Raw genomic sequence first — 57,671 nt, 5'->3', positions numbered from 1 at the left:
GACTTCAGGAATTATATTATAAATATAAAGAACAAGGACTGGAGATTTTAGGATTTCCCTGTGATCAATTTAACAATCAAGAATTTGAAAATATTGAAGAAACTACTGAGTTTTGCCAATTAAATTATGGTGTAACATTCCCTATTTTTGCAAAAATTGATGTGAATGGTGAAAATGCAGATCCATTATTTACATTTTTAAAAGAACAGAAAAAAGGCGTCCTATTAAAAAATATCAAATGGAATTTCACAAAATTCCTTATAGACAGCCAAGGACAGGTTGTAGAGCGCTATGCACCAACTACTGAACCTAGTAAGATTGAGGAAGATGTCATAAAACTATTTTCGTAACCTTTTCTTCTTGTAATCATTGAATAGTGCGAGTTATTATTTTTAATAACCTATGCCCAGATGAAAGGTGAAAATTATGGAAGACTTCATGACACTAAAAAAACAGCTATGCTTTGCCATCTATGAAACTTCAAGTGAGTTCACTAAATTATATACGGCCGTACTTCACCCATTTGGTTTAACATACCCTCAATACCTTGTTCTTTTAGCACTCTGGGAAAAGGATGGTGTAACCTTAAAAGAACTTGGTGAAACATTAAATTTAGGTACAGGGACATTAACACCGATGATAGTACGAATGGAAGCAAACGGCTGGCTGCGAAAAGAAAGATCAACGGTTGATGTAAGAAAAGTTTATATCTACCTACAAAAGAAAGCCAATGATGAAAAACAGCCCATTACAAAAAAAGTTAGTGAAGAAATCTTAGCATGTAAGATTGAACTCGAAGAATACGAACAGCTATTGAAGCAGTTGAATCAATTGCACCTTAAACTGAAGGAACGGAAATAATGATTAATATATCCCTCATGTAAACTACTCCTTTTGCGGAGGCTTGTGTAGTTTAGAAATAACTATATGTATCTATAGTCTGCAAAAAAGCTGCCTCACATAAAGGAGACAGTTTTTTTGTATACTCTTTTCTAACAGTTATCTTTTGAATAAATGGTTTATAGTTCAGCTAGTCCTTTAAAAAGCTCAACAGCTGTTTCGATGATGTCATCGCGAAAATCATACTCAAAGGTATGTACGTGAGGATAATCTTCGCCATTCCCAATGTAGCACATTGCACCCTTAGTCAGCTTCAAATAGTGACCATAATCCTCTGAGCCACGGAATGCCTCTTTCATTTCAACTAGCGGAATCCCCTTTGCCTCACAAACTTGGCGGAACTTATCAGAGCTCTCTTTATGGTTTACTGTTTCAGGAAAAACATCATTGTAGGTAAAGGTTACCTTTAACCCATACTTATCCGCTTGATCCTTGGCAAGATCTTCAAGGTTTTTCTGAAGTTTATCCAATTCCTCTTCATATAGAGCACGGATCGTTAAGAGCAAGTCACCTTTGCTGGCTGATACACCAAATGCTCTTTCGCCGATATCTACTTGAACAACTGTACAAAGTACTACACCCTTATTTTTCTTCGGAGAGGTGAGCTCAGGAATAGCATTAATGATTTTAGCAATAGCGAAAGCTGGGTTTACCCCATCCTCCGGTTGGCTAGCATGAGCTGGTGAACCTTCCATATGGATCGTCATACCCCTTGAGGCACAGTGAGCTGTTCCATTGATTACGTTAACCGAATTGAAAGCCAAACCGCTCATGTTATGGTAAGCAAAAATTTCTTCGATGTTTTGTTCTTTAATAAAAGAGGCACACTGTGCAGCTCCATCTCCTGTTTCCTCTGCGTGTTGGAAAAGAAAAAAGATGTTTTTATCGGCGCCATTCTGGTCGATTTCCAGTGCAAATCCTGCAAGTGAAGCAGAGTGACCATCATGTCCACATTTGTGAGAAATTCCGGGGAACTGGGAAGCGTGTGGGATATCAATTTTTTCCTGCATTGGAAGAGCATCGAAATCAGCGCGGAAAGCTATGTTTTTCTTGTCCTCACCTGCACGATAGATCGCATAGAACCAAAGACCTTTATCGACGATTTCCAACTTTGTATGCGTTCTAAGAAAATCAATTAAATGCTGTTTTGTCCAAACTTCTAGATTCGATAGTTCAGGATGCTGATGCAATTCATGACGCAATTGTATGGCTAATTCTAGATTTTTCTTGTCCATGTATCTATCCCCCTTAAACTAATAGTTACAAGCTAATTTTTACTATTTCATTTGCCGAATCTAATATAAATATATATTATAATTATACATAAAATTTTATAAAAAACCTTTTATTTTGATTCAATTGATTTTCAATTGAAACTATCATCTGTAATATCAAAACAATCCCCCATCCATTTTAGGATTTAGCCAATTTCGTTCATTTAAAGACAGTAGTCTTCTAATTAGAGATGAGCAATTTGCGCTTCTCAAAGAGCTCTTAAAATCTGATTAGGGATTGTAGTGTACAAGGTATCCTAGAAGTATTGATTTTAATACAAATAAAAGAACTCGTTTTTAGTAATCTTAGCTAAAAATGAGTTCTTTCTGTTCTATTTTTCAAAAAGGATTATACAGTCGTTTCATTATGTAGGAAAAAGATTATTAGTCAGCAGTTACAATCCTTTTTGTATGATTTTCGTCTGCAATAATCTTTGGTAATAGATGGGAAATCGTTTTTAATGGATCACTAGCTTTTTGTGTTAAACACAGCATCATTGCACCTTCAATAGAAGCCGTCATCATGAGTGCAATCGATTGAGCCGCTTCTTTCGAAAATCCATCCTCCACTAACTTGTTCGAATAAATCCCTTGAATCTTTGTGTATAAGCTAGAACAAGCATATCGGACTGGTTCACTTAGTGACGCCATTTCGCTAACCATGCTGCTAAATGTATAACCAATAATCGTACCTTCCCGTTCAAAGTCAGCGACTAATTTCTCAATCATCACATGCAGGGCCTCTTGAGTCGTTTGATGTCGTTTGAAGATGTCCTCGATGTCAGTAGTAATCGCTTTTTCCATCGACTGAAGACAAGCAATGAGTAATTCTTCTTTTCCATTCGGAAAATGATGATAAAGTGAACCTTTTGTTATCTTACATTCTTTTAAAATTTCATTTAATCCTACACCCTTATATCCTTTTTGCTGGAAAAGAGTTGTTGCGATTTCGATTAACAGCGCTTTTGTATCCATTTCCTCGCTAACCCCCTCCATACTGACCGGTTTCCTCATACTTTATCAAAAGTTCTCTCGATCATTCAAGTTTTTGTAAATTTTTTATTTACAACTGTCAAAGACCCCTAAACAGTCATTTTCCAGTTCGATAAAGCCAGCCAGTGTTCTTTTTCCTTATAGTCAGGCATGATTTTCCCAACAAGACGCCAGAAGGAGCGGTCGTGATTTAGATGGACCATGTGACACATTTCGTGAACAACTACATAGTCAATTACCTCAAGTGGTGCCATTGCTAACCTCCAATTAAATGTTAATTGGAGGTTTGAATCACAGGTTCCCCATGTAGTTTTGCTATCTGAAATACGTATTGAACGTGGTTTTGTTTTAAAGTTACTTTGATAGGAGGAGATCCTTTCCTCTACTAAAGCCTTACATTGCTGATAATAAAATCTCTTCAATGATTGTTTTATTTTTTCATCATCAATCTGCTTCACATTTATATGGAGCTTTTTCTCTTCAAACACAACATGGTCTTGCTTTATATTTATATCTTGGAAGATGATTATGGGATAGGTGTTTCCTAAATAAAGAAAGCTTTCACCATTCTCATATACCTTTTTCTGTGGTCCATGCAGTCTATCCTTCATTTCTTTTACTTTTTTCTGAATAAGATCCCAATTTACCTCTAACATCCGAAGGACACTTTCATCAGGTGTTCCTTTTGGGGCCTGAACTTCAATATTTCCATAGTTATCTATCGAAATTCCTATGGAGGTTCGGTTTTTGTACTTGATCTCAAAACGTATTGTCTTACCTGAGTAAGTATATATCATGTCATCACCTGTAGAATCCTTTAATGCCATTATCCCCTGTATTTGATAGCTAGTCCTTTTAAGAAGTTTCTGGCGAATTTATCTCCGCACTCTTTATAATTCTTATGTCCTTCTTTTCTTAATAAGGCTCCAAGTTCTCCTTTTGTTACCGTTATTCCCGCGTTTCCAAATATATCCAGCATATCCTCTGTCGTTAATGTCAGTGCTATTTTGACTTTCTTTAAGAGGAGATTATTAACGTTTGTACTTTTCTTTTCGGATGGTTCCGGTGTATCAGGCTGTCCTGGTTTAGGCTCTTGTTTCCCTCTTTTGTAAATAATAAGGCCATTTAAAAATGAATCTAGCATACTGTTATTACATTGTATTTGATTGTCATTCTCTTCTACATCAGCATCTGACTTTATGAGTATCTTTACCACCTCTGGTACTGATAAATCCACCCCACCAAGTTTAAATATCTCTGCCATTTCTTTATTTTTTATTTCCAACGCATATCTCAATCGAATTAATATATCATTATTATCCATTTTTGACCTCCTATTTTAAAAATAGTCCCTGTCATCTAAAGCAACAGGCGCCACATTATTCAGTTTATCTTAAGTCTTTCTTAAGTCAATCTTTGCAACTGCCTCAGGCGTGTGTTGACTGCCTGTCACTATATTTAACCTACAATAGATAGCGGATGTATGCATTTTTAATACATCGCTGCCGGACAATCCGCTTTTTATTCTATAGCCTCAAGTTAACAATTTAATAACTCTTCATTATATCACTCCGTAACTAAATAACTTAGAATCAACGAGTAATTGGAAGGAATTGTAGTACAAAAATTAAGATTATTACACTATTTAATCCAATCTAACTACTTTTTGTAACAATTCAATATCTACTAGTACCTAAGATTCATTTCTCAAATCATGGCAGGGGTTTCATCTTTCAGAGTAACCGTTACCAAACTCAATTATAATAGGGAAATTGAGCATTTCTTGTCTATAATTTCAATGATTTACCCTATGTTGACTAAATTAATCAAATAGCATTAGATTTTAATAAAAGAGTAAGGGTAAAAGAGTGTTTGCTTCTTAAAGAGTTCTTATTAGTCGTTCATTATTCGTCATATCCAAACTTCTATTTATAAAAGCATGTTAATTTAGAATTCCTGAACGAAAGGAGCATTTTTAGATGAAAAGCATTCAAAGTCGCTTATTTCTTATGCTTCTTCTTTTTATCATCATACCGTATTTTTTATCTGTTTTTTTGATATATGGATATACAAAAGATAGAGTGGAACAGCAAGCACTTGAGGTCAGTAACAATCAAATGAATAAATTGTCAGAAGAACTGGAGCAATACTTTCAAGATATGATCAATCTTCCTTATATTCTTTATCGGAATCCTGACTTATTTCAGGTCTTCAGAAATGATAGTGAAGATTCAAGGTACTCTAACCCAAACTCAAGAGAAAAAAGCATAGAAACTTTTTTTCTTATGCGAAATGAAATCCGCCAGGTTCGTTTTTATCTTGATAGAAACAAAGAATCTTTTACCGCTTATAACGCTAAAGTCAGTGCTCCTAAATTGAAACCTGACTTATTAAACCAAGAATCAATTAAAAAACTTTATCAATCGAACGTAAACTATCTGATTGAGCCTCCTCATAAAATTGTAAATTATAATAATGCTGCGATTGTTCCTCAGTCGGACAACACAGTAGTTATGACGTTTCACCATAAAATAGTTGATGTGCTTTCAAATGAATTTCTCGGAATTATTACAATGGATATCGATCTAGATGGATATGCTCGTTTATGTAATACCCTCATTCAGGAGAATGAAGAATCTGTATTACTTGTTGATCCTAATGATCGTGTTATGTATGCAAGCGACACTACTCTTATCGGTAAGTCCGTTCCACCTAGCTTACTAGAGCGTATTAATGCTACAGATATTGATTCGGGAGAAGATATTTTATTATCGAAAACTTTATCTGGATCACTAAAACAATGGAAACTAATTAAGATAACTCCTAGTCATTTTTTATTTCAAGATGCAAGACAGACTGCATTTATAAACATACTCGTTGGAATTGGAGTAGGTATGATGGGGGTGCTAATGATAGGTTTTGTTTCATATAGAATCACTCGTCCAATTAAAATGCTTAGCCTAAAAGTGCGTTCTATTGAAGGTGGAAATATGAATGTCCCTTTTCATCATAAAAGAGAGGACGAAATTGGTCATCTTGAAAAACATATGAAGGATATGATGGACCGCATTAACCGCCACATTGAACGTGAATATAAACTAGACATTGAGAATAGAAAAAACCAATTTAGAGCACTAAAATCTCAAGTGAATCCGCACTTCTTATTTAACGCATTACAATCAATTGGAGCTGTTGCTCTACGTTCTCAGTCTCCAAATGTCTACCAATTAGTAACATCCTTATCCAAAATGATGCGATACTCTATCCGTGCCGATCAATGGGTCCTGGTACGCGATGAAGTGGATTATATACAAGCATACCTTTCCCTACAAATGGAACGTTTTGGAAACAATTTAAACATTTCTATTAACCTAAATGAAGAAATTCAAAGAATGAAAATCCCAAGCATGATTATTCAGCCGCTTGTTGAAAACTTTTTTAAACATTGTTATGAAGAAGGATTCCAAGATGGGCACTTAAGCATATACGGAGAAATAAAAGGAGAAACTTTAACTCTAACAGTAGAAAATGATGGCTCAAGTGTCACACTCTCAAAGTTGCAATCTTTAAGAGAAAATATTTACACTGCTCCTTATACAGGAACCTATTCACACGAACATATCGGTCTAAAAAACATACATGACCGATTGGTTTTAAACTATGGACAAAATGCAGGTCTAAAGCTAGATACGAAACAAGGACAAGGCTTTTTAGTTCAACTTGTCATTCCTCTAGAACCTAATGTATCAAACGATTAGAATACTTTCATTTATATCAACTCTATACAATTAGATTATTATTACATTAAAAATTTTTGTTAAGGAGGCTGGAACTGCATGAAGGCTCTAATTATAGATGATGAGTTCAATGTCCGTTATGTTATTCGACATTTAGGACAGTGGAAACAACACGGGATCACTGATGTTTTAGAAGCAGCTAATGGAGAGGAAGCAAAAAAAATAATAGAAAGACAAAATCCGGAAATTATATTCACTGACATAAAAATGCCCGGAATAAGCGGAATCGAAATCATGGAGTGGTTAAACTCAATCGCTTATTCAGGCAAAGTTATTTTCATAACAGGCTTTGACGACTATTCATTTATGCGAAAAGCCATTCAGTGCAACAGTTTCGACTATTTATTAAAACCGATTGAAGCTGATCCATTCAATAATACATTGGCAGCAGCCATTGAGTCCTGGCTGAGTGAAAAGGAAGAGCGTCAAAACAAAGAGAAAGGCGTACTCGAAGAGGTTAAAAGGTTTCGTATGAATCATGTCGTTACACAAGCTTGTTTAGGGGAACCTTTCGAAGAATTAGAAGTCGCTTCATTTCTTCCCCTTGCAGATGAATACGATGTGACACTCATTTCCTTTTATCATATGCATCATTCAGAACCATACATTCAATTATTAGCTGATGAGCTCTTTAATCAAGATTGGGGAAACGCATTTGCGCTTCAGCATGATCAAAATCTTTGTCTTATTATTTCTACACAAAGGCATTGGTTAGCGATTGAAGAATGGATTAGTCATCAATTTGACATTCCAGTTCGACTGGTTAGCGGGAAAACGTTACGTTTATTAAATGAAATACCTAGGTTGTACCAAGACTTACAAAAAGCGATGGATGACCAAAAATACCGATCGATACACCGTTTGAATGATTTGGATGATGCGCAGCGAATGCAAAACATTGTTGCTTATGTAGAAACGTATTATATGGAAGAACTAAGTTTAGAAAAACTGGCAAACCGGTTCTTCTTAAGTCGCGAACATATCTCAAGAAAATTTAAACAACAAACTGGAATGCCCCTATCCAAATACATTATGAATCTTAGAATTGATCAGGCAAAATCATGGCTAAGTGAAACAGATGAGAGTATTTTATCTATTTCATTAATGCTTGGCTATAAAGATGAAAAATACTTTTCAAAGCTATTCAAAAAGGTAGTTGGGATAACACCATTTGAGTATCGAAACTTAGATAAAAAACTTGCATTGACAAGTAGATAGATTGAAATCATTTCCGTATTTATATCTTGTGAAACATACTTGGGGTGAGTTGATGAGAAAAGAGATATTACACATGTTATTAATTGGAACTCTGAGCCTTTCTCTTGCAGCATGTCAAAAAAATAATACGGAGTCGACAACGAAAGAGAGAAAAATTGCCGAACAAAAAATCACCTTAAATGTAAGAAATCCTAAAGTAGAAATTTCAAAACAGTTCGAACAAATGGTAAAAGCTTATGAAAGGGAAAATCCTAACATAGATATTCAGATAGAAACTGTTGGTGGCGCAACTGATGATCTTGCCGATCTAAAAGCACAGATCGCTGCAGGTACAGGTCCTGATATTTTTACAAACATTGGATTCGAATATGCGAAATTATGGCGGAAATATTTAGAAAACCTTTCAGATCAACCATGGGTGAAGAATGCCTATAAGGATACATTATCCCCAATGACATTTAATGGAGAGATTTATGGTATGCCAGTTAACTTGGAAGGATACGGCTTTATTTACAATAAGGATTTGTTTAAACAGGCAGGAATCAATACGATACCAAAAACGCTAACAGAATTAAGAGCGGCCTCAGAACAATTACAAAAAGCAGGCATTACTCCTTTTGCTAATGGTTATTACGAGGACTGGAAATTGGGGGTACTTCTTTTAAATATCGCGTTCGCTCAACAAGAAGATCCAAACACATTTATAAAAAACCTCAATTCCGGTACAGAAAAAATCACCAATAATCAACAATTCAAGGATATCATTGATTTGTTGGATTTAACAATAAAATATGGAAATGATAATCCGCTAACAACGGACTACAATATGGAAGTAAATTTGTTTGCAACAGGAGCTACAGCAATGATTCTTCAAGGAAACTGGGTTCAGCCAATGATTGATCAATTATCGGCTGATATGAATATCGGTTTTCTTCCAATACCTATTAATGATGAACGTAAAAATGATGCCTTGGTCGTTAGTGTCTCAAATTATTGGGTAGTAAACAAACAATCAACATCCGAAAAGAAAAAGGAAGCAAAAAAATTCTTAAACTGGATGGTTTCTTCCCAACAAGGACAAACATTTATGACTGAACAATTTAAATTCATCCCTGCTTTTAAAAATATAGAGTCTAACCATTTAGGTCCCCTTGCCAATGATACATTAGCATATTACAAAGAAGGAAAAACCTTGAGTTCTAACTGGTTTCATTTTCCTGTCGGAGTAAGAGAAGAATTGGGATCTTCCATACAGTTATATGTCGGAAAACAGCTTCATCGCGATCAGTTACTGCAAGAGTTTCAGAAATCTTGGGATAGAGCTACTAGTCAGTAACCATGCTAACAACTATTTCAAGCTATTAGCGGACAGCCAAATGTTTATGTAATGTGAGATAGAAATTCAACTTAAAAACTGTACGAACCTCATCATCTATTTCACCTTAATCAAATGATATCGTTCACCCCCATTGTCGGGGTTTTTTTTCGTTAGGATTTTTTCTAAGAGATTGTTGAATTTAAAACAAAACTATTTCAGGTTGATTGGAGCAGATTGCGAGACTCCTGCGGGAGTAGCGGGACTGGTGAGACTCATGCAGGCGTTTACGCCGAGGAGGCTCACCGCCCGCCCCGCGGTCATCGTGCATCTCTCGCTGCAATCAACCTCACCGCATTACTTAGTAAATAGCAACAAATTTTGCAAAAATAGCCTTTCGTTAAAATCCCCCTATATATATCAATTTACGACTAAATTCTTATCAATCTATGACATATTCACAGAATCGTAACTACCCTATAATTCTATTTGTAGACAAGGACACGGTGGCACTTGAGCCGTTCTGGTAAGAACCACCCGTGTAACAACTAAAAATTCTAGGAGGACGACCGATGAACTTTAAAAGATTTGCCAAACAAGCAACAGTCGTAACACTTAGTACAGCTATATTATTAGGTGCGGGAGAATCGCTGACTTATGCGAAAGAAACAGACTCCCGAGATCACAATGAATCATATGGAATTTCCCATATAACACGTTCAGACATGCACAAGATGATTGAACAACAAGGTGATTCAAGATATACAGTACCTCAATTCGACGAATCTAAAATTAAAAATATCCCTTCTGCAAAAGGGTACGATGAGTTAGGTAACTTAATTGATTTAGATGTATGGGACACATGGCCGCTACAAAATGCTGATGGAACAGTTGCAAATTATAATGGCTACCAAATTGTTTTCGGTTTAGCTGGAGACCCTGATAGAGGATGGGACACTTTTATTTACATGTTCTATAAAAAAATTGGTGACACAGGAATTGATAGCTGGAAAAATGCAGGTAGAGTGTTTAAAGATACCGATAAATTCAAATCAGATGATCCTGTCTTAAGAAACCAAGCGGAAGAATGGTCAGGTTCAGCTACTTTAACTGAAGATGGAAAGGTTCGTTTGTTCTATACAAACCGTCATGGCTGGGATCCAGCACACAACTTCTACGGAAAACAAACATTAACAACAGCTCAAATCAATGTATCTGAACAAGGTTCAAACACGTTGAAAGTAGATGGAATTGAAGATCACAAATCAATCTTTGATGGTGATGAGAAATTCTATCAAACGGTTGAGCAAGCTTTTGGAAATGGTGATTATTCTGATAACCATACATTAAGAGATCCTCACTATATCGAAGAAAATGGTCATAAATATCTAGTATTCGAAGCTAATACAGGAACTGAAACTGGATACCAAGGTGAAGAATCTTTATTCAATAAAGCTTACTATGGCGGAAGTGACGTTTTCTTCCAAAATGAAAAAAGCAAATTGTTACAAAGTCCTAAGAAAGATTTAGCTCAAATTTCAAACGGTGCTTTAGGTATTATTGAAATTAATGATGATTATACGTTAAAAAGTGTTATGAAACCATTAGTTGCATCAAACACAGTAACTGATGAAATCGAACGTCCTAACATCTTTAAAAAGGATGGAAAATGGTACTTATTCACAAGTTCACGTGGATCAAAAATGACGATTGATGGAATTGACAATGAAGATATTTATTTACTAGGTTATGTATCAGATTCCTTAACTGGACCATACAAACCTTTAAATAAAACTGGACTTGTTTTACATCATGATCTTGATCCATATGATGTTACTTGGAACTACGCTCACTTTGCTATTCCGCAAGAAGGCAGTGATAATACAGTGGTAACAAGTTACATGACAAATAGAGGTTACTTCGAAGAGCACAAATCTACATTTGCGCCAAGCTTCCAGCTTAACATTAATGGCGACAAAACTTCTGTAGTGGAAAATAGTATCCTTGAACAAGGACAAGTAACAATAAAATAATTATAGAATTAATCAATACTTTTATCAGATAAAGTAAAAAACACAAAAAGAAAATGCCAATAAATCAATTGGCATTTTCTTTTTATATAAAAGCAGCTTACCTTTTTTAAAAGGAAAACAATAAGTGCGGTGAGTTTATTTGAACAAAAAAACATGTAATAAAAAATGGGTAAAATCGTTGAGCTTCATATTGATTGGATTATCTCTCATCATCGTAATCGGATTTTTGATTAATCAAATAAATAAATCAACAAACAAAAAAGAAGAAAATCCTCCTTCAAAGGAAGAGGATTCAACACCAGAAAATAATGAGTACTCGTATCGAGCTCAATACCACTTTACCGTACCGGATAAATGGAAAAACGATCCTCAGAGACCAATCTATATTGATGGAAGGTACCATTATTATTATCTCTATAATCGTGATTATCCAAATGGGAATGGCACAGAATGGCGGCATGCCACTTCAAAAGATTTATTGCATTGGAATGATGAAGGCGTTGCCATTCCCAAATATACGAATAAAAATGGAGATCCATGGTCAGGCTCAGTCGTGATAGACAAGGAAAATACAGCAGGGTTTGGAAAAGGTGCTTTCATCGCAATTGTGACACAACCTTCTGCAGATGGCGGCAAGCAGGAACAATTTCTATGGTACAGTAAAGACAAAGGAAAGACGTTTACCTCTTTTAGCGACAAACCGATTATGCTTAATCCAGGGACATATGATTTTAGAGATCCGAAAATCATTTGGGATAACAGAAATCATAAATGGGTCATGGTCATGGCGGAAGGATCGAAAATTGGTTTTTACGAGTCTCACAACCTAAAGAATTGGCATTATATGAGCAGTTTTGCTACAGAAAAAATTGGAATTTTAGAATGTCCAGATCTCTATTTGATGCGTGCTAATGATGGAACATTAAAATGGGTGCTGGGTGTCAGCGCAAATGGGAAATCAATCGATCAGCCAAATACTTATGCCTATTGGACTGGATATTTTGACGGTAAGGAATTTAACCCCGACCAGAATGAACCGCAATGGTTAGATTATGGCTTTGATTGGTATGGCGGAGTAACGTTTGAAGATGGAAAAGAAAGCGATAAATATAAAAAACGTTACGCCTTCGCTTGGATGAATAACTGGGCATATGCTCATAACACCCCAACATTGCAAGAGGACTTTAACGGAATGGATTCAATTGTACGTCAAATTGAACTAAGGCATGAAGGAAACAATCTATACTATTTAGCCTCACAGCCAATTGAAGCTGTAAATCAATTAACAACTTCAATAGACTCTTTTAAACAAATTGAAGTAAATGGCTCCGAAACACTTGCTGTCAAAGGCGATGTTTATCAATTAGAGGCAGATATCTCTTGGACAGAGATTAAAAATGCTGGCCTGCGGCTCAGAGAATCGACTAATCAGGAAAGCCACGTCGATGTCGGTATATTTGTTGATCCACTACAACAATACTCTTATGTTAATCGATTGATGGCCGGACACCCTGACGAAAGCAATCAAAATGTAGAAAGCAAAGCGCAATTTGATGGCAGCAAGCAGCAAGTTCACTTGAAGATACTTGTTGATAAATCTAGTATTGAAGTCTTTGTGGATGATGGAAGGATCGCTCATTCCAATTTAATATTCCCTGCAGCATATGATCAAGGCATTACTCTCTTCTCAGAAGGCGGAACAGCGATCTTCAACAATATTGAGATCAAACACCTTGAATCGACAAAATGAAACAAAGCAGATAACCTTTTATGGTTTTCTGCTTCTTCATTTTGTATGTTGTTAAAATACTTCTTCCAAAATCACCCATCAGACCACATTCACCGTAGGCCATTATAATTATCTACTCCGATAATTACATAATTTTTAAAAGTAATCTTTTGGCCAAGTGAAATCCAATAAATCCTGCGCAACCGTTTATTAGAATAATTTTCACGAAGTCAACCTTATTTATTCTCCCTTTTATAGTCTTGAAATTTATTATTCCTATTAGATAGGTGCGTAACTTTTATCCCTTCTTAACGGGCAGTAAGACGCCTACCTCAAGACTTCAAGAAAATCAAGGAAGGATAGGTTCTTTTAAATTCTGCCCTTTCAAATACTCCATAACGCGTAATTCAGTCCAACTTCAAAAAGCTGTGGAACAATATTAAGATCCTTCGCTGCTTCAAGTGCTTTCCCTTCTTTTATGGCTGCATTTGGATTGACATAAATTCCCACAAAACGATCTTCACTAATCTGAAAAACGGCACCTTGACTTCCTTTCACGATTTGTTTTAATTTGGTGGGATTATCGATTATTAGATTCTTTTTACCGCTCGTTTCAATTCTTTCAACTTTAATTAATGTAAAGTCATTCACTTACCATCACCCTCTTTTGGACAATCTTAACCTATCATATTAAAATCGATTAAGTGTTTTAGGTAAGTATCACTTTTTCAGAAAAATAGGTTAAATATTAATAGAATGAATCCGTTAAATAGTTGTGCTAAACTTCAAGGTCTTAAGTTTTCACAATAATTTATGATTTTTACAAAAGATTTACGGTCTTACAAAAAATACTGGAAAATATATCTTTGTCCGTTTCATATCTATTTCTTTATGAATTTAATAAAGAAGGATTACATGTGATAGCTTCTAAAAATAAGTGAATCATCAGGAAAGGAGGCATGTAATGGGATACATTGAAGAATTACGTGCACTCGTAGTACAAAACCTTTAGTCCTAACAGGTGTAACCGTTTTGGTTATCGATCGGCACAGACGATTTCTGATGGTAGAATCCGATAATATGTGGAAATTGCCTGGAGGCTTTATCGAATTGGGGGAATCTGCAGAAGAGGCCTGCAGACGTGAAATATTGGAGGAAACAGGTATTAACATAGGTAGCCTTCGACTAATTGGTGTTTTTTCAGGAAAAAACTATTTTACTAAGCTTCCTAATGGTGATGAATACTATCCTGTTACCATTGCATATGTGACAGAAGATATACGTAGTGGAGATCTAAAACCAGATGAAGATGAAATACAAAAAGTACAATTCTTTAAATTATCTGCTTTTCCAGAAGATTTATGTGAAAGGGATCGGCAAATTTTCAAAGCTTTATTGAAAATTTGATTTCTATAAGGAAGGAAGAGATATAAAAATTGAAATCTATCGTTTTTTATATCAAGGAACCTATTAAAATAAATCAGGGATTTATGTACATTCAGACTGTTAAGTTAAATCAGTATCGACCCATTGTAATAGGACCTTTCCCAAATAGCCACAATACTTTATTTCAGTTTGAACATTATTATAATTTGAGTGAAATTAAAGATCTGGGGGTCTTCTTTAAGGAGCAAAATGTTGTAGCGATTCACGCTCATCAAGGTAAGCATGCCCTTGTAATATTACCAGCCGCTATAAAGTATAACGTCCCTTTAATCGTCCATTTTCGAGGCCGTGATTCTTCAACCCAAACGGAAAAGAGATATCAGAAAAATCTTGAACGCTATCAACATTTAATAAAACATGGAGCTGGTTATTTCGCCGTTTGCCAATTTCTTGCAGAGGAATTAAAAAAATTAGGGTTTCCTGGAGACAAAGTTCATGTTTTATATGGCGGTCTGGATTTAAATCTATACTCCTTTACTGAACATTCCTTACCAAAGGAAGGGGAAATCAAAATATTATCGGTCGCCAGACTTGTAGAGAAAAAAGGATTTCTGACACTTTTTAAGGCATTTCAACGAATTCAACATGAATACCCGCGAACAACATTGCACATTATTGGAACTGGCAAAGATGAAGAGAAATTAAAATCATATATTCATGAACACAAATTAAACAATCGTATTTTTCTTAGAGGACCAATGGATTCAAAGAAAATTTCAAAGGAATTAAGAGAGGCACATCTTTTTTGCCTAGCCAGTGAAACAGGTGTAGATGGTGATGTCGAAGGGATTCCAAATGCATTAAAGGAAGCCATGGCCAGTGGATTACCAGTCGTCTCGACCTATAACGGGGGGATTCCAGAATTAATCAAGCATAAAAGTACAGGATACCTTGCACCCGAGAAAAATGACTTTGAATTGGCTCAAGGGTTAAAATACTTCCTAGATCACCCAGAAGAATGGAAAGGATATACCGAACGTGCAAGACAGGTGATCGAAGAAAAATTTGATTCCAATAAACAAATTCAAGAACAACAAAGGCTATACGCCTTAATTGAAAACAATTTAAAAAAGAAATAAGTAGGGGGTCAATTCTTTATGGGACAAAGCAATATCAGTAAGGAACAGCCGCTTTACCCTGTTAAATATGTACAAGAGTTAAGAGGGGGAACGGCTCATGTCATACTTTTTAATGATGGTAAAGAATATGCGGTGAAGTGGTTTGGAGTAAAGAAGGAAGAGGAAAAGAAGTGGTCAATGAATATGTGGTTGCCAAATTGGCACAACTCCTTTCACTTCCGATCATTCCATTTAAACTTGTCTATATTCCAGAGGATTTTCTAAAGTAAACTCCGGAACTTCAACAAAAGAAACATAACTATATTTCTGGATATCATTTTGGTTGCGTCTACATTAAAAACAGTATCCCATTCGAAGATGTCAGATTAACTCCTCCTTCCCCTGCAGAAGTTAATAATCGAGATCAACTTGCAGGTATAATGGTATTTGACCAATGGTTGAATAACTCTGATAGAGGTACAATGAATGTTATTTTAGAACGTCTTGGTAACGGCAGTTACTGCATCCATATGATTGATCACGGAAGATGTTTTCCAGGTGGCTACCAATGGACAACCCAATCGCTTAATAATGAGCCAGCTTATAACTTCCAATGGCCATTTTATAAATGGGTGTACACTATTTTAAATGATACCGAGGAACTAACATCGTATATAGATAAAATTGTAGATTTGCCAAACGAAAAAATCTATGAAGTTATGACTTCTATCCCTGACGAATGGAATGTAAGTACAGAAGAACGAGACGCTCTCTACCATTTTCTATTAAAACAGAAAAAAACTTGCCAAATATCGTAAATTAATATTATCAAGTATCAAAGCAATCTTAAATAAAGCTGGATTAGAACAAAATTTTCTTTCGGTAACACATTACCCATATTAAAAACATTCAACTTTAAAAAATGTAGCTCAAATTAATAAGGAGCTGCTTTTTATCTTTTAAACTTTCCATTGAATCTCTACCAGCAGTCGTTATAACAAGAAACGTAAAAAGGTAATTCTCATAATGAAGACTTCCAACAGTAGGGGTTTTCGGAGCATAGGTAGTGCAAGTTCAGACCTTATCACCTAGAGCCTAACTGACTTTTCTAAGAGCTGAAGCTCTTAGAAAAGATCTTGTCGCACTTATCGAATCTTTACTGGCGTTGATCCCCTACCTATCCTTCTCGATTTTCTCGAGTTTTGTGGTAGGGGTCTTACTGCCCGTTAAGACGGGATAAACACAAACAAGAACTTCTTCAAAGTCTCAATTTTTTTATGAATGAACGACAGTGATTTTACATCGATTAATAGATAGACTGGAAATGGAAGAGGTTAGTACACCTCGAATTTATTATTGATTCTCCATTCCGACATTTATATTGCAGCAAAAAAACCTTAATGGATTCCTGTTGCTTCTTTTAAGACTAGATGCGACACACACTCCACATGTGCAGAGTGTATGTGGCAACACAAGGGTGCTGGTGGGTTTATTACATTCTTAAGACCTTTTTCTTTCAGAAAACAGACTTTATCAAAACAAAAGTTGCCGGCTGCAAAGGAACTTGAAACTAAATAAAATAAGTACACATGAGTTGATGTGATTCATTTTTTCTCTAACTATTTGAGAGTTACATCCTTTCACCGTCCCCGTCCCATCAACATTCTTTTCCAAAGTTATCAAGCAATGCACGCACTTCATCTGTTGATTTCGTGTTCATCAATTGATTTCTTAATTCACCAGCTCCACGGAATCCTTTGACATAAATTTTGAAAAAGCGATGAAGCCCTGTGATTGAACGTGGCAGTGCTTCCGCATATTGATCTTGAAGATCAAGCTGCAGTCTTAAAAGATCAAGGTATTCTTTACTGCTATGCTCTTTTGGCTCTTTTTCAAAAGCAAAAGGATTTTTAAAAATACCTCGCCCGATCATAACGCCATCAATACCATATTGTTCAGCAAGCTGCAGCCCAGTTTGACGGTCAGGAATGTCTCCATTGATTGTTAGCAGCGTATTTGGTGCGATACGGTCACGTAATTTTTTGATTTCCGGAATTAGCTCCCAATGCGCATCTACTTGGCTCATTTCCTTTCTTGTACGTAAATGAATAGAAAGGTTCGCAATATCCTGTTTAAAAATATGCGTTAGCCACTCCTCCCACTCCTGAACCTCCTTATAGCCAAGTCGTGTTTTCACGCTGACAGGCAGTCCGCCCGCTTTTGCTGCTTGAATAAGCTCTGCCGCAACGTCTGGACGCAGAATAAGGCCGCTACCCTTCCCTCTCGATGCCACATTCGGTACAGGGCAGCCCATGTTAATATCGATGCCTTTAAATCCTAGCTCTGCCATGCCAATACTCATTTGACGGAAATATTCGGGATTATCCCCCCAAATATGTGCCACCATTGGCTGTTCATCTTCTGTAAAAATCAAACGGCCACGCACACTTTTCATGCCCTCTGGATGACAATAGCTATCCGAGTTTGTAAACTCTGTGAAAAATACATCCGGTCGACCGGCTTCACTTACTACGTGACGAAAAACAACATCTGTCACATCTTCCATTGGTGCAAGTACAAAAAATGGTCGAGGTAAATCACGCCAAAAATTATCTATCATTTCAAACTCAAATCCTCTCACTATGGATACAACTTCAAACTCTCGGTCAAAAAATATAAAGTAGACTTCCATCAGTTGGGGTTTTCCTTCATCCCCACTGATGGTTAGTCGCCCTTATCGGACCTTTACGGGCAGTTGATCCCCCACCTAGCTGCTTTGTATACTCATCATCTTGAGATAGGGGTCTTACTGCCCGTTAAGAGTGGGATAAAGCCAAATGTTCCACTTCTTTTACACTTATATCATGCTTAATAACTTATTATCAAACACAAGTACATTTAGACATTTATAATTTGTGAAAAACTATTGTGAAAATCGGCAATGTTTATTTTAACGAAAATTGGTCCTGAATGGTATTTTTATAAACAAAAAAGCAGATGGTATAGATTTTTTCTATATCAACTGCTTATCTATTATACCAACTCCAACCACGCGACCGCTTCACAATGCGTCGTATGCGGAAACATATCCACCGGCTGCACTTCTACAGTCTCATACCCACCCTGCTCAAGAAAATGAAGATCACGCGCCAAGGTCCCAGGATTACAAGACACATATACCACACGCTTAGGCTTCATATCCAAAATCGTCTTAAGCAATGCTTCATCACAGCCCTTTCGCGGCGGATCAACAACGATGACATCTGCTTTATTCCCTTTGTTATACCATGCAGGAATGACAACCTCGGCTTCACCAACAGCAAATTCTGCATTTGTAAATCCATTAAGTTCTGCATTTCTCTTTGCGTCTTCTATCGCTTCCGGTACGATTTCGACTCCAAATACTTTTTTTGCTTTTTGAGCAAGGAATAATGAGATTGTGCCAATACCGCAATAGGCATCAATAACTGATTCAGTTCCTGTAAGCCCTGCATACTCTAATGCCTTATCATATAATACCTTTGTTTGCTCAGGGTTTACTTGATAGAAGGATCGTGCAGAGATAGCAAACTTAACATCGCCGATTTTGTCATAAATATATTCTTCGCCCCAAAGGACATTTGTATCATTGCCGAAAATGACGTTTGTACGCTTATTATTAATGTTTTGAACAATTGATTTCACTTGCGGAAATTTTGCTGTGATTTCGTTAATAATTTCATTCTTTTGTTGGAAGTCTGCTGTTTTTGTTACAAACACAACCATCATTTCCTTCGTAACAAGGCCATAGCGTACCATAATATGACGGAGACAGCCTTTGTGCTTTTCTTCATTGTAAGCACGAATCCCATATTTCTCGCATATTTTCTTTACAGCTTGTACCACATCATCATTTTCAGCTTGCTGAATCAAACATCTTTCCATATCTATAATATCGTGGCTCCGCTTTTGGTAAAATCCTGCAACTAATCCGCCTTCACGTTCTCCGATAGGTACTTGGGCTTTGTTTCGGTAGTTCCAAGGTTCGTTCATACCAATGGTAGGATGAACCTTGACTTTGTGTAAATCTAATTTTCCAATTCTAGTAAGAACTTGCTCAACTTGCTTTTTCTTAAAAAGCAGCTGACCTTCATAGCTAAGATGTTGAAGCTGGCAGCCGCCACATTGTGAATAGATTGGGCAAGGTGCTTCGGTGCGATTTTTACTTTCTTCATATAGTTCAATTAGGCGTCCAAACGCAAAGCCTTTTTTCACCTTGATAATTTTTATTTTCCCACGTTCGTCTGGCAGCGCATTTTCTACAAAAACAGGAAACCCTTCTATTTTCGCAACACCTGCACCTTCATGGGTTAAGTCCTCAAAGGTCACATCATAATATTCATTTTTTATTACTGGTGCTTGAATTTTTGACATATTGTTTCTTCCTTTTCATGCAATCTTTAGTTGAAACCTAATCGTTAAAAAAACTTGGCCATTGTTCTGCCAAGTTTCTTATTCTTCCATTTGTCTTGCTTTTTCTGATGATACTAAAAACTCAATATGCTGATACATGTTAACGAATTCGCCTGGAAGCAGACCACCGTATTCACCATCAAGATTTAATTGCATTTTATCTTTATTCGTAACCTTTACTCGATTTGCTTTCGTATAAATAATATGTTCATCATTTATATGTTCACCACGTATAGCCAGAGTTGCAACGCGAATAAATTCTGCTAAGTTTGCTTTTTTCAAGATTAACAAATCAAACATGCCATCATTTAAACTTGAATCTGGCGCTAACTTTTCAAATCCTCCAACTGAATTTGTCAGTGAAACTAGAAATAACATGATTTCACCTTGAAATAACTTTCCATCATATTCAATTTCGACTTCAACAGGGCGTAAAGATGGCAGCATCTCCATACCTTTTAAATAGTAAGCAAGTTGTCCGACCATTGTTTTTAACTTACTTGGCACCTCATAAGTCAACTCTGTCAAACGACCCCCACCTGCAATATTGATAAAGTATTGGTCATTCACACGTCCGATGTCAATTTTTTTAGGTTGTCCCTGTAAAATAGCCTCAACTGCTTGAGTGACATTATTTAACGGAATTCCTATAGCCCGTGCAAAATCATTTGTTGTACCAACAGGAATAACAGCAAGCTGTGGTCTATTTTGAAGCTCGGCAATACCATTAACTACTTCATTAATTGTGCCATCTCCGCCAGCTGCAACAATTAGATCAAAGCCGCGTTCACTTGCTGCTTTAGCTGCTTGAATTGCATCTCCTTCACAAGTTGTTGCATGACATGACGTTTCATAACCAGCTTGTTCAAACTTTTGTAAAACCTCAGGTAAATGCTTTTTAAAAAGCTCGCGTCCTGAAGTTGGATTATAGATAATTCTTGCTCTTTTCATCCCCATCATCCCTATTAACTAATAATGTATAGCCTATTTTTATAAAAATAAATTATGTTCGCCTTTGATACATGTATAACTATATCCATATCATACCCAAACAAAACGTTATTTACCTTTAAATGCCCAACTATTATTATCACCATTTTTATTAAGAAATGTAAAGTTATTCAATCATTTATTTCATAAGATAAACCAAAAGACTCTACTTTCATTAAAGTAAAGTCTTTTGGTTTTTCTCGTATGCATTTTTATTTAAAAGAATAAATTCAAAATTTGATAAATAATTCCCGCTAAAATCGCTGAAATAGGCAAGGTAATAATCCATGTAACAACGATTTTTCTAGCTACTCCCCATTTTACTCCTTTTACACGCTGTGCTGAACCTACGCCCATAATTGCAGAAGAAATAACGTGTGTTGTACTTACAGGAAGATGGATCGTTGTAGCTCCAAATATAATTAAGGCAGAAGATAAATCCGCAGCCGCACCGTTAACAGGACGGATCTTCATAATTTTACCGCCGACTGTCTTAATGATTTTCCAACCACCAATTGAAGTCCCTATCCCCATTGCGGTAGCCGCAGCAATTCGAACCCAAAAAGGGATGTCATCTGAAGTGTGATAGTTTGCAGCAATAAGGGCCATCGTAATAATCCCCATTGCCTTTTGGGCATCATTTGTTCCGTGAGTAAAGGATTGTAAAGCAGCTGTCGCTACTTGAAACACTCTAAATCCTTTATTAGATTTATATAAATTCGTTTTTCTAAAAATAATTGCAAATAAAGTCATCATGATAAATCCGACAGCTAAAGCCAAAAATGGCGAAACAACTAGTGCCTGAAGGATTTTAATAAAACCATTCCAATTCAGGATGCCAAAACCCGCAGCAGAAATGGCTGCACCTGCGATCGATCCAATTAATGCATGTGAAGAACTACTAGGAATGCCATAATACCATGTAATTAGATTCCAAGTAATTGCAGCAAGAAGTGCAGCTAAGATAACCACTGAACCGTTTTCTAACGCAAATGGATCGACAATATCCTTTGTTATCGTTTTTGCTACTCCTGTAAATGTCAAAGCTCCGATAAAGTTCATGACTGCCGCTAAGATGATCGCCTTTCTAGGTGACAAAGCACGTGTTGACACAGATGTTGCTATTGCATTAGCGGTATCATGAAATCCATTGATAAAATCAAATGCTAGAGCACATATAACAACTAAGATCGTTAGTAGTAGAAGTGTATCCATAATCGTATCTTATGCTCCCTTACGCGTTACGCATGATAATGGTTTCAATAGTATTTGCTACATCTTGCGAGCTATCAGATATCTTCTCAAGCATTTCGTAAATTTCTTTATGCTGGATAATTTTGATTGGATCTTTTTGGATAGCAAATAAATGTTTAATCGATACACGTAAAAGCTCATCACATTTTGATTCAATATCTTTAATCTCGATTGAATGCATTCTCATATCAAGTAATTTTTTATTCGATAATAATTCCATTGCTTTTCTGATTTCAATCGTACTTTTGTAAATATACGATACAAATTTTTCAATATATTCATCAAATGCTGTAAAAGAGAACATTTCATAATACGCTACACATTGTTCCATACCATCTAGAACATCATCCATTTTCATTGCTAATTGTAGAATATCTTCCCGTTCAATTGGTGTAATAAACGTTTTATTTAAATCTACAATTAATTCGTGTATATATGTATCTCCCTTGCTTTCATAACTCTTCATGACTGTAGCAATTTCTTTTAGATCACTAACATTTTTTACTTTTACTTCAATTAAGTATTTTGCAGATTCTTCGATGTTATTAGCAATTAGTAATAACTTCTCGAAGAACACATCTTTTTTTGTTCCAAATACCATTTGAAAACCTCCATTAAATAGGATCTATTTTTTCTTCATCCAATGTATTATTTTATGGGTTTTTGTCGAATTTACAACAACTTATTAAAAAATTTACAAAATCTTAACATTAAACCCCTTTTGGAATTAATATTCTATTAAAATTTACCATTTGTAATAAGACATGACTTCCATTTTTGACTATATGAGGGATAAAAAATCACAGAGGTAAAAGGCCACTGTGATTTTAGTTTGTTTCGTTATTTTGCTCTAATGAGTCAATTTTATTTTCTTTATATAGTTCACTTCTCGTTTTAACCCATTCAAACAAATGTGTTGCAATGACCTTTAAAATTGCATATCCCGGTACCGCCAAAATGACCCCTTTAACTCCAAATAAATTACCTGCTGTTAAAATAACAAATATAATTGTAATTGGATGAATATGGAGATTTCTTCCCATGATTTGCGGTGAGATAAATTTCCCCTCGATCAATTGCACAACAGTCCAAACAATGATTAATTTAAGAAGCATGATTGGCGATGTAACGATTGCTATGATTAATGCAGGGGTAATTGCAATGGCAGGTCCTAAATATGGGACAACACTTGTAAATGCAGCGATTAAAGCTAATAATGAAGCATATTCAAGCCCAATGATAAGAAATCCAATAAACATTAGAATTCCTATACAAAAACTCACAATAATCTGCCCTCTAATATAAAGACTGATACTGCTATTGATCTCCTTCATTACTTCAAATGACTGGCTGCGTAATGGAATAGGTAAAAATTTTAAAATATAGGAAGGAAGTTTCATTCCATCCTTTAATAAATAAAACAAGATAAACGGTAAAATAATTAAAGCTAATAAGAAATCCTTAACAACACCTACAAATGTTCCAATTCCCGTCCATGTGTTGTTAACTAGTTTTGTAACTTGGGTAGAAATATTATTAGCAAGATCTGCTACATCAATATTTAACGTTTTTTGTGCTTCATATACAAATTTACTACCCACAATTTGTTCAATTAAAGCCTCAACATCTCTCGCATATTGTGGGAATTTCTGTACCAAACTCATAACTTGCTCTCGCAAGAAAGGAATGACAGATACAATTAAAATGCTGATCAATCCAATGATAAGGATATATAACAAAAGAATGGAATACACTCTTTTTACCTTTAGCTTTTCAAGATAATTAACGATAGGGTTTAGCAAATAATAGAATACCGCTGCCATTATAATAGGTAATAGCACTGTTTTAAAGAGTACCTCAAAAGGTGTAAAGATAAACGAGACCTCTCTAAAAATTAAGATATTGATTCCTATTAATAATAAAACGAGTAAGAATAGGACAAAACGATTATTCAAGATAAACTTCTTGAACATTTCACTCTTAAAATGTCGTGAATTTTCCATCAACTACTTTCCCCTCTCAAACAATACACGCGTACAAATGAATATTCCTTACTTTATAGTACCTTTTCATTTAAGAGATTGTAAACTATATGAAAAAACTATTTTTTTATCAAATAGTGCGAGACTTCCATTATTGCACGTTTTTCTCCAGTTGGAAGTTAGCGGACTTATCACGCTTTGTAAAGCCACATTATCTTTTGCTAAACTTGGATCCGGCCCCTAGCTTCCCTCATAGAAAGCAGCGGTTTCATATCCGTTATTTGCGTTCACCCTCGCTCCTCATTTCATACCTATAAGAAAACAAAGAAAAGCAGTGCGATTCTATTATCATCCACTGCTTTTCAATGTATTCATATATTTTTATTCACTTTTTTAACGCTTTTGAATTTCTTCCATCAATAGTTTATTTACCATCGGCGGATTTGCTTGTCCTTTTGTTGCCTTCATAATCTGACCGACTAGGAAACCAATTGCTTTTTGTTTTCCATTTTTAAAATCATCTACTGATTGCGGATTTGCATCTAAAGCTTCTGTCACAAATTTACGGAGTGTTTCATCATCAGAAATTTGAACTAAGCCTTTTTCTTTTACGATTGCTTCAGCATCTCCGCCATTTTCGATCAATTCTTTGAATACTTGCTTTGCGATCTTAGAAGAAATTGTTCCATTTTCAATTAATTTGATCATTCCAGCTAAGCCTTCTGCTGTTAGAGCAACATCTTTCAGTTCTTTTCCTTCTGCATTTAAATACGCTGAAACTTCACCCATGATCCAGTTAGATGCTTGTTTCGCCTCTGCACCAGCAGCTAACGTTTCTTCAAAGAAATCGGACATTTCTTTTGTCATTGTTAAAACTTGAGCATCATATTCAGGCAGCCCTAGTTCTTCTATATAACGTTTGCGACGAGCGTCAGGAAGTTCTGGAATGGAAGCACGAATACGTTCCTTCCACTCATCATCAATGTATAGTTCAACAAGGTCTGGTTCTGGGAAATAACGATAATCGTCAGATCCTTCTTTAACACGCATTAGGATCGTTTTTTTCGTTGCTTCATCATAGCGGCGAGTCTCTTGATCGATCACCCCGCCAGAGCGAAGAACCTTTTCTTGACGTTTCTCTTCGTATTCTAGCCCTTTTTGAACGAACGCAAATGAGTTTAAGTTTTTAAGCTCTGTTTTAGTACCGAATTCTTCTTGTCCAACAGGACGCAAAGAAATGTTTGCATCACAACGAAGTGAGCCTTCTTCCATTTTACAATCAGAAACTTCTGTATATTGAATAATGGCTTTTAGCTTTTCTAAATAAGCATATGCTTCTTCAGGTGTACGAATATCTGGTTCTGACACGATTTCAATCAGCGGCGTTCCTTGACGATTGAGGTCAACTAATGAATAGCCGTCGTTTGAATGAATGAGTTTTCCAGCGTCCTCTTCCATATGAATACGCGTAATCCCAATACGCTTCGTTTCACCATTTACTTCAATATCAATCCAGCCGTTTTCACCAATGGGCTTATCAAATTGAGAGATTTGATATGCCTTTGGATTATCCGGATAAAAATAATTTTTACGATCAAACTTCGTTTCTGTTGCCACTTCACAATTTAGCGCCATACATGCCTTCATTGCAAAATCAACAACCTTCTTATTTAACACTGGTAACACACCAGGATAACCTAGTTCCACAACTGTTGTATTTGTATTAGGTTCTGCACCAAAATGGTTTGGCGCACTTGAAAAGATTTTAGAATCTGTTTTTAACTCAACATGGACCTCTAGTCCGATAACCGTTTCATAATTCATGGTTTTCTCACCCCTTACAGTTCAGGTTTTGCTTTATGATGTTCTGTTGCCTGCTCAAATGCATATGCAACACGATAGATAGTGCTTTCGTCAAAATGCTTACCGATAATTTGCAGACCAAGTGGTAAACCGTTTGAAAGCCCACATGGAACAGAAATTCCTGGTACACCAGCAAGGTTAACCGGAATCGTCAAAATATCATTTGCATACATTGTTAACGGATCTTTTACATTTTCACCAATTTTAAATGCTGGTGTCGGTGTTGTTGGCCCAATAATGACATCATACTTTTCAAATACATCTTCAAAATCTTTTTTAATTAATGTCCGTACTTTTTGTGCTTTTTTGTAGTAAGCATCATAGTAACCAGAGCTTAGTGCAAATGTTCCTAACATAATTCGACGCTTTACTTCATTACCGAAACCTTCAGCACGGCTTTGTTTGTATAGGTCAATTAAGTTTTCTGCATTATCTGTACGGTATCCATATCGAACACCATCAAATCGAGACAGGTTTGCTGATGCTTCAGATGAAGATAATAAATAATAAGTAGCAAGTGCGTATTTAGAGTGTGGTAACGATACCTCTTCCCATGTCGCCCCAAGTCCTTCAAGTACTTTAAGCGCATCTAAAACAGACTGCTTTACTTCTTCTTGTACGCCTTCACCTAAATATTCTTTAGGAACAGCAATTTTTAATCCTTTTACATCACCAGTTAAAGAAGAAAGAAAATCTGGTACTTCAACATTTGCAGAAGTTGAATCCATTTCATCAACACCAGAAATAGCTTGTAACAGATAAGCGTTATCCTCAACATTACGTGTAATTGGACCAATTTGGTCTAATGATGAAGCAAACGCAACTAATCCAAATCGCGAAATACGGCCATATGTTGGTTTTAACCCAACTACACCACAAAATGCTGCAGGCTGACGGATTGAACCACCTGTATCTGAACCTAGTGAGAACGGAACTTCACCTGCTGCAACTGCAGCTGCTGATCCACCGCTTGATCCGCCTGGTACAGTTTCAAGATTCCAAGGATTTCTCGTTGGTTTGAAGCCAGAGTTTTCTGTAGAAGATCCCATTGCAAACTCGTCCATATTTAATTTACCAATTGTAACAGCCTCAGCCGTTTGCAGATGCTTCATAACTGTCGCATCATATATTGGATCAAAGTTTTCGAGAATTTTACTTGCACATGTTGTACGTAATCCTTTTGTGACGATATTATCCTTTATACCAATTGGCATACCGAATAATAAGCCGAATTCGTTTCGACTTTTCAATGCTTCATCCAATTCTTTGGCATATGTACGCGCATTTCCTTCATTTAATGTTAAAAACGCTCCAACCTTGTCATCTACCTCTTGAATCCGTTTATACGATTCATCAACTAAGTCTGAAACGGTGATTTCCTTTTTATGTAAAAGTTCTTTTAATTCTGATATTTTACGATCAAATAGAGCCACGCTTGTCCCTCCCTTATTCTAAAATTGATGGTACACGAATATACCCATCTGCATGATCTGGGGCATTTTTAACAACTTCTTCGTTGTCTAACCCTTTTTTCGGAATATCTTCTCTCATAACATTTTTCATATCTAATACATGTGATGTTGGCTTCACATTATCTGTATCTACTTCATTTAGTTGCTCAGCAAATGTAATGATGGCATCTAACTGACTAGCAAAAAGCTCAGCATCCTCTTCTGTAATCGCTAAACGTGCTAAATTTGCTACGTGTTTAACCTGATCAGTTGAAATTCTTGACATAACCTTTCACCTCCAAAAAATCGTGCACACACAATACTCTGATGATACCAAACTAACGTGTATTTAATCAACAATTCACGAAGGAAAAGCCTATTAGCTATCAGGAATATTGAATATGACAGCTTGTCCGTAAATTATCTTATGTTGTTGGTTTGCTCAACATATTTCTTCCTATAATATTCCGTTTATATACGAAGATATCAGCTTATCAACAAATTCATTCAAACAAAATGACAAAATCAACCGAGTTTTTTCTTATTAAAAAACCGCCAGTTATAATCACCAGCGGTATTATTTACTCAATTTCAATTCTTGTTGGCTTCTTCTTATCTAAGCGAATCTCCAACATTCCATCTCGATAAACAGCTTTCATGGTACGTTTAATGACATAATTCGGTAACGTTATTGTACGTATACCACCAAGTTTTCGGGTGAGATTTTTTTGCTTCTTCACTTCAATTAATACATCTTCACCACGTATTTCTACATTGATATATTCTTTTGGAACACCGGGAAGTTCAGCGATAATCTTAAAATGATGATCTGTTTCTACAACCTCTGTTGAAAAATTTGCATCATGAGTTTTTCTGAAAACATTGTCGATTGAATCTAAAAGAGTCCTCTTAGGGCGATTTTGAAAGAAATCATTCATCATTTTCATTGGATCACTCATTATCCACCCTCCTCATCATTCGCTTTACTAGTATCCTATGAATGATACTAGTGATTTGCCTAGGCGGATATGAAAATTTTTCTCTGCCTTTTCTTATTTTGATTATTCTGAATAGTTTTACTTTAACTTATTTTTGTAAACGTTTCCACTTGTGCTGTGTTAGTAACTAACTTGGGTAGACAGGCCTTTCCATTTCGTTACATTCCCTTGAACTTTGGGTAATAGTTTGATAGCTTTAATAACCATAAACAAAATCCCGAGAAGCTGGAATATTCAAACTTCAAAGGAAAATACAACAAAAGGAGCGATTTGGTGAATTTAGAAATCATAATATCTTTGTCCATCTACATGATCGGCATGCTATTGATTGGTTGGTACGCTTATAGGAAAACGTCAAACCTTTCAGACTATATGTTAGGAGGCCGTGGCTTAGGACCAGCCGTTACTGCCCTTTCTGCCGGTGCATCAGATATGAGTGGCTGGATGCTGATGGGGTTGCCGGGAGCGATGTATGTATCAGGTCTTTCAAGTATATGGCTAGCGATCGGATTGACAATTGGGGCTTATCTTAATTACTTACTTGTCGCGCCTCGTCTCCGAACGTATACAGAGATTGCAAATGATTCAATTACCATCCCTGATTTTTTTGAAAATCGATTTGGTGATCATACAAAAATTTTACGTAGTTTTTCCGCACTCGTTATCTTTATTTTCTTTACCTTGTATACCTCAGCAGGCTTAGTTTCAGGAGGTACACTTTTTGAATCAGCATTTGGTTTTAATTATCAATTTGGATTGCTGCTAACTGCTGGAGTGGTCATCGCCTATACATTATTTGGGGGATTTTTAGCTGTTAGTTTAACAGATTTTGTGCAAGGATTAATTATGTTCATTGCTCTTGTTCTCGTACCTATTGTGGCGCTAACGGATATTGGCGGATTTGGACCTACGTTTGATGAGATTCATCAGATTGATCCTTCTATGCTTAATATCTTTACAGGTACTTCTGTGATCGGCATTATATCTCTTCTAGCATGGGGGCTTGGTTATTTTGGGCAGCCGCATATTATTGTCCGCTTTATGGCCATTTCTTCACTAAAAGAACTAAAACCCGCTCGAAGGATTGGAATGGGCTGGATGATTATTTCAATAATTGGTGCCATGCTTACTGGGCTTGTAGGTGCAGCCTACATTTCGAAATCAGGGGCATCATTAGATGATCCAGAAACAATTTTTATTTATTTCTCAGAGTTATTGTTCCATCCACTCATTACAGGTTTCTTACTTGCAGCCATATTAGCAGCAATCATGAGTACAATTTCCTCACAACTTCTTGTTACTGCTAGTGCAATAACAGAGGATTTTTATAAGTCTTTCTTCCGAAGAAACGCTACTGATAAAGAGCTTGTTCTAATTGGCAGACTATCTGTTTTAATTGTTGCAATTATTGCTATCTTCTTATCTATCAATCCTAATGACACAATATTAGGTCTTGTTGGATATGCATGGGCTGGATTTGGTTCAGCATTTGGTCCTGCGATTCTATTAAGCTTGTACTGGAAACGTATGACCAAGTGGGGTGCATTATCAGGTATTATCATCGGTGCATTAACCGTTTTGATCTGGGTGAACATTCCTGCGGCGAAAAGCTTTATGTATGAAATGATACCAGGCTTCGCATTTAGCTTAATTGCAGTCATTGTTATAAGTCTATTAACAAAAGCACCGTCAACAGAGGTTGAAACTACATTTGATAAAATGGAACAAAGACTAACAGAAGAAAATTAATAAAACGAAAGAAGAGGCTAAATCCAAAGTGTGATCCACTTTGGATTTAGCCTCTTTTGTAGAATAATGCTTTAAATATAATAAATCATTAAAATTTCACACAATTTTTTTATTTTCTTTGATTTCCTGAACATCTTTCTGTGCCTTTTTTGACCAATACGTTGCCACAAGTGGACCTGATATATTATGCCACACACTGAAAATCGCACTTGGTACTGCTGTAAGTGGAGAAAAATGGGCTGTAGCTAAGGCTGCTGCTAGACCAGAATTCTGCATCCCAACCTCGATAGCGATCGCCTTTTGATCAGAGTAAGGAAACTTACAAACTTTTGAAATGAAAAATCCTAACACCAATCCTACTAAATTATGCAGAATTACCACACCTAACATAAGCAGACCAGATTCTAAAATTTGATCTTTATTACCTGCTACAACAGCTGATATAACACCCACAATTCCGATAACTGAAACCAAAGGCAGTACTTTCGCTCCTTCTTCCGCTTTGTCCTTCAGTAACCATTTAAAGAAGATACCTAAAATAATCGGAACGAGAACAATCTGAATCGTTGAGATCAGCATATCCTTACCGTCTACAGGAAGCCATTGACTAGCAAGTAAGTATATAAGTGCAGGTGTCAAGATTGGAGAAACTAACGTCGCAACCGCTGAAACCGCAAGTGATAATGCAATATTCCCTTTTGCCAAATACGTCATGACATTTGAGGCTGTTCCTCCAGGACAACATCCAACTAATATTACCCCTACTGCTAATTCCGGTGGAAGATTTAACCCCACTGCTAAAAGGTAAGCGATACCTGGCATAATAATATATTGTGCAGCCACACCAACAAATACTGCGAAAGGCTGCTTAAAAACTGCCTTAAAATCTTCTACCGATAAAGTCAAACCCATCCCGAACATAATTATTCCAAGTAAAATAGAAATGTACGGGCCAATCCAAGTAAAACCACCTGGAAATACCATTGCTAAAGCAGTAAATAACAATACCCAAATAATAAAAGTATTTCCTGCCGCTGTACTTATTCTTGCTAAAATATTCATTATAAATCCACCTTCTTAATAAGATTATCCAATTATACTTTATATTCAGAAAATATCAAATATTATTTCAGGAAATTTAAAAATGTTCTAGGTAAAATATTAAATATTCTCTTTCATACGATTCTTCTTACATTTGTACAATTCATTTCGTTTATTAAATCTCAAAAAACATCTATTTGAATATTTATTGTCTTGATAGATACATATCCGAAATTATGATAAAATTGTAAAAAATTACTGACAGGCGGGAGTGGAACGTTTGAAGAAATTTCTAATTAGTTTTGGAGGTTTTTTAATCCTTCTTGGTACAGGTGGAATTATCAATCACATCTCCATGGCAATGAAAGCTGTAAAAGAAGAACAGGAAATGTATGGTGGATCTATTCATCTTATGGTTATTCAAATGACTGGATCTACAATCGGACCTTACATATCATGCATAATTGGTGGGGGAATCATCATTGCCATCGCATTTTTTCTTAGCGAGTATCAAAAGCGTAGTGAGCTAACCTCCGAACTGATTCAAGTTCTTTCACAACAACGTTCGTCACACCATGTCCCTAATAAATCTGAAACTTCTACACTACAGGAGATTTCCAATGAGATAGATGCAACTGTTTCATCATCAAAATCAAAGATTAAGTCACAAATTGACATCTCAGCAAACCAAGATAATGAACGGTATTATTGGAAGGGGTAACAAAAAAGTGTAAGTGTATAAAGCCCTTAAGTAGTAAGGTGTTCCCTTCCCTTCAATACCCTATTTTGCTGGACCATAATAAAAGGGACTGACACGTGATGTCAGTCCCTTTCCATTTACTTATAAACATGGACGGTCGGCTCTTCTTGATCTGGTTTTTTAATAATGAGCGCTTCTTGACCATTGTTTGATGAAATATTAACTTCAAGTGAAATATAGGCTGGAAAATACTCCATTACTTTTCCAGTTACAAATTGTGTAAAGGCAACAACCTCTGACTTACTATAAAATTGCATCGGAATTTCTATATCCAAATAATTTAATTCCGCGTTTTTATAAAATGCTTTTCCAATTACCCCTACATAGTTAGGGAAAAATTCTTCAATATCTGTTTTAAATCGATTGAACATTTGTGCATCATCTCTATAATCACTTGTCGCTTTATCAGATGGAAAGAAATAATATTCCTCATCAATGCCTTCCCATTTTCCAATACTGTTACTGCTTTCTTTTACAACCGTTTTTGCAATAAAGTTACCTGGAACAATGGATGATTTCTCTTCTTGCTCATAGATAGCAATGACAACAGGCACTTTTTCAAGACCTTTCGTATTCCGAATACGATTAATCACGGTTTCAGAAATTTCTTTTCCCTTAGCCAAAAGTTCACTTCTACTGATTTTTTTCTCGCGTGCATACCCATCTTGCTGTTTATAATAATAAACAGAGTTCATCGCAAGACCAATCACCACTCCACCCAGTTCAACTGTGTCATCTTTTCGAATTAAATAATTATGCTCTAGCATATGTGCTAAGTAGATTGGATTTTCAGAGTGTAATTTCTCAAGATCATTTCCTTCTGGTAAAGCAGGGTTGAGTCCAACCTCAACATATTTTTCATCAGCACCTATATTATTTTTATCTTTCTTCGGCGCTTCTTCTTGTGCACTTTTTAGCTTTTCTCCGACCAATCTACGCTTCAGCCAGCCATTAATCACATCTCCGGATAAATATTGTCCTTCTTGGTATAAGTAATTATCAGGAGAAAATGTATCCTGCGCAACTCTCATTAATCCTGTTTCAAATTCATCAATGTCTAAACGAGTGTTTAATTGTTCTGAAACAAGTCCTCTTGCTTCCCCAGGCTTAAATGGCAAGATCATCTTGTAATACGAATCAGATATATTGTATTTTGGAATGATTGCCTGCTCTTTAGAATCATCCTCAGTTTCCTGCACGATTTCTTCTTGCTCTCCAAAGTTAGGTGCGCAAGCTGTTAAAACAAGGATACTTGCTAACACCATGAATAATTTCTTTTTCAAATGAGTCCACACCTTTTAATTAATGTAAAGATCATATATTTTTTTGGACTTAGTTTTGCGTCTAACTCCGACAGAGGACGACGCGCACGTAACTGGGGCATAAGCTAATCAGGAATTGAAGATAAATATACCTATATTCATGATCATCTTATGCATGTCGGAGCTGGACAAGGCTACTCTCTATTTAATTCCTCAAAGAGTCGAGCCTCATCCCATACTTCTATGTTTAGTTCTTGGGCTTTTTGCAGTTTGCTTCCGGCTGACTCTCCAGCGACAACAAGATCCGTACTTTTACTTACACTACCAGTCACTTTCCCGCCGCGTGCTTCTATACCCTCTTTTGCTTCATTTCTTGTTAACTGTTCAAGCTTTCCTGTTAATACAACAGTTTTCCCTGCTAGATAAGAGTCGCTATCCTCTACTCTTACAAGCTTAGGTCCTTTATATGTCGTATTTACACCTAAAGATACTAACTCGTTTATTAATTGCTGCACATCTTCATTTTCAAAATATGTGACAACGGCATCAGCCATTTTATCGCCAATTTCATTAATTGCAATAAGATCAGCATTTGTAGCTTTTTGAAGATGTTCAATTGTTTCAAATTCTTGAGCTAATGTTTTTGCAGCTTTTGCCCCAACATGTCGAATACCTAAACCAAATAACAGTCTTTCAAGTGAATTCTGCTTTGACTGCTCTATAGCAAGTAATAATTTATCCGTGGATTTTTCACCCATTCTTTCTAACTGAAGCAGCTGCTCTCTTGTTAATCTGTATAAATCAGCAACATTTTTAATTAAGCCTTCTTGAAACAACTGAGCTATAACACGTTCACCAAGACCATCAATATTCATCGCATTTCGAGATACGAAATGGATTAGTCCTTCTCTAATTTGGGCAGGACATTGTGGATTAATACAACGCAGAGCAACCTCACCTTCAATACGTACGAGCTCACTCTCACAAGCAGGACAATGTGTAGGCATTGTAAAAGTTTGTTCATCTCCTGTCCGTTGGTCTACTAACACATTCACAACCTCAGGAATAATGTCACCTGCTTTTTTTACAACGACTGTATCACCAATTTTAATGTCTTTTTCTCTTATTAAATCTTCATTATGAAGAGATGCTCGTTGGACAGTAGTTCCCGCGACACGTACTGGTTCTAATAAAGCTGTCGGTGTGATGACACCTGTTCGACCCACACTTAACTCAATATCAATTAACTTTGTCATTACTTCTTCGGCAGGAAATTTGTATGCAATGGCCCACCGCGGGCTTTTTGCAGTAAAACCGAGCTCTTCTTGCTGTGAGAGCATGTCAACCTTTATAACGATACCATCAATATCATATGGCAATGTCGCTCTTTTTTCCTGAATTCCTTCGATTAGCTTTAGAACTTCGTCGATATTTTCACATTTTTTTCGTTCTTTATTCGTTTTAAATCCTAATTCTTCAAGTAAATCAAGGGCTTCACTATGTTTATCTACACCTGTCCCTCCAAGATCTGCAATGCTATAAACAAATATATCTAAATTGCGTTTTGCGGCTATTTTAGGATCAAGCTGTCTAATGGAACCTGCAGCAGCATTCCGAGGATTAGCAAATGGTTCTTCTTCCAGTTGTAATCGAAGCTCATTTAGCTTTTCAAATGATTTTCTCGGCATAAACGCTTCTCCGCGAACTTCAAATGATAGCTCCTTCTTCAATCTAAGAGGAATCGAACGGATGGTTTTAAGGTTTTCTGTAATATCTTCACCTGTTGTCCCGTCTCCACGTGTAGCACCCTGAACAAATAAGCCATTCTCGTACCGTAAGGAAACCGCCAACCCATCAATCTTTAATTCAACTACATATTGAACATCATCCCCGACAGCCTGTCTGACTCGACGGTCAAAATCCTGTAAATCAACCTCGTTAAAAGCATTACCAAGACTTAACATTGGGGTTTTGTGAACAACCTTTTGAAAAGACTCCAGCACACTCCCGCCAACCCTTTGTGTCGGAGAGTCTGATGTTTTCAATTCAGGAAATGCTTCTTCGAGCTTTATTAGTTCCATCATTAACCGATCATACTCTGAATCGGGAACACTTGGATTATCTAAAACATTGTATTCGTAATTGTACGTATTTAAAAGCTCATGCAGCTCTTGAGCTTTTTTCATTGCCGATTGTTTATCCATTGGGATGTCCAATCCTTTCTACCTGAACTTTCTTATCGTTTAGGAACTATTTGTTTCCAGCTTCTGGACTTAAAGGCATAGATTTGCAAGAGCAGTCAAGATCCTGTTATCGCGTATTGCCTTGGGGTGTAAGCCACTCATGAATTGAAGGGAAAGAAATACCTTCTATACATAAGCGACTTATTTACCCGAGGCTGATCAAGTGCTTTTCGCTTCTTTAGATACGATTAATTGGCGCAAATTTTGCAAGCAGGCGTTTAATGCCAACTGGACTAGGAAAAGCAATATCTAATTCTTTTCCTTCTCCAGATCCTTTAACACTTACAACTGTACCAATGCCCCATTTTTTATGTTCAGCTTTATCACCAACAGCCCATGAAATATCGTCCCCTCCGGTTGATGCGGCAATAGGTCTTGAAACTGGTGGACGTTTTTCAAGGCGACGGGCTGAATTGAATGATGAAGAGGAAGATATTGATTTCTTCTTCTCTTCATTTAAATTTTCAACTAACTCACTAGGAATTTCAGCAATAAATCTCGATTCTGGATTCATGCTTGTCCGTCCAAATAGAGTACGCATTTGTGCGTTTGTTATGAATAACTCTTTCTCAGCTCGAGTAACCCCTACATACATCAAACGTCGCTCTTCCTGCATTTCATCTTCTTCCATCAAGGAACGGCTATGAGGGAAAACACCTTCCTCTAATCCAATTAGAAATACAACAGGAAATTCTAATCCTTTTGCTGAGTGCAAGGTCATTAACACAATAGCATTACTTTGATCCTGATCATCTTCGTCAAGCTTATCAATATCAGAAACAAGTGCTAAATCCGTTAAAAACGCAACAAGACTTTTATCATCATTTTGTTTTTCAAACGTTTGCGTGACAGATAAAAACTCATCGATATTCTCTAAACGGCTTTGTGCTTCAAGCGTTTTTTCTAACTTAAGCATTTCTCGATAACCGGATTTATCGATAATCTCTTCTGCTAATTCCGTAACAGATAAATAGTCCTGCATATTGCCAAGATTGCGAATCAACTCACGAAATTCTACTAAAGCATTGATAACACGAGCACTTACACCGATTTGTTCAATTTCATATAATGCTTGAAATAATGACAGGTCATTGTCTATTGCGTAATTCGCAATTTTATCAACTGATGTTGAACCAACACCACGTTTAGGCACATTAATAATTCGTGCTAAACTAATATCATCATCTGGATTAGCGATTAATCTTAAGTATGCAAGTAAGTCTTTAATCTCTTTACGATCATAGAACTTGATCCCGCCGACAATCGTGTAATTCAAATTAGATTTGAGCAATACTTCCTCAATTATCCTTGATTGAGCATTTGTTCGATAAAGAATCGCAATGTCAGATAGCTTTCTTTGTCCTGATTCAACAAGCTGCTTGATTTTCCCGGCAACGAATTGCCCCTCAGCTGCTTCACTGTCTGCACGATAGTAACTAATCTTTGAACCTTGTTGATTTTCTGTCCATAACTTTTTAGGTTTACGATTTGAATTATTTTTAATCACTTCATTTGCTGCTTCTAAAATCAACTTTGTTGATCGGTAGTTTTGTTCAAGTAGAATGACATTAGCTTGTGGATAGTCCTTTTCAAAAGAAAGAATGTTTGCAATATCTGCACCGCGCCAACGGTAGATAGATTGATCAGAGTCACCTACAACACAAAGATTTTTAAAACGTGCCGCCAATAGCTTTACTAGCATATATTGCGCTCTGTTCGTATCCTGATACTCATCAACATGGATATATTGGAATTTTCTTTGGTACGATTCAAGAACCTCTGGAACACGTTGAAACAATTGAATTGTGGTCATGATCAAATCATCAAAATCTAATGATTGATTTTTGCGCAGTTTTCTTTGGTATTCCTTATATACTTCGCTGACCATCTGTTCATAGTGACTATTTGCCGTTTTATCATATTCATCAGGTGTTATCAGTTCATTTTTTGCACTGCTAATTGACCCTAATATACTTCTCGGTTCGTATTTTTTAGGATCTAAATTTTTCTCTTTAAGAACGGTTTTTATAACTGACAATTGATCTGTCGTATCAAGAATGGAAAAGTTACGATTAATCCCCATTCTATCACTATCACGACGTAAAATGCGGACGCACATCGAGTGAAAGGTTGAAATCCATATTTCATCCGCTCCAGGGCCTAAAATATGCTGGATCCGCTCCTTCATCTCGCGCGCGGCCTTATTTGTAAATGTAATCGCCAAAATATTCCATGGCGCTATTTGCTTTTCGATCATCAAGTATGCGATCCGGTGAGTCAACACACGGGTTTTTCCACTACCGGCACCCGCCATAATTAACAACGGACCATCTGTTGTTTTTACTGCTTCTTGTTGCATATTATTCAAACCTGTAAGTAATTGATTTGATAGGAATTGCAACTGCTTCACCACCCAAAGGAACATATGTTCTATTTTAATAAATTCATCAATAATAAGCTACCTTTTTATTTAACAGCCTTAACAGTTTGTAAAGCTGCATGTAAATCTGTGTAAATAATATTTCCTATAACGACAACATCTGCAAATTGTGCAAATCGTTCCGCTTCCTCTGCTGATGAGATACCCCCACCGTAAAAAAGCTTCGTATTTGTTAATACCTTTTTTGTTTTCTCAACAACTGAGATATCTCCTAGTTTTCCGCTATACTCTAAATAAAAGATTGGCAGGTTAAACATATTTTCCGCTACACGTGCATATGCGACCACATCATCGATGGAAAGATCAGCATTTGCCTCAGACAAGGTAGCGGCCTTACAATCTGGATTTAAAATACAATACCCTTCTACAAGGAGCTCATCCCAATTCATAATGTCTCCAAATTCCTTCACTGCTTCATGATGTAAATCAATAATCCAATTTGTACTTCTACTATTTAAGACAGTCGGGATGAAATATAAGTCAAAACCAGGGATAATTGATTCTGCCGTTGAAACCTCCAGTACACATGGAATTAAATAGCGTCTAATCCTAGACATAATATTCAATACGTTATCTTCCGTAATATTATCGCTTCCACCGACAATAATTGCATCTGTACCGGATTCACAAATTTTCTCTAAATCTTCATCCGTAATCTCTTTATCTGGATCGAGTTTAAACACATGTTTCCACTCATTAATATCATACATGAAAGGCTCCTCCATTCCAAAGTATCCATTCAACCATTATAGCAAATTACGCAAGAGCAAAAAACAGAAAAGCGGATGCACCATGTTCAGTCTATCCAGAGTCTAAAATCTGAAGGTGCAAGGAAAATAAATATCTCATTTAACAAAAGAAAAAAAAGCACCCTTTAAGGCGCTTCATCTTTTCCTATTCAGTTGTTTCTTTTTGTACTCGCTCTAGAGCCATTGAATAGGCATCATTTCCATAATTTAAGCATCTCTTAACTCGTGAGATGGTTGCTGTGCTTGCACCCGTTTCTGTTTCAATCTTATGATATGTGTATCCTTCTCGCAGCATTCTAGCAACCTCTAGCCTTTGTGCAAGCGATTGGATTTCATTAACTGTACATAGGTCATCAAAAAAACGATAACATTCTTCTAAGTCTTTTAAAGACAAAACGGATTTAAAAAGCTGATCAAGTTCTTTGCCACGAAGCTTTTCAATTTGCATACACATTCTCCTTTAATTTTTACGATTGAATTGAAAATGTATCTTCAATGTTTGGTACAATATTTATCCATGTACGTCCAGGAACAAATTTTACAATCTCCCCATTATTGACAGGTAAGATTCGACCATCAATGTTTTCCCATTCAACGTCTTGTTTCAGGCCATTTTGGAGGAGAATTGCTTTGCCGCCTGACGTTAAATCGATTCCTCTTCTCCCATAATCATCTATTAAATTATGGTCCATTTCAACGACTAAAATATTACTTAATGTAATCGGTTCTTCACTTTCTAAATCAACCGTTTGTTCATTCCCACTATATCGTCTATAGCTATGTTTAGTTTGATTATACTCATATGCCGCATGCCATGTTTGGGAATTGTCATATTTAATAACAAACTTATTTGCTTGTTCCCCTTTTAAATTTACCACTTCTTCTTCTGTAAGAAACTCATATGGCTCAACCTTAGCCGTCATTTCAAAATGATTAAACTCTGCACCTTTTGCAATATTTTCATTTGAGATATATGAATTATGTGGTGCTTTTCGATGGTCTGCTCTCCAAAATAGTGTACCATCATAAAATAATCCATTTAAATATTCTGCCTCGCCTGCCTCAAGCTTCTCTTTAGCTGACGGGCTCCAACCATGATTTATATAGAGAGCATTAAAGCCTTTACTTAAATCAACATAATATTCTCTTGCACTTCTAACAGGACCAATAACATCTGGAATCTCACTTTGGAATATCGCTAAAAATCTTGTAATATTCCCCTCTGCAAGGGCTTCATATACAACATCTGCTTTATGGAGACCTGATTGTGGTCTTGCATTTGGATGATTATTTATCATAACAGCTACAGGACGTTGATCTAGCTCACCTTCTTGAACTGCCAGACCAGTAAGGGGGAAAACGATTTTGCCATCTACTTCAACAGCAACTATTTCTTCCTCTTGCTGATTAGCTTCCTCTTTTGATGTTGAACGTTGATCTTCCTTGTTGCTGCAGGCGCTTATTATTAATAACATTGACAAAATGGCTAATGAGAATTTTCCCTTACTCAAACTAACACAACCTTTTGCTTTTTCACTTTTATATTTTAACGCATTATTGTTGGAAAGAGTACCGTTTTTTTCATGACATCAAATATTCCACGCGGTGTTAAACGAATATACGGTAAATGCGTTGCTGAAAAGAATGACAACGAATATATCGGGTCATCAAAATGATAGCCTCTTTCCTTTAGTATTAAATAAAGATTTTGCTGACAGTACATGACCTCTTCAAGATCACTCGTTGAAGCACTTCCATCTAGCTGCAAAGGCATTTCGAATAATACCTTTCCATTCTCTGTTAATACAATCCCCCCGCCAATTTCCTTCATTCGTTTATATGCTGCTATCATTTCGGTTTTATTTTTTCCAATAATTAGAATATCACCTGTTGCGGAATATGAGCTTGCAAATCCCTGTACATGCTGAGCAAATCCTTTTAAGAAGGTATTGATTCTCCACTCGCCATTACGATCAATTAAAACTAAGAAGCTTTCATCATGATCTTGGGATAGCTCATTTGCTGTACTATCAATCTTAATGGAGTATGGTTCCATTATTACTGCGTTTCGCATTTTCATACCTAGAGGCATCGAGAATTGTAAATCATCAATTGTCAGATCCCAATTTAATCTTGCTGGCTGCAAACCATACTTACTCCAATCTACATGATCTTTTACTTCTTGAGGGTGACCATCTTTTACGATCCATGAACCTTTTGACATGACAGACACCGGATTAGGCTGATCAATTCCATCTAAAATATTTAAAGTAGCCATTCGACCAGGTGCAATAACACCTATTGTATCTTCAATTTGATAATATTTTGCGATATTAAATGTTGCCATATTGTATGCATCTATTGCTGGAACATTGCATTCTAAGGCTATTTTAATACAACGATTAATCATTCCTTTTTCATAAAAAGTTGGTGTCGCTCCATCTGTTGTATAGTACATATGGTCATATGATGTTAAACCCTCATCCTGCACCTCTTTTAATAGCTTTTCTAAATCAGGTCTAATCGATGAATGTCGAACAGCAGCTGTATAACCCATTTTCAATCTGTTTATAACATCTTTTCCAGTCATCGATTCATGATCACTATCAACACCTAATAGTTTCATTTTCATGATTGTATTTTCTGAAGCCCCAGGTAAGTGACCTTCAATTCTGATCCCTCTTCGCTTCGTTTCCTGCAGCCAGTATAAAATCCAGTCATCACCATCCAATAGCTTAGGCCAACTCGTTAACTCACCGCCTTGAATAACTGATTTATGCTCAAGCCATTTATCCAAAAATTCATGGGAGAAAATTTTTTCTTCCCAATGAACCTCTGTTTGCAAGTCAAATCTAGCCCACCAATAAAAATGAAACGGCAGTTTATCCATATCATCCAATATAGAAAGCGCTTTCTTTTTTTCGCAATGTAAAAGGAAGAAAAGGTTATCACATATCAATGTAGTGGTTCCTGTTTGTGACACATACTTTGCTAATGTATGGGGATTATATAAATTGAACGGGTGAGCATGTGGCTCAATATATCCTGGTACAATCACCTTGTTCACACAATCAATCATTTCAGTATTTGTCGTCTTTTCTGGTAAATTGTCACCGACATATACAATTCGATCGCCGTATATCCAGATATTCGCTTTAACCCATTGACGTAAATATGAATTAAGATAGGTTGCATTTTTTAAAACAATCGTTGGGGCATTGTTGTTCGTCAAAACATCTATATGTTTACGTAATTGACTAATTCTCCATTGAAAATTTTTCTCGGGCATAAATAACCCTCCATTATTAGTTACGAATTTTAATACTATGTTAACATATGGAAGTCATTAACGCATTAAAGTTTTTATTTCAATTTTATGACAATTCCAAGGAGGTTTTTCAATTGATTCGACCAAACATTGGAATCATCAACGCATTAGTAAGAATTACATGCGGGCTTTCCTTATTAGCTTGGGCTACATCTAAATATTGCAAAAAACCTTGGAGAGATTCCTATTTAATTGCTATCGTACTTGGCGCAATGAAGGTAGGCGAAGGAATCGTGCGTTTCTGTCCAATCACATACTTGTTTGAAAATTCGAATATGGATTTTTTTGATGATGATTTTGAGGAAGATGATGAAAAATTCGTATACAATCCCTCGTAATCAAAGCATTAAAATGGGACTGGCTTCATCGCCAGCCCCATATTCAAATTGGAGGTGTCCACATGTTTTTAGAATATTTTACTGATATGTCATTTCTTTTGATTGCATTAATCGGCGGGATTATTGCGATATTATTCGTGTATTTTAAGAAACGCCGTGTTTAATTGCTTTATGACCAATGTCATTTCGATGGAAAAGAGCAGGAGCTGATATCTTTTCTACTAATTCATACGCTTTTACTTGTGCTTCACGAATTGTGTCACCATATCCTGAAACAACGAGTACACGGCCGCCATTTGTTACGAATTGATCTTCTGCTTTTTTCGTACCAGCATGGAAGATTACAGCATCTTCAATACGTGCAGAAAGTGTTCCAATTGGTTGTCCTTTTTCGTACTCGTTAGGATATCCTTTAGAAGCAAGTACCACTCCCAACACTGCACGTGAAGACCAAACAAGGTCAACATGTTTATCATCTAAAATTGCTAACAATGATTCAACTAAATCAGACTCTAATCGTGGAAGTACAACCTGTGTTTCTGGATCTCCAAAACGGGCGTTGAATTCAATCACTTTTGGTCCGTCATTTGTAAGGATTAGTCCCGCATATAAAATGCCTGTAAAGGAACGACCTTCACTGACAAGTGCTTTTGCTGCTGGCTTTAAGATTGTTTCAACAGCTGTATCGACTACCGCTTGAGGAATTTGAGGTACTGGTGAATAGGCTCCCATGCCTCCAGTATTTGGTCCCTCATCATTGTCATATGCACGCTTATGGTCTTGCGCAATCACCATTGGATATACGTTTTCTCCCTTTACAAATGCCATTAAAGAAAATTCTTCTCCAGCGAGAAATTCTTCAACAACAACAGAGGAAGACGCTTCTCCAAACTTTGCATCCTCAAGCATTTCAGTCAACGTTTCAAGTGCAACATCAATTGTTTCTGCAACTGTTACACCTTTTCCTGCAGCTAATCCATCTGCTTTAATGACAATAGGTGCACCTTTTTCTTCTACATATGCTTTAGCTTCATTTACATCTGTAAATGTTTGATAATCAGCTGTTGGAATATTGTATTTAACCATGAGCTCTTTTGCAAAGTTTTTACTGCCTTCAATAAGAGCAGCCTCTTTCCTTGGTCCAAATACCTTTAGTCCCGCTTCTTCAAAATCATTCACAATTCCATTTAATAATGGAACTTCAGGGCCAACAATCGTTAAGTCGATGTTTTGCTCTTTTGCAAAATCTAACAGCCCTTTGTTGTCATTTTCACTAATTGCTACTCTTGTAGCAAGTTCATTCATTCCATCATTTCCTGGTGCAACAAAGACTTCCTCTACAAGGTTACTCTGTGCAGCCTTCCATACAAGTGCATGCTCACGTCCACCTTGTCCAATAATAAGAACTTTCATGATTACACCTCGTTTTTATGTTTAAAAGATTAATTCTTGTCCAATAGATATGCTGATCACATACAACTTCAAAGCACAGGACAACAGGGCAACGTGCTTTTGCCCTGCCAGCGCCTAGACTCCCTGAATTGACTAAAGTATCTTATTGCCCGAAGCTTTTCAAGGTACTTCCGTTTTTATTCTTAATGTTTAAAATGACGTACTCCTGTAAATACCATGGCGATTCCATATTCATCAGCCATGCGAATTGAATCTTCATCACGGATCGATCCGCCTGGTTGAATGATTGCAGTGATTCCTGCTTTAGCTGCTGCTTCTACAGTATCTGACATTGGAAAAAATGCATCAGAACCTAACGCGCTGCCTTTTGCTTTTTCTCCAGCTTGTTCAATCGCAATTTTCGCTGATCCAACGCGGTTCATTTGGCCAGCACCCACACCGACTGTCATTTCATCTTTTGCTAGAACAATTGCATTGGATTTTACATGCTTAACTACTTTCCAAGCTAATTTTAAATCCTTCCACTCTTCTTCAGAAGGCTCACGTTTTGTTGGAATGGTGATTTCAGCTTGATCAAGAGACATTGTATCTTCGTCTTGTACAAGCAATCCTCCATGAACGGACTGAAGTTGTTTTTCAGGTTTTGAAGCAGCAGTTACTTCAATCGTTAATAGACGTAGATTTTTCTTACTTGTTAATACATCTAATGCTTCTTGGCTGAAGGAAGGTGCAATAACAATTTCAAGGAAAATTTCATGAAGCTTTTCAGCCGTCGCTAAATCAACCTCATGATTTAGTGCTACAATTCCACCAAAAATTGATGTAGGATCGGCTTCATAGCATCGTGTATATGCTTCTAATGTTGAAGTGCCTACACCCACACCACATGGGTTCATGTGTTTAACTGCAACAGCAGCTGGTTCAGTAAATTCACGAACGATTTGTAGAGCTGCATCTGCATCTTTAATATTATTGAATGAAAGCTCTTTCCCATGAAGCTGTTTTGCATTTGCAATAGAAGCAACTGGAACGAATGGCTTCTGGTAGAATGTTGCTTTTTGATGAGGGTTTTCTCCATATCGTAAAGATTGTTTTTTCTCAAATGTATAAGTAACTGTTTCTGGATCTTCTTCACCAATTGTTTTTGTTAAAAATTCCGCAATTAATGCATCATATGAAGCAGTATGTCTAAATACCTTTGCCGCTAAACGTTGTTTTTGCACTAATGATACTTCACCAGATTTTTTTAATTCTTCTAATACTACACTGTAATCTTGTGGATCAACTAATACTGTGACATCCTCGTGGTTTTTAGCAGCAGAACGCAGCATTGATGGACCGCCGATATCAATATTTTCAATTGCATCCTGGAATTGAACATCAGGCTTTGAAATCGTTTCTTTGAATGGGTAAAGATTTACGACAACAAGATCAATTGTTTCGATGTTATTTTCTTTTAACTGGTCCATATGACTAGGATTATTTCGAACTGCCAATAAACCTCCGTGAATATTTGGGTGAAGTGTCTTTACACGCCCGTCCATGATTTCTGGAAATCCAGTCACTTCAGAAATACCAATTACATTCAGACCGTTTTCTTCTAGTAATGATTTCGTTCCACCTGTTGAGATAACTTCAACACCTAATTGAATTAATTCTTTTACAAAAGGTACGAGATTTTCTTTATTTGACACACTAACAAGCGCGCGTTTGACTGCCATTTTCTTCACCTCTACACATTATTTTGACACTAATTCTTTAATCACCTTCGGATATAAAGAATGTTCAACTTGATGGATTTTTTCTGCAACCATCTCAATTGTATCTTCCTCAGTTATATCGATTGCTTCCTGGGCAATGATTGGACCTGTATCCATGCCTGCATCGACAAAGTGAACGGTAACACCAGTTACTTTTACACCTGCTTCAAAGGCTTGGCCAATTGCATCTTTCCCTGGAAACGCTGGTAATAAAGAAGGGTGTATATTCACAATTTTATTTTGATATGCTTCCAACAAAGTTGAACCAATTAACCGCATATAGCCTGCGAGAATAACAAGATCAATTTGATGTTCCTGTAAAGCAGCTAATATTTCTCTTTCAAAATCTGCCTTTGTTTCATATTCCTTTGGCACAAAACAAAAAACCGGTATTTCTGCTGATTTTGCACGCTCTACTACACCAGCTTGAGGCTTATCACAAACAAGAAGACCAATCTCTGAATCGATTGCCCCTAGCTTAATTTGATCAAGTATTGCTTGAAAATTACTGCCATTTCCTGATGCAAAAACAGCTATTTTCTTCATTTAAAAGCTCCCCCACCAAATGAAACTCCTGATCCTTGTTTTACTCGTCCAATTATATATGCTTTTTCACCGTTTGCTTCTAATTGCTTGATAACATCATGAATGAGTTCCTCTTTGACAGCAAGAACAAATCCAATCCCCATATTAAAAACATTGAACATTTCTTCTTGTTTCAGTTCGCCTTTTTCTTGAAGGAAATCAAAAACTTTAGGAATTGGCCATGAGCCAAAATCAATGTCAGCACCCAATCCTTCAGGAAGCATCCGCGGGATATTCTCGATAAATCCACCACCTGTAATATGTGCCATACCATCGATTTGATATTTATTTATCACGTCTAATACTGGTTTCACATAAATTCTTGTTGGTGTTAATAAAACTTCACCTAAGTTTTCTGTAAATGGTTCATAAACAGTTTGCAAATCAAGTTTTTGATCCTCAAGGAGAATTTTACGAACTAACGAAAAACCGTTACTGTGGATCCCGCTAGATGAAAGACCAATTAAAACATGTCCTGCCTCAATGTTTTCACCAGTTACAATTTTTTCTTTTTCAACTACTCCAACTGAGAAGCCTGCAACGTCATACTCGTCCTCATCATACACTCCAGGCATTTCGGCTGTTTCTCCGCCTACTAATGCACATCCGGATTGCTCACAACCATCGGCAATTCCCTTAACAATTTGCTCAATTTTTTCAGGTATTGCTTTTCCAAGCCCTAAGTAATCTAAGAAAAATAATGGTTCTGCACCTTGTGCTAATATATCATTCACACACATCGCAACAGCATCGATCCCAATTGAATCATGCTTGTCAGCCATGAACGCAAGCTTTAACTTTGTTCCTACTCCATCTGTACCTGATACGAGCACTGGTTTTTTATAATTTAATTCACTTAAATCGAACATTCCGCCAAATCCGCCAAGTCCACCCATCACACCTGCACGCATTGTTTTGGCTACATGTTTTTTCATTCTTGAAACAGCTTCATAACCCGCTTCAATATCTACACCAGCTTGTTTATAAACATCGGACATATCTGATACCTCCTAGAGCAATCCTCGTTAATTTAAGACAGGAATCCAAAACTCGATTCCTATCTCATTTTAATAATGTATTTTCTTGATTTTGTTATTCAATCGTAATGTTACTATGATAATAATGATTTCCCTTAAACTTTCTCATGAGGAAGAACAGTATCTGGATAAATTTCAGTAGGATAACGACCTGTAAAGCACGCTAAGCACTGTCCTTTAAATTCACCTTCGTATGGTCTGCCAATTCCTTCAAGCAAGCCTTCTACACTTAAAAAGGCTAAGCTATCTGCTCCAATGATTTGACGAATTTCTTCTACTGAATGATTTGCTGCGATTAATTCTTCATGTGTAGATGTATCAATTCCATAGAAACAAGGATTTGCGATTGGTGGTGAACTGATTCGTACATGAACTTCTGTAGCACCTGCTTCACGAAGCAAATTTACGATACGTCTGCTAGTCGTTCCACGTACAATCGAATCATCAACCATAACAACACGTTTACCTTCTACAACCCCACGTACTGCTGATAATTTCATTTTTACACCTTGTTCACGTAACGCTTGTGAAGGCTGAATAAATGTACGGCCTACATATCGGTTCTTTATTAAGCCTAGTTCATATGGAATTCCCGTTAATTCTGCAAAGCCAATAGCTGCTGAAATACTGGAATCAGGTACACCTGTCACAACATCAGCATCAATCTCAGATTCTACAGCTAAACGTTTTCCAAGATTTTTTCTAGCTGTATGAACGTTAACTCCATCTATATTACTATCAGGACGAGAGAAATAAATATATTCCATACTACACATTGCACGATTGATATTCATTGAAAAACGCTCAGAGCGAATTCCTTCATCATTTATGATTAATAGCTCGCCAGGTTGAACATCTCGTTCGAATTTTGCTCCAACAACATCAAATGCACATGTTTCAGATGCAACGACATAGGCATCACCCATCACACCGATTGATAGTGGTCGTAAGCCATTAGGATCTAGTGCAACCATCAATTCCGTTTCTGTCATGATAAGAAAAGCGTAAGCACCTTTTACCATTGTTAAGGCATTTTTTACAGCTTCCTTCATATCGATATGACCGCTTCTTCTAATTAGATGGGCAAGTACCTCTGTATCAGAAGTTGTTTGAAAGATACTACCTTGGCTCTCAAGCTGATGCTTAACCTGTGTTGCATTCACAAGATTCCCATTATGCGCAAGCGCTAAGCTTCCGCTATGTGATGATTTAAACAGGAGGGGCTGGACATTCTCATAACCTCCGCCTCCAGCAGTGGCATAACGTACGTGTCCAATGGCAGCTTTCCCTGATAATTCATTTAGCTTTCCATTTCCAAAAACCTCGTTAACAAGGCCTAAGCCCTTCATGCATGTTAGCTTATCACCGTCAGTCGTAACAATCCCAGCACCTTCCTGACCTCTGTGCTGGAGACTGTGAAGACCATAATACGTAATTTGAGCTGCTTCCGGATGACCCCATATTCCGAAGACGCCACACTCTTCGTTTAATCCCTTGATTTCAGCAAGCATGGGATAGCTCCTTTCCATGCATCCTTTAACTCTTCAACAGATGCATCGACAAGTGATTCATCGTTTTCGTTTTTAATAATAAGTTGGTTAGAATTCGTAACCTCACCAATACATACCGCATCAACTATCTGTTCGAATGCTTGTTGGTTTTCTTTCTTGATAGATACTACGAATCTCGTTTGTGATTCACTAAATAAAGCTGCTGTTGCATCACCTTTAAGTGTTACAGTTGCACCAAGTCCTTTTCCGCCAAATAGCGGCTCAGCTAACGCAACTGCTACTCCGCCCTCAGATACATCATGTGCAGATGCTACTGTATTTGCTTTGATTGCTTTCAAAAGCTGTTCTAGTGTTTTTCTTTCTTTTTCTAAATCTAGTTCTGGTGATTGACCAAAGATTTTACCGTACGTAAGCTTTTGAAGTTCACTGCCGCCGAATTCAGGTTTTGTTTCCCCGATTAAATAGATAAGATCTCCTGCTGCTTTAAAGTCTTGAGTTGTAATATGATCAGTATCTTCAATTAATCCAACCATACCGATTACAGGAGTTGGGTAGATTGCTGTTCCATTTGTTTCATTGTATAAAGATACATTTCCGCCGATTACTGGTGTTTCTAACGTTCGGCATGCTTCACTAATACCGTCTGCCGCTTTCTCGATTTGCCAGAAGATCTCTGGTTTTTCAGGGTTACCAAAGTTTAAGTTATCTGTAATTGCTAATGGAGTTCCGCCAGAACATACGATATTACGTGCCGCTTCTGCTACTGCGATTTTTCCGCCTACTTCTGGATCTAGATATAGATAGCGAGAGTTACAGTCTGTTGTCATCGCTAATGCTTTCTTCGTATCACGAATTCGAACGACTGCAGCATCAGAACCAGGTGCGACAACTGTGTTTGTACGAACCATATAATCATATTGATCATAAACCCATTCTTTACTTGCAATTGTCGGCTGGCTCAATAATTGAACAAGTGTTTCTTTATAATTCGATACTTGAATTGGGTCAACATTCATTTGTTGGAACTCTTCATAGTATGCTGGTACTTTTGAAGGTTTGTGGTAAACAGGTGCATCTTCAGCTAACGCATCAACAGGAAGCTCTGCTACCATTTCACCTTTATGGAAAAGACGAAGCATTTTATCATCTGTTACTTTACCAACAGATACTGCTTCCAAATCATATTTTTCAAATAAATCAATGATTTCCTGCTCTCGACCGCGTTCAACGACAAGAAGCATTCTTTCTTGTGATTCAGAAAGCATCATTTCATATGGTGTCATACCTGTTTCACGTTGTGGGATAAGGTCAAGATCCATTTCCATACCTGATCCTGCTTTACTTGCCATTTCTGCTGAAGAACTCGTTAACCCAGCAGCACCCATATCTTGTATACCTACTAGTGCGTCATTTTTAATGACTTCAAGGCAAGCTTCTAGTAAAAGTTTTTCCATAAAAGGATCGCCAACTTGAACCGCTGGACGATTTTCACCAGAATCCTCTGTAAGTTCTTCAGAAGCAAATGTTGCTCCATGAATTCCATCACGGCCTGTTTTCGCACCTACATACATAACCGTGTTGCCAACGCCTTTTGCTTGGCCTTTCTTAATATCTTCATGGTTAATTAAGCCAACACACATTGCATTAACAAGCGGGTTTCCTTCGTATGAGTCATCAAATTGGATTTCTCCGCCTACTGTAGGAATTCCAATACAGTTACCATAGCCCGCAATCCCTGCAACAACCTCTTCAAACAAATACTTCACACGTGGAGTTTTCAATTCACCAAAGCGTAAAGAGTTTAAGATCGCAATTGGTCTTGCACCCATTGAGAAAACATCACGAATGATCCCGCCTACACCAGTTGCTGCACCTTGGTAAGGCTCAATTGCTGAAGGGTGGTTATGACTTTCAATTTTAAACACAACCGCTTGGTTGTCGCCAATGTCAACAATCCCTGCACCTTCACCAGGTCCTTGTAAAACTTTTTCACCTGTAATTGGGAATTTTCTTAATATCGGTTTAGAGTTTTTATAGCTGCAGTGCTCAGACCACATAACAGAGAAAATCCCGATTTCTGTGTAATTTGGAAGACGTCCAATGATCTTTTCAATCAGAGCAAACTCATCATCACTTACACCCATTTGTCTGTAGATTTTTTCATCTTTTATCATCTGGTTAGTTGGTTCAAGCTTTAGTGACATGAGATTCCCTCCAGTTTTTCACGATTGATTGAAATAATTTTAATCCGTCAGCACTACCTAATAACTCGTCTACCGCACGTTCAGGGTGAGGCATCATCCCTAGAACATTCCCGCGCTCATTTGTAATTCCTGCGATATCGATTAAGCTGCCATTTGGATTCGTTTCGTACGTAAACACAATTTGATTGTTCTCTTTAAGCGTTTGAAGTGTTTCTTCATCACAATAATAATTCCCTTCTCCATGTGCGATCGGAACAGAGATAACCTCATCCTTCTGATAAGCTGATGTGAAAGATGTTTCATTATTAACAACCTTTAAGTTAACTGGTCGGCACATAAATTTCAGGTTTTCGTTTCTCTTCATTGCACCTGGAAGTAATCCTGCTTCTAATAAAATCTGGAATCCATTACACACGCCAAGGACAGGCTTACCTGCTTCTGCTGCTTTTACAACCTCTTTCATAACATTAGAAAAACGTGCAATTGCTCCTGAGCGTAAGTAATCACCATATGAGAATCCACCTGGTAGTAATACACCATCAAAACGACTTAAATCTGTTTCGTCATGCCATACATACTCTACTTCTTCACCAAGTTCATCTTTAATTGCATGATACATATCAACATCACAGTTAGATCCTGGAAAAACGATCACAGCGAATTTCACTTTGTGACAACCTCCTGTACCTCGTAAGTGAAGTCTTCGATCACAGTATTAGCGAGTAGTTTTTCACACATTTCACGAACAGCTGTATCTAAGTCACGATCTGATTTCTCAATTGTTAATTCCATGTATTTTCCGATACGAACATCTTGAACCTCATTATAGGACATGCTGTGCAATGCACTTTTTACTGCAGTTCCTTGTGGATCTAGTACGCTTTCTCTTAAAGTGACGTAAACTTTTACTTTGTACATTATGATTGGCCTCCAAGTCTAGTTAAAATTACTTCGTATGCTTCTGTTAAGCTACCTATATTTCTTCGGAATACATCCTTATCAAACTTTTCATCTGTATTGATATCCCATAAACGGCATGTGTCTGGTGAAACTTCATCAGCTAAAATGATGTTTCCATCCTCAGTGATTCCAAACTCGAGTTTAAAATCAATTAGACGAACCCCGCATGAGAGAAAATGTGCTGTTAATACTTCATTTACACGTCTAGCAAGAGTTTTTAATGTTTCAACTTGCTCTTTTGTTGCTACTGCTAATAGTGCGATATGATCTTCTGTAATAAGAGGATCTCCTAGTGCATCATCTTTATAGTAAAATTCAACAAGAGGCTCTTTAATAGCTGTTCCTTCTTCAATCCCAATTCGTTTAGAAAGACTTCCTGCAACAACATTTCGAACAACAACTTCAAGAGGAATAATCGTTACTTTCTTCACGAGCTGCTCAGTTTCAGATAATCTTTTCACAAAGTGATTTTCAATATTGTTAGCTGTAAGCTTTTCAAAAATCAATGTTGAAATCTCATTATTTAATCGGCCCTTACCAGTAATCTCCTCTTTCTTCTCACCGTTAAAAGCTGTAGCTGAATCCTTGTAGGATACTAGTAAAATATTAGGATCATTCGTTTTATAAATGCGTTTTGCTTTACCTTCGTATAATAGTTCAAGCTTTTCTGTAGTCATTGAAAGCCCTCCTAAACAGAATTTTGGGAACTTTTTGGCTAGTATGATAGTTGTCATATTATCTAACCCACTATTTTCACCAAAGAGATAGCAAGGAGCCTTTTATAAGCACCTTGCTATTTGGATGTGATTGTTACAGACCGAGACGTTCGAAAATTGTATCTACACCTTTTAAGTGATAGTTATAATCAAAGCAATCTTCAATTGTTTCAGCAGAAAGACGAGCTGTAATTTTTTCTTCAGCTTCTATTAACCCACGGAATGGTACTTGTTTTTCCCAAGCTTCCATTGCTTTAGGCTGAACTAGATCATACGCTTCTTCCCTAGTCATACCTGTATCAATTAACGCTAGTAACACACGTTGAGAATAGATTAAACCTTGTGTACGGTCCATATTACGCTTCATGTTTTCAGGGAATACAGTTAAATTTTTCACAATGTTACCGAAACGATTTAACATGTAGTTCAATGCAATTGTTGCATCTGGCAAGATAATACGTTCAGCAGATGAGTGTGAGATATCTCTTTCATGCCATAACGGAACATTTTCATAAGCTGTTAACATGTAACCGCGGATCACACGTGCGATACCAGTCATGTTTTCTGAACCAATCGGATTACGTTTATGCGGCATTGCAGAAGATCCCTTTTGGCCTTTAGCAAAAGACTCTTCAACTTCTCGTGTTTCACTCTTTTGTAATCCGCGAATTTCAACGGCAAATTTCTCAATAGATGTTGCAATTAACGCTAATGTACCCATGTAATCAGCATGACGATCACGTTGTAATGTTTGAGTTGAGATTGGTGCTGGCTGTGTACCTAATTTTTCGCAAACGTACTTTTCTACAAATGGATCAATGTTTGCATATGTTCCTACTGCACCTGAGATCTTTCCAAATTCAACACCCGCTGCTGCACGTTTAAAGCGGTCAAGATTACGTTTCATCTCTTCGTACCATAATGCCATTTTCAAACCAAACGTTGTTGGTTCAGCGTGTACACCATGCGTACGTCCCATCATAACGGTATATTTATGTTCCTGTGCTTTGTCTTTTAAAATTTGAATGAAGTTCTCGATATCTTTTAATAAAATATCATTTGCTTGTTTAAGTAAGTAAGAAAGTGCTGTATCTACTACATCGGTAGACGTTAAGCCATAATGAACCCATTTACGTTCTTCACCTAGTGTTTCAGAAACCGCTCTAGTAAACGCTACAACATCGTGACGAGTTTCTAGTTCAATTTCATTGATGCGATTTACATCAAAAGAAGCATTTTTGCGTAGTAAAGCAACATCTTCTTTTGGAATAACACCTAATTCAGCCCAAGCTTCACAAGCAAGGATTTCAACTTCAAGCCATGCTTTAAATTTATTTTCTTCCGTCCAAATTGCACTCATTTCTGGTCGTGAATAACGTTCGATCATCTTTTTTGCCTCCGCTCTATTATTGACCCCAAATCTGGTTAATGTTTTCTATATCTTTTTCTATTGACTCACTAAAAAATGTGATATGACCCATCTTACGTTTAGGAGCTGACTCTTTTTTACCGTATAGATGGAGCTTCGCATTTTCTAACAACGAGATTTGCTCATTAATTATATTTAAATCTTCTCCTAAGAGGTTTACCATCATACCATTTTTTAGTAATGTTGTATGACCTAATGGAAGATTACAAACTGCTCTGATATGCTGTTCAAATTGATCTGTTTCGCATAAATCAATTGTATAGTGACCTGAATTATGCGGTCGCGGAGCTAATTCATTAATATAAATCTCTCCGTCTTTTGTTAAAAACATTTCAACAGCCAACGTTCCAACGAGCTCAAAACTATTTGAAAGCTTCATAGCTAATTGCTGTGCTTTCCTTAAGATATCATCAGTCACTCTAGCTGGTACGATGCTTTGGTATAAAATATTTTCTTTATGAATATTTTCAGCTACCGGAAATGTCTTTGTTTCTCCATTTGCAGATCTTGTCACGATCACTGAAATTTCTTTATCAAAAGGAACCCATTTTTCTAATATGCATGTTCCTTGCTTTAATAACTTTACAGCTTCCTCAACATCTTGATCAGTACGCAGAACAACCTGCCCCTTACCGTCATATCCACCTCTGCATGTTTTTAACACACTAGGAAATCCAAGTACTTCCAATGAACTCGATAACTCTTCTTCAGTGTGAATAATTTTATATGGAGCTACTTCACATCCTGCATTCACAATTGCCGCTTTTTCTGTTTCTCTATCTTGCGTCAGCAATAGTAATGAACTTTTTTGAGGCAAATTGGCATTCTCCTCAAGCCAGCGCAGTGCTTCATAATCAATATTTTCAAACTCATACGTAATCACATCACTGACTTCAGAAAGCTTTTTAATCGCATCTAAGTCATCATAGCTAGCTGTTATCTCGATATCAGCTATTTGACCACATGGGCAATCTTTTGTTGGATCTAATACGGCGATACGATATCCGAGCTGTCTCGCAGCAATCGCCATCATTCTACCAAGCTGTCCGCCACCGATAATACCTATTGTTGCTCCTGGTAAGATTGTTTTATTAGTCAAGCTCATCACTACTCTCTAGTACTTTTAAACGAAGCTCTTCTCTTCTTGTCTCAAGTCTGTCTGCTAAGTCATGATCTCCGGTAGAAAGGATCTCAGCTGCCAGCAATCCAGCATTTGTTGCCCCAGCCTTGCCGATAGCAACAGTTGCTACTGGTACACCTCCAGGCATTTGGACAATTGATAATAATGAATCAAGACCATTTAATGCCTTTGACTGAACGGGAACACCTATTACCGGTAAAGTTGTCTTTGCAGCAACCATACCTGGTAGATGTGCTGCCCCACCAGCTCCAGCAACGATTACCTTAATTCCTCTATTTCTAGCATTCTCTGCATACTCAAACATATAATCAGGTGTACGATGTGCAGATACTACTTTCTTTTCATAAGGAACATTTAGTTCATCTAATATCTCACAAGCATGCTTCATTGTTTCCCAGTCTGATGTACTTCCCATAATAATGCCTACAAGCGGCTCCATCTTTTTCCCACCTTTAGCCTTACTTAAAATACATGATCTCATTCATTTTCACGTCATTTATTAAATTAAGGAAGTATACTTATTCCAAGACGTAAGTGAAGTAAGCATTTGTAAACTGGACTGATTTCATACATCCTTCGTAATCAGTCGCCTTCCTCAAAAAAAAGCTCGATATATATACTTTCTCACTTTTAGAGAAAGTACAGTATATCGAGCTCGGGTTTTATAATGCTTTCCGAAGCCTTTATACGTACACTTTCCCTCATAGTCCGATGATTTACGGTCATCGGGTAGAAACTTCTGGGCCGTATTCCCAATTTTATATGAGGTTATCGTTTATTTACATGTCTTATCTTAACAATGGAGAACTTCTATGTCAACGGAAAATCGAACGATTTATTTTTTCGTTATGTTAATGTTCGGATTTTACAGTAGTTTCCCTTCAAAAACGATCGTTCTTCCACAAGGCACATGCTCAACCATACCATTTTGTATTTCTTCTTTAAAGATTGGTTGCTCCATTCTACGAACCGGAAAATAGCCTTCTTTGCTCATCCGCTCTAAACATTCATCAATAGATTCATGTTCTTCAACTATAAATTTTCTCTTCTTTGGTTTATTTGTCATACTTATTTCTCCCTTTTCAAAAACTGCTACCTATTAAACATCATCTGTTTTAAATAACACAACTCCTTCTTAGTATACACAATAAATTATTCTATATTTTTTCTTTCTATTCTTATATAAAAAAAAGACCGTAACTATTGTTACCGCCTAGTTTATATCACTTATCAATTTTTGACCCAATAACCCGAATTCGTTTATAGTCTGCCACCCATTATCCATCTCTAAACAAATTTTCCTGTAAGTTCTTTTCAGGTCGTGAAATGTCACCCACTATAATATCGTTTGGAACAGATTCAAATATATTATCAGTAAACATTTCAATCCAATTCTTCAGCCCTTCTTCCCTTTTAAGAAGAGTCTTTCATAATGTACTGCTAAGGTAACTTTAAAACCAGTCTCTTCCATTAAAGATTTATACTATCCTATAGTTGGATAATACCAGGGGATTTATATTCTTCCTAACCATCCAATTGGCGGCTAAATTCATATAGCCAACAAAGCATCCTTCGGTTGTTTCAACTAATGAAGAATAGCATTCGAAACAACGGCATCAAACACGTTATGGTCTTCTAATGCCAAAACATCTTAAACATAAAAAGGGATGTTGGGATCCTTAGATTTTGTATGCTGTATCATTTTTATTAACTTATCAATCCCAACTACACTGCATCCTGCTTTAGATATTGTATTAACCAGATCACCAGTACCACAACCGACATCAAGAATATGCTTACCATTTTTAGGGTCAATAACACCAGTATCCTAAACCTTTTTACAAAAATTCACGCAATAAAAAAAGACCAGTATCTCTACTGATCTTCTCTCTTCTTACTTGGCAACGTCCTACTCTCACAAGGGGAAACCCCTAACTACCATCGGCGCTGAAGAGCTTAACTTCCGTGTTCGGCATGGGAACGGGTGTGACCTCTTCGCCATCGTCACCAAATAATATTAAGTTTGAAGGGATATTCCTTCAAAACTAGATAACGATTCACAATTCAATTCACTCAACTGAGTTTATACTCTTACATTGTCCAGCTCCAGAAGCCAAATCCTACGGTCATTTCACACTCTCCTGCGAAGTCAAAGTACGACTTCTTCTCGAGCGCTCCAATGCCCTATGGATAAAAGCTAAGCTTCTTCCGCTTTTCTATTTAGGTTAAGTCCTCGATCGATTAGTATCAGT

At 36.8% G+C, this 57,671-nt stretch carries 51 protein-coding genes, 2 rRNA genes, 1 pseudogene and 1 riboswitch (2 of these 55 running past the window's edge); of the genes and pseudogenes, 15 read left to right on the top strand and 39 right to left on the bottom strand.

Annotation, left to right across the window (positions count from 1 at the left end; translation table 11 throughout):
• Both GMB29_RS01995 and GMB29_RS01990 read left to right on the top strand, forming a co-directional pair.
• A protein-coding gene (locus GMB29_RS01995) for a glutathione peroxidase (RefSeq protein WP_136355775.1) crosses the window boundary here: on the top strand, window positions 1-350 show its 3' portion. It extends 130 nt beyond the left edge of the window; only the last 350 of its 480 coding nucleotides appear in the window; its start codon lies off the left edge, out of view; its stop codon occupies window positions 348-350.
• A gap of 88 nt (window positions 351-438) precedes the next feature.
• Entirely contained in the window at window positions 439-861 is a 423-nt protein-coding gene (locus GMB29_RS01990) for a MarR family winged helix-turn-helix transcriptional regulator (protein WP_227551455.1), read from the top strand.
• A 158-nt stretch (window positions 862-1,019) separates the two neighbouring features.
• On the opposite strand, the gene GMB29_RS01985 is transcribed toward GMB29_RS01990, so the two are convergent.
• The 4 genes from GMB29_RS01985 to GMB29_RS01970 all read right to left on the bottom strand — a co-directional run bounded on the left by GMB29_RS01985 (window position 1,020) and on the right by GMB29_RS01970 (window position 4,491).
• Window positions 1,020-2,135, bottom strand: coding sequence for a M20 metallopeptidase family protein (locus GMB29_RS01985; RefSeq protein WP_136355771.1), 1,116 nt, complete (start codon window positions 2,133-2,135; stop codon window positions 1,020-1,022).
• A gap of 423 nt (window positions 2,136-2,558) precedes the next feature.
• A complete protein-coding gene (locus tag GMB29_RS01980; RefSeq protein ID WP_136355769.1) occupies window positions 2,559-3,149 on the bottom strand; it encodes a TetR/AcrR family transcriptional regulator in 591 nt (196 codons plus the stop codon).
• Between the two features lie 107 nt (window positions 3,150-3,256).
• On the bottom strand, window positions 3,257-3,964 hold the full coding sequence (locus GMB29_RS01975) for a M48 family metallopeptidase (RefSeq protein ID WP_136356091.1): 708 nt from the start codon (window positions 3,962-3,964) through the stop codon (window positions 3,257-3,259).
• Window positions 3,965-3,993: 29 nt separating this feature from the next.
• Window positions 3,994-4,491: a YehS family protein gene (locus tag GMB29_RS01970; RefSeq protein WP_136355767.1), complete on the bottom strand. Its 498-nt coding sequence runs from the start codon at window positions 4,489-4,491 to the stop codon at window positions 3,994-3,996.
• A 655-nt stretch (window positions 4,492-5,146) separates the two neighbouring features.
• On the opposite strand from GMB29_RS01970, the gene GMB29_RS01965 reads away from it, so the two are divergent.
• The 5 genes from GMB29_RS01965 to GMB29_RS01945 all read left to right on the top strand — a co-directional run bounded on the left by GMB29_RS01965 (window position 5,147) and on the right by GMB29_RS01945 (window position 13,280).
• The gene (locus tag GMB29_RS01965; RefSeq protein ID WP_136355765.1) at window positions 5,147-6,925 is read left to right on the top strand and encodes a sensor histidine kinase; all 1,779 of its coding nucleotides are present in this window, start codon (window positions 5,147-5,149) and stop codon (window positions 6,923-6,925) included.
• A gap of 78 nt (window positions 6,926-7,003) precedes the next feature.
• Window positions 7,004-8,182 carry a response regulator gene (locus GMB29_RS01960; protein WP_136355763.1) on the top strand — a complete coding sequence of 393 codons (1,179 nt, stop codon included), beginning with the start codon at window positions 7,004-7,006 and terminating at the stop codon, window positions 8,180-8,182.
• A 52-nt stretch (window positions 8,183-8,234) separates the two neighbouring features.
• Window positions 8,235-9,518: an ABC transporter substrate-binding protein gene (locus GMB29_RS01955; RefSeq protein WP_136355761.1), complete on the top strand. Its 1,284-nt coding sequence runs from the start codon at window positions 8,235-8,237 to the stop codon at window positions 9,516-9,518.
• 551 nt (window positions 9,519-10,069) lie between these two features.
• Window positions 10,070-11,530, top strand: coding sequence for a glycoside hydrolase family 68 protein (locus GMB29_RS01950; protein WP_136355760.1), 1,461 nt, complete (start codon window positions 10,070-10,072; stop codon window positions 11,528-11,530).
• A gap of 139 nt (window positions 11,531-11,669) precedes the next feature.
• Window positions 11,670-13,280, top strand: a complete 1,611-nt coding sequence (locus tag GMB29_RS01945) for a glycoside hydrolase family 32 protein (RefSeq protein WP_136355758.1) — start codon at window positions 11,670-11,672, stop codon at window positions 13,278-13,280.
• Between the two features lie 363 nt (window positions 13,281-13,643).
• Here the strand turns inward: GMB29_RS01945 and GMB29_RS01940 are convergent, their stop codons facing one another.
• Window positions 13,644-13,910, bottom strand: a complete 267-nt coding sequence (locus GMB29_RS01940; protein WP_136355756.1) for a hypothetical protein — start codon at window positions 13,908-13,910, stop codon at window positions 13,644-13,646.
• Between the two features lie 313 nt (window positions 13,911-14,223).
• On the opposite strand from GMB29_RS01940, the pseudogene GMB29_RS01935 reads away from it, so the two are divergent.
• The 4 genes and pseudogenes from GMB29_RS01935 to GMB29_RS01920 all read left to right on the top strand — a co-directional run bounded on the left by GMB29_RS01935 (window position 14,224) and on the right by GMB29_RS01920 (window position 16,581).
• Window positions 14,224-14,666: pseudogene (locus GMB29_RS01935) on the top strand (NUDIX hydrolase).
• A 29-nt stretch (window positions 14,667-14,695) separates the two neighbouring features.
• Window positions 14,696-15,784 (top strand): glycosyltransferase, encoded by a 1,089-nt coding sequence (locus GMB29_RS01930; protein ID WP_227551450.1) that lies wholly within the window; start codon window positions 14,696-14,698, stop codon window positions 15,782-15,784.
• An 18-nt stretch (window positions 15,785-15,802) separates the two neighbouring features.
• Window positions 15,803-16,048: a hypothetical protein gene (locus GMB29_RS01925; protein ID WP_136355754.1), complete on the top strand. Its 246-nt coding sequence runs from the start codon at window positions 15,803-15,805 to the stop codon at window positions 16,046-16,048.
• A gap of 38 nt (window positions 16,049-16,086) precedes the next feature.
• Entirely contained in the window at window positions 16,087-16,581 is a 495-nt protein-coding gene (locus tag GMB29_RS01920; RefSeq protein ID WP_319941509.1) for a HipA family kinase, read from the top strand.
• A gap of 839 nt (window positions 16,582-17,420) precedes the next feature.
• Here GMB29_RS01920 and GMB29_RS01915 read toward each other — a convergent pair.
• The 10 genes from GMB29_RS01915 to GMB29_RS01870 form a co-directional block, all read right to left on the bottom strand.
• The gene (locus GMB29_RS01915; RefSeq protein ID WP_227551698.1) at window positions 17,421-18,404 is read right to left on the bottom strand and encodes a tRNA dihydrouridine synthase; all 984 of its coding nucleotides are present in this window, start codon (window positions 18,402-18,404) and stop codon (window positions 17,421-17,423) included.
• A 392-nt stretch (window positions 18,405-18,796) separates the two neighbouring features.
• Entirely contained in the window at window positions 18,797-20,176 is a 1,380-nt protein-coding gene (gene rlmD, locus GMB29_RS01910) for a 23S rRNA (uracil(1939)-C(5))-methyltransferase RlmD (protein ID WP_136355747.1), read from the bottom strand.
• A gap of 78 nt (window positions 20,177-20,254) precedes the next feature.
• Entirely contained in the window at window positions 20,255-21,166 is a 912-nt protein-coding gene (locus GMB29_RS01905) for a diacylglycerol kinase (protein ID WP_136355745.1), read from the bottom strand.
• A gap of 255 nt (window positions 21,167-21,421) precedes the next feature.
• Complete coding sequence (locus GMB29_RS01900; protein WP_136355743.1) at window positions 21,422-22,420, bottom strand: inorganic phosphate transporter; 999 nt, start codon at window positions 22,418-22,420, stop codon at window positions 21,422-21,424.
• Between the two features lie 19 nt (window positions 22,421-22,439).
• The gene (locus GMB29_RS01895; protein WP_136355741.1) at window positions 22,440-23,060 is read right to left on the bottom strand and encodes a DUF47 domain-containing protein; all 621 of its coding nucleotides are present in this window, start codon (window positions 23,058-23,060) and stop codon (window positions 22,440-22,442) included.
• A 226-nt stretch (window positions 23,061-23,286) separates the two neighbouring features.
• Window positions 23,287-24,462: an AI-2E family transporter gene (locus tag GMB29_RS01890; RefSeq protein WP_227551449.1), complete on the bottom strand. Its 1,176-nt coding sequence runs from the start codon at window positions 24,460-24,462 to the stop codon at window positions 23,287-23,289.
• Between the two features lie 372 nt (window positions 24,463-24,834).
• Window positions 24,835-26,265: an Asp-tRNA(Asn)/Glu-tRNA(Gln) amidotransferase subunit GatB gene (gatB, locus tag GMB29_RS01885; RefSeq protein WP_136355740.1), complete on the bottom strand. Its 1,431-nt coding sequence runs from the start codon at window positions 26,263-26,265 to the stop codon at window positions 24,835-24,837.
• Between the two features lie 14 nt (window positions 26,266-26,279).
• Window positions 26,280-27,737, bottom strand: a complete 1,458-nt coding sequence (gene gatA, locus GMB29_RS01880) for an Asp-tRNA(Asn)/Glu-tRNA(Gln) amidotransferase subunit GatA (RefSeq protein WP_136355738.1) — start codon at window positions 27,735-27,737, stop codon at window positions 26,280-26,282.
• A gap of 13 nt (window positions 27,738-27,750) precedes the next feature.
• Window positions 27,751-28,041 (bottom strand): Asp-tRNA(Asn)/Glu-tRNA(Gln) amidotransferase subunit GatC, encoded by a 291-nt coding sequence (gene gatC / locus GMB29_RS01875; protein ID WP_136355736.1) that lies wholly within the window; start codon window positions 28,039-28,041, stop codon window positions 27,751-27,753.
• A gap of 295 nt (window positions 28,042-28,336) precedes the next feature.
• Complete coding sequence (locus tag GMB29_RS01870; RefSeq protein WP_136355734.1) at window positions 28,337-28,714, bottom strand: Hsp20/alpha crystallin family protein; 378 nt, start codon at window positions 28,712-28,714, stop codon at window positions 28,337-28,339.
• A 312-nt stretch (window positions 28,715-29,026) separates the two neighbouring features.
• On the opposite strand from GMB29_RS01870, the gene putP reads away from it, so the two are divergent.
• Window positions 29,027-30,502, top strand: coding sequence for a sodium/proline symporter PutP (gene putP, locus GMB29_RS01865; protein WP_136355732.1), 1,476 nt, complete (start codon window positions 29,027-29,029; stop codon window positions 30,500-30,502).
• Between the two features lie 96 nt (window positions 30,503-30,598).
• Here the strand turns inward: putP and GMB29_RS01860 are convergent, their stop codons facing one another.
• Window positions 30,599-31,564 (bottom strand): bile acid:sodium symporter family protein, encoded by a 966-nt coding sequence (locus GMB29_RS01860; RefSeq protein WP_136355730.1) that lies wholly within the window; start codon window positions 31,562-31,564, stop codon window positions 30,599-30,601.
• Between the two features lie 259 nt (window positions 31,565-31,823).
• Here GMB29_RS01860 and GMB29_RS01855 point away from each other — a divergent pair, with 259 nt between their 5' ends.
• A complete protein-coding gene (locus GMB29_RS01855) occupies window positions 31,824-32,264 on the top strand; it encodes a hypothetical protein (RefSeq protein WP_136355728.1) in 441 nt (146 codons plus the stop codon).
• Between the two features lie 116 nt (window positions 32,265-32,380).
• On the opposite strand, the gene GMB29_RS01850 is transcribed toward GMB29_RS01855, so the two are convergent.
• The 7 genes from GMB29_RS01850 to GMB29_RS01820 all read right to left on the bottom strand — a co-directional run bounded on the left by GMB29_RS01850 (window position 32,381) and on the right by GMB29_RS01820 (window position 42,286).
• Window positions 32,381-33,586, bottom strand: a complete 1,206-nt coding sequence (locus GMB29_RS01850; RefSeq protein WP_136355726.1) for a CamS family sex pheromone protein — start codon at window positions 33,584-33,586, stop codon at window positions 32,381-32,383.
• A 173-nt stretch (window positions 33,587-33,759) separates the two neighbouring features.
• Entirely contained in the window at window positions 33,760-35,769 is a 2,010-nt protein-coding gene (gene ligA / locus GMB29_RS01845; RefSeq protein ID WP_136355724.1) for an NAD-dependent DNA ligase LigA, read from the bottom strand.
• A 217-nt stretch (window positions 35,770-35,986) separates the two neighbouring features.
• Window positions 35,987-38,209 carry a DNA helicase PcrA gene (pcrA, locus tag GMB29_RS01840; protein WP_136355722.1) on the bottom strand — a complete coding sequence of 741 codons (2,223 nt, stop codon included), beginning with the start codon at window positions 38,207-38,209 and terminating at the stop codon, window positions 35,987-35,989.
• Window positions 38,210-38,274: 65 nt separating this feature from the next.
• Window positions 38,275-38,958 (bottom strand): heptaprenylglyceryl phosphate synthase, encoded by a 684-nt coding sequence (locus tag GMB29_RS01835; RefSeq protein WP_136355720.1) that lies wholly within the window; start codon window positions 38,956-38,958, stop codon window positions 38,275-38,277.
• Window positions 38,959-39,142: 184 nt separating this feature from the next.
• A complete protein-coding gene (locus tag GMB29_RS01830; RefSeq protein WP_136355718.1) occupies window positions 39,143-39,445 on the bottom strand; it encodes a YerC/YecD family TrpR-related protein in 303 nt (100 codons plus the stop codon).
• A gap of 19 nt (window positions 39,446-39,464) precedes the next feature.
• Window positions 39,465-40,508 (bottom strand): DUF3048 domain-containing protein, encoded by a 1,044-nt coding sequence (locus GMB29_RS01825; protein ID WP_227551448.1) that lies wholly within the window; start codon window positions 40,506-40,508, stop codon window positions 39,465-39,467.
• A gap of 35 nt (window positions 40,509-40,543) precedes the next feature.
• On the bottom strand, window positions 40,544-42,286 hold the full coding sequence (locus tag GMB29_RS01820) for an adenine deaminase C-terminal domain-containing protein (protein ID WP_136355716.1): 1,743 nt from the start codon (window positions 42,284-42,286) through the stop codon (window positions 40,544-40,546).
• 113 nt (window positions 42,287-42,399) lie between these two features.
• Between GMB29_RS01820 and GMB29_RS01815 the strand changes: the two genes are divergently transcribed.
• Both GMB29_RS01815 and GMB29_RS27890 read left to right on the top strand, forming a co-directional pair.
• On the top strand, window positions 42,400-42,663 hold the full coding sequence (locus tag GMB29_RS01815; protein ID WP_227551447.1) for a YgaP family membrane protein: 264 nt from the start codon (window positions 42,400-42,402) through the stop codon (window positions 42,661-42,663).
• A 62-nt stretch (window positions 42,664-42,725) separates the two neighbouring features.
• Complete coding sequence (locus GMB29_RS27890; protein WP_328591448.1) at window positions 42,726-42,827, top strand: EYxxD motif small membrane protein; 102 nt, start codon at window positions 42,726-42,728, stop codon at window positions 42,825-42,827.
• Here GMB29_RS27890 and purD read toward each other — a convergent pair.
• From purD to GMB29_RS01735, 16 genes are all read right to left on the bottom strand, one after another.
• Window positions 42,808-44,076, bottom strand: coding sequence for a phosphoribosylamine--glycine ligase (gene purD / locus GMB29_RS01810; protein ID WP_136355712.1), 1,269 nt, complete (start codon window positions 44,074-44,076; stop codon window positions 42,808-42,810). The two genes, GMB29_RS27890 and purD, sit on opposite strands and share 20 nt — an antisense overlap.
• Before the next feature lie 182 nt (window positions 44,077-44,258).
• Complete coding sequence (gene purH / locus GMB29_RS01805) at window positions 44,259-45,797, bottom strand: bifunctional phosphoribosylaminoimidazolecarboxamide formyltransferase/IMP cyclohydrolase (RefSeq protein WP_136355711.1); 1,539 nt, start codon at window positions 45,795-45,797, stop codon at window positions 44,259-44,261.
• A gap of 18 nt (window positions 45,798-45,815) precedes the next feature.
• On the bottom strand, window positions 45,816-46,382 hold the full coding sequence (gene purN / locus GMB29_RS01800; protein ID WP_136355709.1) for a phosphoribosylglycinamide formyltransferase: 567 nt from the start codon (window positions 46,380-46,382) through the stop codon (window positions 45,816-45,818).
• Window positions 46,379-47,419, bottom strand: coding sequence for a phosphoribosylformylglycinamidine cyclo-ligase (gene purM, locus GMB29_RS01795; protein ID WP_136355707.1), 1,041 nt, complete (start codon window positions 47,417-47,419; stop codon window positions 46,379-46,381). The genes purN and purM overlap by 4 nt, the downstream gene beginning before the upstream one ends.
• Window positions 47,420-47,553: 134 nt before the next feature.
• Window positions 47,554-48,969: an amidophosphoribosyltransferase gene (gene purF / locus GMB29_RS01790; RefSeq protein WP_136355705.1), complete on the bottom strand. Its 1,416-nt coding sequence runs from the start codon at window positions 48,967-48,969 to the stop codon at window positions 47,554-47,556.
• Window positions 48,945-51,173, bottom strand: coding sequence for a phosphoribosylformylglycinamidine synthase subunit PurL (gene purL, locus GMB29_RS01785; RefSeq protein WP_136355703.1), 2,229 nt, complete (start codon window positions 51,171-51,173; stop codon window positions 48,945-48,947). The genes purF and purL overlap by 25 nt, the downstream gene beginning before the upstream one ends.
• A complete protein-coding gene (purQ, locus tag GMB29_RS01780; protein ID WP_136355701.1) occupies window positions 51,157-51,840 on the bottom strand; it encodes a phosphoribosylformylglycinamidine synthase subunit PurQ in 684 nt (227 codons plus the stop codon). The genes purL and purQ overlap by 17 nt, the downstream gene beginning before the upstream one ends.
• Window positions 51,837-52,091 (bottom strand): phosphoribosylformylglycinamidine synthase subunit PurS, encoded by a 255-nt coding sequence (gene purS, locus GMB29_RS01775; protein WP_136355699.1) that lies wholly within the window; start codon window positions 52,089-52,091, stop codon window positions 51,837-51,839. The genes purQ and purS overlap by 4 nt, the downstream gene beginning before the upstream one ends.
• Window positions 52,091-52,810 carry a phosphoribosylaminoimidazolesuccinocarboxamide synthase gene (purC, locus tag GMB29_RS01770; protein ID WP_136355697.1) on the bottom strand — a complete coding sequence of 240 codons (720 nt, stop codon included), beginning with the start codon at window positions 52,808-52,810 and terminating at the stop codon, window positions 52,091-52,093. The genes purS and purC overlap by 1 nt, the downstream gene beginning before the upstream one ends.
• A gap of 133 nt (window positions 52,811-52,943) precedes the next feature.
• On the bottom strand, window positions 52,944-54,236 hold the full coding sequence (gene purB / locus GMB29_RS01765) for an adenylosuccinate lyase (protein WP_136355695.1): 1,293 nt from the start codon (window positions 54,234-54,236) through the stop codon (window positions 52,944-52,946).
• Window positions 54,237-54,255: 19 nt separating this feature from the next.
• Window positions 54,256-55,383, bottom strand: a complete 1,128-nt coding sequence (gene purK, locus GMB29_RS01760; RefSeq protein WP_136355693.1) for a 5-(carboxyamino)imidazole ribonucleotide synthase — start codon at window positions 55,381-55,383, stop codon at window positions 54,256-54,258.
• The gene (gene purE / locus GMB29_RS01755; RefSeq protein ID WP_136355691.1) at window positions 55,370-55,858 is read right to left on the bottom strand and encodes a 5-(carboxyamino)imidazole ribonucleotide mutase; all 489 of its coding nucleotides are present in this window, start codon (window positions 55,856-55,858) and stop codon (window positions 55,370-55,372) included. The genes purK and purE overlap by 14 nt, the downstream gene beginning before the upstream one ends.
• 245 nt (window positions 55,859-56,103) lie before the next feature.
• A riboswitch (purine riboswitch) is annotated at window positions 56,104-56,205 on the bottom strand.
• 79 nt (window positions 56,206-56,284) lie between these two features.
• Complete coding sequence (locus GMB29_RS01750; RefSeq protein WP_136355689.1) at window positions 56,285-56,485, bottom strand: NETI motif-containing protein; 201 nt, start codon at window positions 56,483-56,485, stop codon at window positions 56,285-56,287.
• Between the two features lie 585 nt (window positions 56,486-57,070).
• Window positions 57,071-57,235 carry a class I SAM-dependent methyltransferase gene (locus GMB29_RS27885; protein ID WP_136356083.1) on the bottom strand — a complete coding sequence of 55 codons (165 nt, stop codon included), beginning with the start codon at window positions 57,233-57,235 and terminating at the stop codon, window positions 57,071-57,073.
• 80 nt (window positions 57,236-57,315) lie between these two features.
• Window positions 57,316-57,431: ribosomal RNA gene (rrf, locus tag GMB29_RS01740) — 5S ribosomal RNA — on the bottom strand.
• Between the two features lie 209 nt (window positions 57,432-57,640).
• Window positions 57,641-57,671, bottom strand: a 23S ribosomal RNA gene (locus GMB29_RS01735) (it continues 2,900 nt past the right edge of the window).

The organism is Metabacillus sediminilitoris, assembly GCF_009720625.1.
GTDB lineage: Bacteria > Bacillota > Bacilli > Bacillales > Bacillaceae > Metabacillus > Metabacillus sediminilitoris.
The sequence above is the reverse complement of the archived record's forward strand: the minus strand, read 5'-3'. Positions and strand labels throughout refer to the sequence as shown.

Coding starts and splice junctions, on each gene's coding strand:
- GMB29_RS01990 (WP_227551455.1), top strand. CDS start 439: ATGACACTAAAAAAACAGCTATGCTTTGCCATCTATGAAACTTCAAGT.
- GMB29_RS01985 (WP_136355771.1), bottom strand. CDS start 2,135: ATGGACAAGAAAAATCTAGAATTAGCCATACAATTGCGTCATGAATTG.
- GMB29_RS01980 (WP_136355769.1), bottom strand. CDS start 3,149: ATGGATACAAAAGCGCTGTTAATCGAAATCGCAACAACTCTTTTCCAG.
- GMB29_RS01975 (WP_136356091.1), bottom strand. CDS start 3,964: ATGATATATACTTACTCAGGTAAGACAATACGTTTTGAGATCAAGTAC.
- GMB29_RS01970 (WP_136355767.1), bottom strand. CDS start 4,491: ATGGATAATAATGATATATTAATTCGATTGAGATATGCGTTGGAAATA.
- GMB29_RS01965 (WP_136355765.1), top strand. CDS start 5,147: ATGAAAAGCATTCAAAGTCGCTTATTTCTTATGCTTCTTCTTTTTATC.
- GMB29_RS01960 (WP_136355763.1), top strand. CDS start 7,004: ATGAAGGCTCTAATTATAGATGATGAGTTCAATGTCCGTTATGTTATT.
- GMB29_RS01955 (WP_136355761.1), top strand. CDS start 8,235: ATGAGAAAAGAGATATTACACATGTTATTAATTGGAACTCTGAGCCTT.
- GMB29_RS01950 (WP_136355760.1), top strand. CDS start 10,070: ATGAACTTTAAAAGATTTGCCAAACAAGCAACAGTCGTAACACTTAGT.
- GMB29_RS01925 (WP_136355754.1), top strand. CDS start 15,803: ATGGGACAAAGCAATATCAGTAAGGAACAGCCGCTTTACCCTGTTAAA.
- rlmD (WP_136355747.1), bottom strand. CDS start 20,176: ATGTCAAAAATTCAAGCACCAGTAATAAAAAATGAATATTATGATGTG.
- GMB29_RS01905 (WP_136355745.1), bottom strand. CDS start 21,166: ATGAAAAGAGCAAGAATTATCTATAATCCAACTTCAGGACGCGAGCTT.
- GMB29_RS01900 (WP_136355743.1), bottom strand. CDS start 22,420: ATGGATACACTTCTACTACTAACGATCTTAGTTGTTATATGTGCTCTA.
- GMB29_RS01895 (WP_136355741.1), bottom strand. CDS start 23,060: ATGGTATTTGGAACAAAAAAAGATGTGTTCTTCGAGAAGTTATTACTA.
- GMB29_RS01890 (WP_227551449.1), bottom strand. CDS start 24,462: ATGGAAAATTCACGACATTTTAAGAGTGAAATGTTCAAGAAGTTTATC.
- gatB (WP_136355740.1), bottom strand. CDS start 26,265: ATGAATTATGAAACGGTTATCGGACTAGAGGTCCATGTTGAGTTAAAA.
- gatC (WP_136355736.1), bottom strand. CDS start 28,041: ATGTCAAGAATTTCAACTGATCAGGTTAAACACGTAGCAAATTTAGCA.
- GMB29_RS01870 (WP_136355734.1), bottom strand. CDS start 28,714: ATGAGTGATCCAATGAAAATGATGAATGATTTCTTTCAAAATCGCCCT.
- GMB29_RS01860 (WP_136355730.1), bottom strand. CDS start 31,564: ATGAATATTTTAGCAAGAATAAGTACAGCGGCAGGAAATACTTTTATT.
- ligA (WP_136355724.1), bottom strand. CDS start 35,769: ATGGATAAACAATCGGCAATGAAAAAAGCTCAAGAGCTGCATGAGCTT.
- GMB29_RS01835 (WP_136355720.1), bottom strand. CDS start 38,958: ATGTATGATATTAATGAGTGGAAACATGTGTTTAAACTCGATCCAGAT.
- GMB29_RS01830 (WP_136355718.1), bottom strand. CDS start 39,445: ATGCAAATTGAAAAGCTTCGTGGCAAAGAACTTGATCAGCTTTTTAAA.
- GMB29_RS01820 (WP_136355716.1), bottom strand. CDS start 42,286: ATGCCCGAGAAAAATTTTCAATGGAGAATTAGTCAATTACGTAAACAT.
- GMB29_RS27890 (WP_328591448.1), top strand. CDS start 42,726: ATGTTTTTAGAATATTTTACTGATATGTCATTTCTTTTGATTGCATTA.
- purD (WP_136355712.1), bottom strand. CDS start 44,076: ATGAAAGTTCTTATTATTGGACAAGGTGGACGTGAGCATGCACTTGTA.
- purH (WP_136355711.1), bottom strand. CDS start 45,797: ATGGCAGTCAAACGCGCGCTTGTTAGTGTGTCAAATAAAGAAAATCTC.
- purN (WP_136355709.1), bottom strand. CDS start 46,382: ATGAAGAAAATAGCTGTTTTTGCATCAGGAAATGGCAGTAATTTTCAA.
- purM (WP_136355707.1), bottom strand. CDS start 47,419: ATGTCCGATGTTTATAAACAAGCTGGTGTAGATATTGAAGCGGGTTAT.
- purF (WP_136355705.1), bottom strand. CDS start 48,969: ATGCTTGCTGAAATCAAGGGATTAAACGAAGAGTGTGGCGTCTTCGGA.
- purL (WP_136355703.1), bottom strand. CDS start 51,173: ATGTCACTAAAGCTTGAACCAACTAACCAGATGATAAAAGATGAAAAA.
- purS (WP_136355699.1), bottom strand. CDS start 52,091: ATGTACAAAGTAAAAGTTTACGTCACTTTAAGAGAAAGCGTACTAGAT.
- purC (WP_136355697.1), bottom strand. CDS start 52,810: ATGACTACAGAAAAGCTTGAACTATTATACGAAGGTAAAGCAAAACGC.
- purB (WP_136355695.1), bottom strand. CDS start 54,236: ATGATCGAACGTTATTCACGACCAGAAATGAGTGCAATTTGGACGGAA.
- purK (WP_136355693.1), bottom strand. CDS start 55,383: ATGAGCTTGACTAATAAAACAATCTTACCAGGAGCAACAATAGGTATT.
- purE (WP_136355691.1), bottom strand. CDS start 55,858: ATGGAGCCGCTTGTAGGCATTATTATGGGAAGTACATCAGACTGGGAA.
- GMB29_RS01750 (WP_136355689.1), bottom strand. CDS start 56,485: ATGACAAATAAACCAAAGAAGAGAAAATTTATAGTTGAAGAACATGAA.